A 41,140-nucleotide genomic window follows, 5' to 3' on the forward strand; every position below is an offset into this window, starting at 1 on the left:
AAAAAGGACGGGTGAACCCTTTGCGGAGCGGCTGGGACGCATGTGGGAATCTCTCGGCGTGGAGCCGGCGAAGTGGGGCTTTTGGTCGGCCTGGGTCATGAAGTTTGGGAAGTTCATCGCTCCCAGGAAGTATTACCAAGCTACCCTAGCCGATGTCGAGGGGAATGGGTTGTTGTTGGCAATAGCCAAAAGCTTAAATTTGAAACCTCCCCGTGAGGGCGTTGCCCAACGGGGCCTTCGGGAAACTTGAATGGGGATGGAGAGAACGAGAGGGAATGGGGGGCAGTGGACGGACGACAGATGACGGTGGTCGGAAAGCTAACGGATGACGGCTGATAGCTGAAGGCAAAGGCAAACGGGGAAAGGATTCCCCGTCTACAAAGGGGGCTTTTTTTCTAGATTTCGGATTGCTGATTTGAAAATAGCAAACAGGCGATCCGTAGAGGGAACGATCAACCCCAGACGGTGCGGTCGAGGGAGCGGTATTGCACGGCTTCGGAGACGTGGTCGTCGCTGATGGCGTCGGCGCCGGCCAGGTCGGCGATCGTCCGCGATACTTTGAGGATGCGGTCGTAGGCGCGGGCACTGAGTTTGAGATCGCCCATGGCGTATTTGAGCAGGGCGGCGGCGGATTCGCCGAGGGCGCAGTGGGCTTTGATGTCCTTGGGGCCCATCTGGGCGTTGCACCAAAGGCCTTTGCGCTGGGCGAAGCGCCGGCGCTGGATCTGGCGCGCGGCCTCGACCCGGGCCCGGATGGACGCGGAGGGCTCGCCGGTGGGGGCTTTGAGGAGTTGTTCGTGTTTGACCGTGCCAACCTCGACGTGCAGGTCGATGCGGTCAAGCAGGGGGCCGGAGATGCGGTTGAGGTAGCGTTGCACGGCGGTGGCATTGGTTTTGCCGCGCTGGACATCCTCGAAGTGGCCGGTCGGGGTGGGGTTCATGGCGGCGACCAACATCATGCGCGAGGGGAAGGTGAGGGTGCCGGCGGCCCGTGAGATGGTCACGCTGCCGTCCTCGAGCGGTTGGCGCAGGACTTCGAGGGCGGAGCGTTTGAATTCGGGAAGTTCGTCCAAAAAAAGCACGCCGTTGTGGGCCAGGCTGACTTCGCCCGGGCTGGGGTTGGCCGAGCTGTCGAAAACACTGATTAATGCGAACTCGTTCCCTGTAAAGAAGCCACAAAGCTACTCTAAATGCTGCGAATGCCGCCAAGTAACTATGCGAACTTTTAAGGACGAGACGTGAATTACGCATAAATCAATGCCAATCAAGCAGTTGCGGCCGCTGACGTAATCGCATTTTGAAATAGACATCGTTCTGTTCGAGAGCCTTGTTTAATTCATCGGGTCCATGCCTTTATGACTACATCGCGCCAGCGCTCTACGTCCCCGACACGAAATGCATCAATAGTTGCTTTACTGGCGTAACGCTCGATCAATCCTAGGTGGTGAAGCCGGATTTGTTCCGGAAGCTCTGCATAGAACTTGAGCACCAAACCGCCGGCCATCTGCTCAGCCCCAGAAATTTTCCCATGGCACTCCCCACATAGCACCAACACATTCAGAGGCTCCCGGGCAAGGTGCGGATATCGATTCGTGGGCAGAATGTGGTGAGCCTGACTGGTCAGCGGATCTTGCCTGCTGCAGGCTGCGCATCGATGTTCAGCCGCTTCCCGCATGCGTTTCCGGAATTTGTGGTCAGCGTTCGTCGGTCTGTAGCGTTTGATGACGATGATTTGCTGGGCCTCGGTTTTCCCGCTTTCCGGGGGAGGGGATGAAGGAGTGCCATCCGAATCGCAGACTGTTTGCACGGGCGCAGAAGGTGGATTACCCGCACCCTGACCATAACCAGCTTCACCTGAGGCTTGCGCGTGGCCTGAATTTTCAGCCTCCAGGACTTCCCGAATAGTCTGGAGGGCGCATCCTTCCAGGCGGTTATTGACAAGCAGGTAGCCCGCTCCTTTGGGCTTCCGTTTAAGCAGACGGGCCAGAGCATCACGCGCCTCGGTGTCCACCTCCTGGGCCTCCTTGTAGGGGGCGAACGCCTTCACGGCCTCCTCATACGTCCGTCCGGGTTTGAGAAGAAAACGCGCCGCGAAATGATCGGCAGTAAAAGCACCCTCCAGCTCAACCTGCCGGGCCACTGGAGGCATGCGGGTCCAGTTGTTGAAGACGTGGGCCACGCCATGGCGGGCCAACATCTCGAAATACTCCGAAACGAGGAAGGTCTCGTTGCGGATCTCCACCCCGAACTGCCACGCCCGGGTGGGTAGTTCCCCGAGGAACCGATCGAGCACGTCGACAAAGTCCCGTCCCCTCGCGAAGTCGGACGGGCCGAAGTGGGAAAACTCAAACATGAGGATGCCCACCTTGGGAAGAAGCTTCCGCATCGGGCCGAGGAACGCGCTCTTGAAAAGCCGGGCGTTGAGGAAGTTCTCGTTGGCTTTACCGGCGCGGTCCCCATAGCGCGCAATCCGGGGAAAGCGCCGGGCCGTGATCTCATCGGTCACCTTGAAGCAGAACCGGAAATCGTCTGGAACGGCGGCAGCGAGGTTGGCCAGATACTTCTCGGCCGGGAAAAAGTAGTAACCGGCGTCCACCGAGACTGTCTTGAAGACCTCGGCGTATTCGGACAGGCAATCACGCTCGAAGCGGGTCTTGGCCACCTTGCCTCGCGTGGTGTAGCGGGCGGGATCGTAGAGGGCACCGAGCCAGCCCTCGTATTTCCAGGAGGACGTGCCGACGTAGATCCCATCGGCCGCCAGCGCGGCAGCCCGGGCGGCGACCCAGTCACGACGGAAATCCATGGCAGGCCGATTGTGACAGCACGCCACGAAGGCTGCAAATCCGCAGCCTGGGCTTGCCAAAGCAGGCGACCAGCGTATAGGTGAACATTTGTTCACCCTTTATGTCCGTCATGACCCCGCTCACGTCCCGCCAAGCCGCCATCCTGGAGTTCATCCAGGCCTCGATGGCCCAGAGTGGCCTTCCTCCGACCATCCGGGAAATCGCCCGCCATTTCCGGCTCAAGAGCCCCTCGGCCGTGGCCAAGCATCTGGCGCGGCTGCGGGATAAAGGTGTGCTTTCCCCCGCCAAGGGCCGCTCGCGCGGCGCTCTCCCCACCCGACCCGTTACGCTTTTCACGTCCATTCCGGTGTTCGGCCACATCCCCGCCGGTGCCCCCTCTGCGCAGAGCCAAGGCGATGAGGGATGTATCCGCGTCGACCTCGAAAGCATCGGCCTGCCCAAGAACGCCCGGACCTTTGCATTGAAAGTCCGCGGAGATTCCATGATCGGCGCGGGTATCCTCGATCGGGACATCGTCATCCTGGAGTTCAAGAGCCCGCACGATGGGGCGGTGGTGGCGGCCCTGGTCGATGGGGAGACCACCCTCAAACGCTACTTCATGCGACGGGGGCAGCCTTGCCTGAGGGCTGAGAACCCCCGCTACCCCGACATCATCCCCGCGCGCGAGTTGGTCATCCAAGGCGTCATGGTCGCCTTGGTCCGCAAGGCATGAAGGCGCCGAACCATGATCATCCACCTCGACGCGGATGCGTTTTTTGCGTCGGTCGAGCAGGCCGCTGACCCGCGCCTGCGCGGCCGGCCGGTGGCCGTGGGGGGAAGCCGCCGCGGGATCATCGCCTCGGCCTCCTACGAAGCACGCCGACTGGGTGTCCACACCCCCATGCCCACGGCCCGGGCCTTGAAGCTCTGCCCAAACCTCATTGTTGTGCCCGGCGACTACGAAAAATACGAGCACTTCAGCCGCATGATGTTCACCTATGCCTACGACTTCACCCCCCAGGTCGAGGTGCAGGGCATTGATGAAGGCTACCTCGATGTCCGCGGTCACCCCCGCTTGACCGCAGAAGCCATCGCCACCGCCGTGCGCAAGGCCGTGCACGACACCCTCAAAATCACGGTCAGCGAAGGTGTGGGATCGAACAAGCTGATCTCCCAAATCGCCTCCAAGCTCCACAAGCCCGACCGGCTCACTGGCGTGCCCCCAGGCCAGGAACGGGCATTCCTCGCCCCCCTGGCGGCGACCTGGCTCCCGGGTGTGGGGCCGAAGGCGGGCCTGCGGCTGACCCAGGCCGGGTTGACGACCATCGGGCGCGTCGCGGAAACCCGCCCCGACGATCTCGCCCTTCTCGTGGGCGCTGCGGCGCCCGAACTCTGGAATTTTGCCCAAGGGATCGATCCCCGTCCGGTGGTGCCCGAGGCACCCGCGGCCAAGTCCTACGGGGCCCAGGAAACCTTCGAGCAGGACCAAACCGACGAGGTCTTCCTCCTGGCCAAACTTCACAGCCTGACGGACGGGCTGATGGCCCGTGTCCGGGCGGACGGCAAGATGGCCCGCACCCTCGCGGTCCGGATTCGTTACAACGACATGGATGAGTGCGAGCGCTCGGCTAGTCTCGACGAGCCAAGCTGCACGGAGGTGGACTTTCATCCGCTCTTGCGGTCCCTCCTGCGCAAAGCCTGGACCCGGAGGGTCAGCCTGCGGTTGGTCGCGGTCAAAGTCTCCAACGTCTATGACCTGCTCTACGACCCCGGCCTGCCGTTGGGGGGTGACCTCGACCGTGGACAAAAGGCCGCCGTTGCGCGGGTCATCGACGACATCCGCAGCCAGTTCGGACGGGGCGCCATCCTCCGCGGCCATGACCTGTGGCTACGCCACCATGAACAGGAGGTTCCGCAGCCGCCGCGGCAGCGTCGTTCTTCAACCCGCCGACACGCAGCACAGCAACCGACACCGCAGGCAAAACCCACCTGCGCCTTCCTCAACCTGAAGTCGCACTATTCGTTTCTCGACTCGCTCCTTTCCCCTGCGGATGCCGTCCGCTTGGCCGCCGAAGCCGGAGCCCAGGTGGTGGCTCTGACCGATCCGAACCTCCACGGGATGGTCGAATTTTGTCAGGCCGCGCGCGAGGCCGGGATCCGCCCGGTGGTGGCCGCCGCGTTGCAGGTGACCGCCACCCCCTCGGAACCTCCGCAAAACCTCAACGCCTATGTCTTGAGCCCCGACGGCCAGGTGCACCTTTGCCACCTCCTCTCCCTGCCACGGATCACGCGGCTCGATCTGTACGAGGCCCGCACTGGCCTCCTCGTTGCTCCCGCGGCTGACTGCGGTCCAGAGGTCCGCTACGCCCAGCCTGCAGACCGTCGTCTCTATGCGGTCGTGCAATCGATCCGTACGCTGACCCTGCTTGCTGAGCCCCACCCAGAGAAGCGGCGGGGCGCGTTTCATTTCCACCGCGATGCTGCTCCGCATCCCGACCTCCTCAAGACCCTCCTCGACGCCGAAACCTATCAGCCCCCCATCGGTGGGCCGCTACTTATTCCAAGTTTCACCCCCGAAGACGGGCGCACCTCCAGGGAATTCCTCGCCAGGCTGGCCTTTGAAGGCGCCCGACAACGCTACGGCACGGACTGGACCCGTGTCCGCCCCCAGTTGGAGGAGGAATTGGCGATCATCGGCGAGGTTGGCTACGAGGATTACTTCCTCCTCACCTGGGACACGCTGCAGCACTGCCGTGCCCGGGGCATCGATTGGATCACCCGCGGTTCGGCGGCCGATTCCCTGGTCTGCTACTGCCTCGGCATCTCCGGAGTCTGCCCGGTCCGCTTCGACCTCTACTTCAAGCGCTTCCTCAACCGCGACCGGATGGCACTCCACAAACTGCCGGACATCGACATCGATTTCCCCCATGACCGCCGCGACGAAGTTGTCCGCATGCTCCTCGACCAGCACGGAGCCCACGCGGCCATTGTCGGGGGGTTCAACACTTACCAAGGCCGCTCGGCCGTGGCCGACATCGCCAAAGTTCTCGGCGCCTCCGAGCGCCAGGTCCGCCAGTTCACCGAACGCTTCCCCCACGCCTCCGCCAGCCAGGTCGGAGCCGCCGCAGCGGCCTCCCAGGAGTTCGAGCACTGGGGCATGAACGAAGAGCCCTACCGCAGCGCGATTGATCTCGCCGCCCGCCTTGATGGCAGGCCACGCCACGCGAAGATGCACCCCTGCGGGCTCGTGCTCTGCCGTCATCCCATCCGTTCGCTCACCCCGACCTTTGCGGCGGCCAAGGAAGGCTGGCCCACCACCCACCTGGACATGCACGCCGTCGAAGCCATCGGCATGGTTAAAATGGACCTCCTGGCCCAGGCGGGCCTGAGTGTGCTGCGCGACACCCGCCAGGCCCTCGGCGCACGCGGCATCGACTGCGGGGTGGGAGACGGACGATCCCTCGAACCCTGGAAGGACGAAGCGATCTGGTCCATGATTGCCGTTGGCGAGTCGCGTGGCGTGCACCACATCGAGAGCCCCGCCATGCTCAACCTCGCCCGGATGTGCGGAGTAGGGCGGATCGATGATCTGGTCGCCATCGTTTCGGTCATCCGGCCCGGTGCGGCCAATGGGCTCAAGAAGAGCCAGTTCGCCCGCCGCTGCCGTGGCTTGGAACCCGCGGTTTATGCCCATGCGAGCCTCGAACCGGTGCTGCGCAGCACCTATGGGGTTGTCGCTTACGAGGAGCACATCGCCCAGATTTGCGAGGCGTTTTCCGGTCTGCCCGCCGGGCGGGGCGACCTCCTGCGTCGGGCCTTGGTCAAGGGGAAGACCGCCGACATCAATACGCTACGCATGGAGTTTGTGGACTGCGCCCAACGTGCCGGGCGCACGCCCCAGGAAATCGCCGCAGTCTGGGACCTATTGATCCAGTTCCAAGGCTACGCGTTCTGCCGCGCCCACTCCACGGCCTATGCGGTGGAGGCTTACGAGGCCGCCCACCTGAAACGCCGCTGGCCTCTGGAGTTTCTGGCCGCCGTCTTGGAGCACGGAAAAGGATTTTACCCACGACTGGTCTATTCCATCGAAGTTCGACGGCTGGGTTTCGGGTTCCGACTCCCCGATGTCAACAGCCCACACTCTACTTACTTTGCCGATGCGGAGTGCGCCGTCATCGAGGTGCCGCTCAAGCAGGTCAAGGGACTGAAGGTCGAGACCCTGGGCCGCATCGTCCAAGCCCGTGGCCACCGGCCCTTCGGATCCGTGGAGGATTTCGCCCTGCGGGTGGGGCCCTCGAGCGACGAAATGGAGGCGCTGCTGCGGGTGGGGGCACTCGATGGAATCACACCTTCTCGCACGGCCCAGTTCTGGGCCTGGAGGCGGGCGGCCCAGTGGTCGGTCGAAGGCAACCAAGGACTCCTCTTCGCCGCCGCTTCCGAAAAAACCGAGGGGAGCCTGCCCGGCAACCGCGCCGAACCTTCGCACCACGACCGGCTCGCGGCGGAAATCGAACTCCTGAGCTTCCCCGTGTCCGGCCACCCCTTGGAGCTTTACCCGGAGGTCGATTGGTCCAAGAGCACCCCGATCCGGGACCTGGCGGGATACGTCGATCAAGCCGTCGAGGTCACCGGCCTGATCATCGAGCACCGGGTGCACACCCAGATTGATGGTCGGCCCATGAAATTCCTTACCCTGTGCGATCCCACCGGCACCGTGGATGCCGAGGTGTTTGCGGATGCCTACGCCCGATTTGGGGTACTCACGGCCCGTTACCCTGTGGTCACGGTCTGCGGCATTGTACGTGCCTTCGATGGCGGTGGGGGCCATGCCCTTGATGTTGAGATAATTATGACACCTCCGAAGCGGTAGAGACACCTAGCCCATGGATCGCGAGACCAGCATAATCACATTGGCTCCACTTAAAAGAATGCTATACAAGAACAAATGAAATTCTGGCTTCTCCTGTCAATTTCCTTGTTGTTCTGTTTATGCGACTTCCCCTTAGCTGCTCAGGAAGCACCTCAAGAGGGTGAAACGACCATCGAGCTGGTCGACGGCTCGATCCTCAAGGGCCAGGTGACCCGCAAGACCGGGACCGAGATCATTGTACAAAGCGCAATCGGACTCAGCCGTATTCCCGCAGAAAAACTCAGCCCCAAGACCATCGAGGCTCTGGGTCTCGACAAAATCGACCCGACCGAGCTTCTCCGCAATCGCGTATCCGAGTTGGAAAAGCTGGTTGAGGAGCTGCGCGCCGAAAACCAACTGCTGCGCCAGCGACTGGCTTCCACTCCCACTCCCGCCCCAACCCCCGTCTCGCCCTCAAGCGGGATTTCCAGCACCCCGGGCTACCAGACCTCCTCGCCCGCTGCGACCAGTGGAGCCGGATACTGGATCAGCTCGACCGGCAAACGTCACAACAGCGGATGCCGCTACTACCAGACATCCAAAGGCAGGCCGGGCACCCAGACCGAGGGTGTGGCCTGTAAAATATGCGGCGGATAGGAGGCTTCACGCTCCTGGCCCTGGTCGCCGTCCTTACTCTGGCCAGCCCGTCGTGTTCGTTCGGCAATCCAAAGCCAGCCGACCACTACCCGCTACGGGTGGCAACTTGGAATGTCCAGTGGTTCCCAGGCAAGTCTCCTAGGAACGACCCGGCTGCCGAAGACGCCCACATTGCCTCGGTGGCCACCGTCCTCCAGCGACTTAACGCAGACATCCTCCTCTTCCAAGAGGTCAAGGCGTGGGCCCCCCTTGAGCGGGTTGTTTCCGGCCTGCCGCGCATCCGTATCCACGTCCTTAGTCGTTTCCCGAACCCGATCGGAGGAGGGGTTGGACCCCAGCAGTTGGCCATCGCCAGCAGACTGCCCGCGTGGTCGGCGTGGTCGGAGCCCTGGAAGCAAAGCTGGGCGAATGCTCCTCGGGGATTCGCGTTCGCCGCACTGGATGATGGCAGCGGTACCCCTATCCTAGTCTACAACGTCCACCTGAAAAGCAATCTGGGTGACCCCGTGGCGAATACCAGCAAGCGCGAGGACGCCTCGGCCCAGTTACTCGCCCACATGGCCGAGATGAAGCGGGCCTACGGTTCCGAGAAGGTCATTGTGGGGGGCGACTTCAACACCGACATGGAGGGAGTGGGGCTGGCGGGGGAGAACACCTTACGGGCCATGGCCGAGTCCGGGCTCTTCTGGACATTCGAGGGACTGCCCTTGACCAACCGTGTCACGCTCCCGGCCAAGGGACGCTACCCCGACGCCTGTTTCGACCACATTTTGACCAAGGGTTTCGGGCGTCCAGTCGCCCAGGTCACACCCACCCCCGAGGCCAGCGACCACCACCCCGTCAGTATCGTCATCACGCCTACGCCTTGAGCCCGATTTTCCCGGCTGTCACCATATTCCCACGCTCTGTCGCATCCTACGGTTGGCTCCAGCACGACCGCGGCTTCAAACACCCTTCTCCCGCGCGGGGGAAAGTCCGGTCGGCCATAAACTAAAACGGAGTACATCCATGTCGAAAGCCAACGATGACAACCGCTCAAACCAGTTGAATCCCAATAACGATGCTTACTGGGATTCGCGCGGACTTGAGCGTCCCGATGATTGGGAAGACTGCCTGAAGCAGTAGGCCACAACGGCAAGCCCACGGGCGGGCGCTTCCTTCACCGGGGCGCCCGCCTCCGGGGGCCTTGTTCACCCCGGAAAAACCGATACGAACGATGAGCCAGGGCAAAGGCTTTGCCAGGCGAGCCAACCTCGATCCGATAGATTCCCGCGTATTGCCGAAGGGTCAGCTCCAGGTTGAAGGCGAGAAGCGCGAGCCCGAGCCAAGCCACCCGCGCCCGTGCCGCCTGCGCGCGCTTCCACTGCCTATGGAAAGGATGCCGTTCAAATGCCTTGGAGACCAGTTTGGCTGACGGCACCGACCGGCCTCGGTGCCAGCGGTTGACGTTGCCCAACCAAGCCTCAAATGGATCGACATCGTCATCCCGGGCCTCCCCTTCATCTCCCCCGGCCAGCATCTGCGCCCACTGGCGCTGGGATTCCGCACCAAAGGTCGCCTGGGCGAAGCGGGCCCATGCCTTCCAAAACATTCCTGATTGGGGTTTCTTGGCAGCCATTTCCAGCATTTTGCCAACCGGCATCACCACCCCAAACCCGGATGCCTTCACGAATGACGGGGACTCCACGCACGCTGCCAGGCACCCCAGCCGGATCATGGGGAAATCCAAAGTGCTCTCGATTGTCGACGCAGCATTCCACCTTTGAAACTCCCCCAAGGACGGATCCACCAACCGTGCCATCCTTTGCCCGTCCACCAGGTCCAGAATTGGGTCCGACTGGTTCAAAAAAGCCCAGACCCTCCGGGTCTCCTGGTCGACGTTGGTACTCTCCTGCCCAGGCGCGGCGGAGGGAATGGCGCCTACGACCCGGACCGCCGTCCTCAACGGGTCTAGGGCCGCAGCATAATCCCCCAGGACCTTATCAGCACCCAGGTTCGAGAAGAACAATTCCCAGGAATCCCAAGCCGTCGGCCGTTGGCTCTTCAGGTAATTGTCGGTCTTTCGATCCAGTAGCAGGAAGGGCACGGCCCATTTGCCGTGATGCTCAAAGAGCTGGTTGCGCCAGTCTTCACAGGCCTTCATCGTCGCGTCCTTCCTTTCCATCTTGCCGATGTGGCCGCGGGTCACCGTCTTGCGGGTAACCGGGGTCTTGATGCCGGGGGCCTGAGTCAGGAAGGCATAGTCCGGCCTTTCGGTCGAGAAGGGCAGGGAAACGAACTGGTGCGGCGTCCAAGGGATTGCCATAACGCCTTTTACGACGCGTGGCACCCTCAATAGATTCAAATGCCCATACGGGTTGCCTTGGCTCCATTTGACTGTCATTCTCTGACGAATGGCAGCCCCCCGTCAGTTCGAGATTCAATACCGCGGCCAGACCCATGGTCCCTACGAAGCCGACCAAGTGCTGGGACTCTTGGATTCGGGCCGTGTTTCCCGGTTCGCGCTGGTCCGTGATGTGGCTTCCAGCCAGTGGAGAAGCCTGGGGGATTTGGTAGCTGCGATTCGGTTCGGCCAAGCCGTGCCAGAGCAGACGCAAGTGGATGTATCGGCGCCCATTCAGCCCCCGCCGCTCCCGCCTGATCCCGAACCATTCCAAACACCCGAGGACTCTTCGGGTTCCCTGATCAGGATCCCTGATTTGCCTCCGTTGCCGGTCACTTACCTTGCCGCCGATCCGCCCAGAGGACTCGGCCATTGGCTGAGGGGCATCATCAAACATCTGCCTTGGCCCGTGAAACTCGTAGTTGCGATGGGCTTTATCGGAATGGCGGTTTTCGGCACTGCGGGTGCCGGGTTCGTCTCCGCCGCCACGGGAGGCATCCCGGTCTTTCTTTCACTGCTCTTCCTGGGTTTCGCTTTCATGCTGGTGGGGATCATCACCACCATCCAGGCCATCTTCAGGGACCCCAAATCAGGAGCCTACCTCGGTGTGGTCATGGGAATGATTGCCCGCGATATTGCAGTGCGTCGGGCCTCCGATGCCCTCCAGAAAGCCATGGCGGCCAAACCTGCCGCCCCAGACAAGCAGCCCATGCCGCCAGACGAAGCCGACCTGCGGCAGCGTCTGCTCGCCATGGACCCATTCGATTTTGAGCGCCATGTCATGTCCTTTTTCTCGGACGCGGGTATGGTCGCATGGGTGACCAAGAAGTCGAACGATGCCGGCGTTGACGGCTTTTCCCGGCACCCCAAGGGTTTGGTGGTTGTCCAATGCAAGCGGAACGCCGCCTCCAACCCGGTCGGTCGCCCTGTGGTCCAACAACTCAAGGGCGTGGTGGAGGAAAATCAGGCATGGTGCGGAATCATCGTCACCACCTCATCGTTCACGCTTGAGGCCCAGGCGAGTGGAGGCAAATCGGAGCGGATTGTCCTTGTGGACATGGATGCGTTGGTTGAATGGCATAAAACCGGACTGAGCCTAGATTGATGGACGATGCCTCATCCCAGATTAGGCCTCATTCCAACACTTTGTAATAAATAAGGGACTTCCATGGGTTTACGTTTTCGCAAGCGAATCAAGATTCTTCCAGGGATCAACCTGAATCTGGGACTTGGAGGAGTTTCGGTCAGCACGGGAGTTCCTGGCCTCCGTTTTAATCTCTCCAAGCGCGGACTCAGTCGCACGGTAGGCATCCCTGGGACTGGCTTCTACCACACCGAAAGAATCAGGTCCGCACCCAGAAGGCAAAACTCGTTCTCCCGCGGTCAATCGGTTGCGATCCAAAGTTTGGAGGAATTGAAAGCAGCAGCCGCCACGCCGGGTGCTGTCTTCCGCCATAGGGATAGTGGCCGCAAGGCCTCCTCGGCCTCGGTCCTCGCCGAAATTAGGCGCATGGAGACACAGCGGGCCATCTCTTCAGCACGCGATCAAATCCAGGCCGAGCAGGACCATCTCGAGGAGTTACTCAACTTTTGGAAGGACATTCCCCGGATCCCTTCGTGGGATGAATACACTGCGGCCTTGGCACCCGAAGTGTTTGTGACCGACTTGGCGCGACCCCTGGAACCGGACGAAGTCCAGGCACGTCGGGAGCACCTGTTTGGTTTGGAGCAGGAACTGGCTACACAATTTCCCTACCGCTTTCTCCCAAAGTTCACTTATCGGTCAAAGATCAAGGCCCTGGAGCACCAACGATGGCCCGGTTACTGGGAATGCCTGCTCGAAGCATTCAGGCAGAAATTCGAGGTTTACCAAGCTGAGTATTCACGCCAAGCGGAAGACTGGCAGACCGCAGAGGCCGAACGAACCCAGTTTCTTTATCGGATGATGTCCGGCGATCTTGAAGCTGTGGTGTCGGGGGCTGAAGCCACGATTGAGGCAATCAACTTCCCCTTCGAGACGGAGTGCGAAATCTTCGCCGGTGAAGCCGTTGCGCTATTCTTGCATCTCGACTTGCCAGAAATCGAAGATGTCATCCCTTCTCATCGCAAGGAAGTCCTCAAAAAAGGATCGATCCGTGAGCGAAAAATCCCTCCCAAAGAAAGAAACGAGATGTATGCGCGCCTTGTTCTTGGGCATGCCGTCTTTGTGTCATCCACCATCTTGTCGGCCGTGCCTTACCCCCAGCATATCAATGTCACGGCCTATACCCAGCGAGCCCGTCGCAAGGCGGGAGATCCGGTGGACACGTATGTCTTAGGTTTGGGTATGTCCCGCGAGGCGCTGGCCGCTTTCGATGCAGAGGTTGAGGATATCCTCGACTGGGTGAGGGGACAGCACCCGGTCATGGACCTCGACGCCGATTTCCATTTCTGTCCTATCGAGCGTCCTGCCTGGCTGGCTGAGGTCGAATCCTGAGTCTTCGCCGTATGTCTCAGCCTGCCGGTCCTTCACCGATGGCACCCATGCACTCTTGGTGTTTACGGAGGATTTGGTGTCGGTTCGCATGAATGTCCCTGAACGCCGAAGGACTCCAAATCCGGCAAAGCTTCCATTTCGTGAGACGCTCAAGAATGAAGTGCCTGAATGCCTCCCAATCGACCGGGTCTGGGGCTTTGCCATAGCGGTTGAAGTCGCACAGGAGCCCCGCGGTGACATACAGCGGCTTTTCTGGGTGGTTGAGAGCCACATCCACGCAGAAGCCGTCGTTGCCCCAGTGGACAAATCCACCCAGGCCGAGGTGCTGGTTCGTATCCCGTCCACACCCCAGTGCAGCCACCGACGGGTAACTGTTCTGGAGTTCAACCATCTTGCCCTGCAATTCTTTGGCGGCCTCCTGCAGGTCGGCGTTCTTTTGTTTGAACTCAGTCTCTAGCTTCTCGGCGTAGTGGAGGTATTGGTAAAGCAGGATCCGCCCGTTGGGTTGGGTTCCTTCCGGCGTTTCGACAGCGGCGGCGTATTCAGATCGCGGAATGGAGGTCACGATGTGGACTTGGTCGCGGGCACGGGTTACGAGCACATTGAGGCGCCTCCCCCCATTTGTGGCCGATAGTGGGCCGAAGCCGCGGCGGAATTTGCCCTCAGGGTTGACCCCGAAAGTAGTGGAGATGATGATGTGGTCGCGCTCGTCCCCCTGGACGTTCTCCAGGTTCTTCACGAAAAGCCCTTCGAAGGATTGGCGGCCGCGGCGTTTGCGGGCATCGGCAAGTTTGGCCGCAAAATCGGGGTCTGCCTCCGCCTCCGCGTCGAGAGTTTCCAGAATCAACTCCCTCTGGGTCAGGTTGAAGCAGGCGATGCCGATGGTCGGCGGCGTAGGTTGGTTGAGCAGCTCTTTGACTATCCGACAAACTTCCTGGGCCTCCCGCTCGTTCTGGCGATCCTTGTAGAGGCCTCCGACTTGAACCAATTTCAAGGGCGAAGACGGAGCCAGGCTATTCGGGTGTGCAGGGATTGCCTGGAGCCGTCCTTTGTAGAAGGACTTGTTGCTGAATTCGATAAGGGCCGCATTGGACGAGCGGTAATGAACGTCGAGGTATGCCTCGTGAACGCTCAGGTTCAGTGCCGCACCGAGCAGGTCTTCTGTGTCCGCCTGCTGGGCCTGGAAGGCATCTTCCTCGCTCTCAATTTCGTCGTCCGATGAATCCACTACTCCAGACTCAAAAAAGCGGGTGGGGGGAAGCTGCTTGGGGTCCCCGGCCACAACGACCCGGCGGGCACGCAGGAGCACTGGCAGGGCTTCCTCAAGCCGGCATTGGGAGGCCTCGTCAAAGACGACCACATCGAACAGGGCGGTCCGCGGGAAAATCTGGGCCACGGTGTTGGGACTCGACATCCAGACCGGACAAAGGTCGTAAAGCGGATCCCCACCATCGGCAGCCTGGCCCACCTCGATCATCTTGCGGAGTTTGAGCGCACGGGCCCCGCGGGTCAAAAGCCGCGTCTTGAGGTTGGCGCCCTGGCTGTTCATCTGGGTCCCGGTTCCGGCAAGCAGGCGTTGGCGCGCACGTGTCTGCCACCAGGACTGGGTCTCCTGCACGGTGAGCACGCGTTTCTGCTCCTGAAGCTGGATGTAACTGTGGAGCAGTGAGTCCACCCGTTCGCTGGAGATGTGTTGCAGAGCCGAGTCGGCTCCCAGGCGCTGCCGGATGGCATTGGCCAAGGCCAGCTTGCGCAAGGCCGCAGAGGCTTCCTCATGGGAGGCCCCCACCATGGCGATGTGCTCCATCTGCCCCCGCACCGCGGCAGGAAGTTCGGCCAAGGCCGCCTCCAAACGCAGCACATGCTCTAGGGTCGGCAGAAGCCGCTTGAGTTCCTCCAGGGTGGTGGTCACCGATCCATTGGAACGCATCGTTTCTCCCATGGAGCGGCGCTCGCTCTCACACAAAAGGCCCGAGGCGGCGGCGTGTTCTTCCCAGGTCGCAATCGCATCGGCTCGGCTGGCCGACAGCTCAAACGCATAAGCCAGCCAATCCAGATGCTCCTTCGAGGCGAGGTATGCACGCACCATGTCCCAATGTGGGGCCAGCTCTGGGGTCGAGACGACCATGGAGAGCCCCCGGATGGCACGGGTGAGGAAATCATAAAGCCCCAGGACTTCGGCGTCATCCATCCACCGCGCGGCTTCGGTTCCCAAGGCCACATTGACCGCTCCACAGGCCTTTTGGCGTGCTTGGACACCCCGGAGGTAGGCAATCCCACTGGCGACGCTCTCCGGGCTTGGGGTGAGGCCCAGGCCTTGCAGAGCATCCTTGGCCGCCTTGGCCTTGCCTGCGAACAGGAATCGATACCACTTGGCGCAGACCGGCTCGAACGCTTCCAAAGCCGCAAGATTTCCCGCCGCCTGCCCGATGCTGATGGCCGAGGGCGGTGCGGACAGGAAAAGCCCAGTATCCAAGGGCGCCTGACGCACTTTCTGAATCTCGCCTTCGACTTGGTCGAGGAGATGGGCAAGGCGTTCCAGGCTGGCTTGGTCCATGGCCTGGATCTGGGCCACTGCCTCCAAACGGAAAACCGGGGAGACCTCGCGGAGCGCCGCGGCCAATCCCCGGCGCGCCTGGGCCTGGGGCGCCAGCGGCTCAGATCCCAGGACCGGAAGGCTTTCGTGGGCAAATTGATCAACCGTCGAGGCCAGCGTGATGACCTGGCCCGCATGCTCGGCCAGATCCTGGGGAGTGGCGGACAGGAACTGCCCCACGGACCAACCGCAGGACTGCCTCCACGGGTTTTGCCCGTAGAGGGATTGGGCCGCACGCGTGGTGATCTCCTCGACCGAGGCCTGGGCGTTCTCGGCATCCTGGAGGGTGATCTGCCCCGCCGAGGCGGTGGGCGTCAGGAGGGCTTCCGGTGGGTTCAGGAGCAGCCACTGGCCGAACAGATCATGGAAGGACGATTCTCCCTCCCCGGACGAACCATGCAGGCTGTGCTGGTAGCCCCGCAGTTCGGCATGAATCTTTTCCAACTGCTCGTTGATCCGAGTCAATTCCCTGGCCGGGCTGGGGATGACCGGTTCATCGACCAGGTTGTCCAGCCGCTGGCGCAGGCTCATGTAAAGTTCCTTCTGCTCGCGCTTGGGATCATGGATTAGCGCACAGAGATGGCCCAGACCCGCCGCGTCCAACCGGTATTTGACCACATCCAGCGCGGTTCGCTTGTCGCAGACAAAAAGAACCCGTTCGCCACGGGCTAGGTGGGAACCAATGATGTTGGTGATCGTCTGGCTCTTCCCGGTCCCCGGAGGACCATGGATGACCACCACAGGCTTGGCGGCTGCCGCATGCACGGCCGCGGCCTGGCAGGGGTCGGCATAAGTGACCAAATGCTCGTCCTGAAACGCCCGTCGCAGCTCGGCGGCGGGGGCTTCAGGCCCGCCATCCACCGCATCCTCACGGCTTGGGCCAATCGCTTCGGGTCGCAAGAACGTCGCCACCGGGGCCACCAGTTTGGACTCCTCAGAGACCATCCAACGCGTGTCACTTAAGAGTCCCTGGTTGGCCAGAGGAAAAAGGCCAAGAACCGCGGCGGGCAAAATCGAAGGATCGTCGCCCATGTCCTCCGCCTTGGGCACAGGCGTCAATTCGACCGCTTCCCCGATGGCGGGCGGGTTCGGGATGTCGAGCGCCTTGCTGACAGCCTCCACAAGCCCGGAGACTTCCTGCCAGGGCTGGTTGCCTTCCTCGTCCGAGAACAGGTCCAGGACATCCTGGCCGGTTTGCTGCCGAATCCAGGCCAAAAGGGCGGGATTGGGCACCACGCGGTCGATCCCATCGGCATTGGCCGAGATCGTCACCCCCTTGCGGGCTCCCAGACGCACCGCAAGGTTGATCGGAATGAAGCCCAGCGGAGCGACAATCCGGGTCGTGCGCTCCGGGCGTGGGGGCACATGCAAGATCGGGAACCCAATGCTCAGCGCCGACTCCCCGTGGTCATGCTCATAGTCGCTCGCATCCTCGGCGATCTCCCGAAGCTTGTGCAGGAGTGATTCCTGGGCCTCCGACTTGGCCTTGGCCTCCTTCATTGCCGGGGTCAACTCCCGGGGTGCCGGGTCCGGCATGCGGAAAACCGGCACCCGCGCCGGCACCTCCGCCGCGGCATCGGGCCCCAGGAGACGTGCCAGCAGCTCGCCCGACTGGGGACTTGCGAAGGCCGCCAGCATGGTCACGTCCAGGCGTTGGCGGCTGCGATGGGGACGGGCATTGAGGCACGGTCCGTTAACCAGGCTGCGATAGAGCCGGTCGAGCATGACATCAAGGATCATAGAAGGCCTTCCTGGTAAAGCCCGCCTTCTTAACAAAGAAGCGAGGGGATGTCTTCAAGAAACCGCAATCAGTATCACAGCCGCCGCCGGCTTCTACTTTAGAAGATAACTACTCATTTGCTGGGCTTACTCCGATAGTGCTCTCTAACGTAAGTGCCATCTTTACGTAAGTAACCATCAACATGCACGGTCTTTGGCACACCGTAAGCATTAGGTTGACTATAGTAGCTTCCGTTTTCTGCTACACGCTGGCCGAATAGCGCTGGCTCGGATAATGTAATTGAAGGGCCAGGTGTAGATCGAAAATGCGACCTTACATAAGCGCCATCGGTCTTGAAGTATCCCCGAACGAAAACCGTCTTTGGACGACCGGTTTCCTTGCTGATTTCCCCATAATAGGAGCCGTTTTCAGCTACGAAGCTACTGGTAACGGGCGAGCTTACTGGAGCGCGCGGAGCCTCGGGAGAAAGCAGAGGACGGGCTGAAAGACTGTAAGTAAGCGCAGCGATATCGCGATGAACCGCGACTATTGAATCTACTTACTCCAACACCTGAACAAGACGCACAAGCAGAGAATACTGCTTTACCATTACAAAAGTAGCAGACACCGCGTCGCCCGGTGCCGTTGCAGATGTAACACTTGGCACGCCTACCCGTGCCATTGCAGTAAAAGCAAGTCGATCGCTTGCCTGTGCCTTCACAAGAGAAACACGCAGCACGTCGTCCAGAACCTTTGCAGGAGAGGCATGACTTTTTCCTTCCTGTTCCACCACATGAAAAACACGTGCCGTAAGGCCTCCGCCCCGTGGCAGAACAGATGCGGCAATCTTGCTTAGTCAAATCCTCGCCGTGGCAGCTCAGGCAGATTTTCTGAGTCAGATCTTCCCCTCGACATACCAAGCAAGTTTTCTGTGTGATATCTTCTCCGCGACAGACCGAACACACCTTCTGCGTCAAATCTTCTCCGCGACAACTTCCGCATACTAACAGAGCGAGATTCTCACCTTTGCAATAGCCGCAAGTGTATTTACCAGAGCCTTTACAGCTTGGGCATTCGATGCGTTCGACATCGTAAACTGCTTCTGGCGGTATCTCAGCATTTGCTGACAAACAAGCCAGAACCCAACAGATGAATAAACCTAAAACAGAGTGTAAAGAATTACGCTTCATTCAGGGACCCTCACAGTAGCTACCGGACTTGAGTGTTCACAGGAGGACGGAGGCACTCAGAGTCGGATGACCCCTTCGATTCATACGTCTGAGCTGCAACAACCAGCCTCCGGCCAATCGAGTCGCACAACGAAGGCGGGTGGATAACCTTCGCATGCTCCCCCCAGCCCAAAATCCACCGCTCCAACTCTGGGGACTGAACCACTCTCAGTCGCAGCCTGAGCCTACCGTCTGGCAAGTCATCGATGGTCTGGCTGGCATGCCAAATCCGCTCCTGGACCCATCGCGCTGCGATAGGGTCAAACTCGACCTCAACATCGACCACTTCACCTCCCACATAAACCCCCATGCTTCCCTCCAACTCAGCCTGGATCGCACTAAGGTCAGGGCTAGTAAACTGGGTGCTGAGCATCCTGGCGGTCCGCATACGACAGAGAGCGAAGGTCTTAATCATGCCGCCGGCGAACTCATAGCCCAGAAGCACCCATTGACCCTGGCCACAGCGCAAATGGTATGGCCGCACCCGGCGACGCCGAAAAGCTTGGTCCTTGATGCCCCGATAGTGGAACTCCAATTCTTGGTTCCGCGATAGCGCCTGGACAACTGTCATATAGAGGTCATGGTCAAAGTTGACCAAGCCCTCGCGCGCGATGCTGATGCCGTTGCGCAGATCCTCCCAGGAGAACCCGTATTGGGCGGACTTCTCCACGGCGAACCGGCGGATGGTTTGACGAAGAGGCGCTTCAAATCCTGTTCCCTGCGAGGCGGAGACCACTTTCTCCGCCACCATCAGCGCGAAGATTTCATTCTCGGTCAGGTTCAGCCCTGGCGGCGGCTTCAGGTATTTCCAGAGGCCTTCGGCCCGGTCAAAGGCGATGTCATGCCCCCGACGCATCATCTCCTGGAGGTCATTCCAGATTGTCTTGCGGGTCACGCCCAATTCGTTGGCGACGGCCTCCATAGACCGGAGACGCCCGGCCTGGATCTCCTGTTTCAAGCGATCAAAGCGTTCGAGCATGTTTAGGCTCACCCGCCGGAGGGGTTTCTTGGGCTTTTTCATCGGCTGTGAAATTTCCTTACACCATGCCCTGCCTAAAATCCACGCCTAATCACGGAACCGGTCTATCCCCTCCCTGGAGGTGGGGGAGAGATTGGGCCCAAACAACGGAGAAAATCCAATGGTAACTCGATACGTGACCCGAACAGGGAAAGACAAGGACGGCGACATCACCAAACTCTGCAACCCCCAAGAGACCTGGTCGCCACGCCACAAAGCCGACGCGATCCGGGACATCGAAACCAGGGCGGTGGTCTACAAGGTGGCGTGGACCGACGGCCTGGTGACGGATGTCCGGGTGGTCAATGGCCCCACCCGCAAATACCTCCGCACCGACCGGGACACCACCACCCGCAACAACCTCGATGACCTTCCCGATTGCTGAACCTAAGCCCGGGGCCGGGGATACAGGCAGGCGAATGCCCGCATCCCCGGCGATCCCCGGTCGTCCAAACGAGAACCCATATGCCCAACCGTAACGAACACCTGATCATTGGCGCGGCCGCCGGAGCGGCCGCCGCCCTTTTCATGGAATACCTCAAAACCATCGAACAACCGGGCTCCGCCATCGACTGGAACAGGGTCGCCATCTGGACAGGTGTCGGCACCCTGGCCGCCGCTCTGCCCGATATCCTTGAGCCCGCATTCAACCCACGCCATCGCGGTCCAGCACACAGCGCTCTGACCTTCATGGCCGCCTTCTGGCTGCTTCAATCCGACTGGCTTAGGCACCACGTCGATCCCGCCATGGCCGAAGTGATTCGAGCGGGCCTCATGGGCTACCTCTCTCACTTGGCGGCCGACGCCACCACCCCGATGGGTTTGCCGTTCCTGGGATCAAGTAGCGTGCTATAGGTCACTTGGTCGATTGATCGTTAGCTTTATTGCATACCCAGCAGAAAAACCACAAACGCATCTGCGCAGCACTTGATTAGTATTGGTTTCTAGCAAACTAAGGGTCAGAGGGGTTGTAGGAACGGCAATGATCGGTGGTTTCACACTAGTTCGTGTCCTTATTGACGGGAGCCTAGTGTTGTGCAAGATGCGCGGAGTCGGAAACAGGACACTTCGCGGTTTGTAAAATATCCGCTCGTGCTGCCAAATACACCAACGATCTCGTGAATCCATCCTCCAGGCGCCGTAAAAAGCGCTGCCGTTTCAACAACTAGAACCGTGTCGTATTCATAGCAATGTATGATTAGAAGCATTCAAATCGTGAATATCCGGGGAATTGAGGACAGAACCTTCACGTTCGAACAGCCGGAAATGCACCCGAACAAAGTCCACCTGCTAATCGCGCCGAATGGTTTTGGGAAAAGCTCAATCGCGACCGCGTTCGCCAATCTCAATTCTCGCCGACTTTCGGTGAAGGAAAAAGATTGCTTTCGCCACGACGAAACACGACTGCCTCGCTTGGTCGTAACAGTCCGTGATGAATCCGGTGACGTTTCCCACACGGCGGATCAGACAAGGAACGAAATAGCCAGGGTTTTCGACACTTTTGTCATCCGGGGCCCCAGAAAAATCAAAGCGTTCCAACGCCCGACGGAATCCGGATATCAAGTCCCCGTCGCGGAGTTTGTGATAGATCCAATCGAACTCTGCAAGATTCCAGAGAAGGCGGTCATTCCATACAAGTATCGGGAAGCTGCGGCGAATCTAGGCGGGGCCGGCAAGGCCGCTCCGAACATTACGGTTGATCTGGAGCGCAGCGCGGTTGTACGAGCGCTCCTTCAATCAAAGTTTGGAGCCAAACAACTTGGGCAGCGCCTGCAAAGCAAATACAATGCATTGCTGCAGAAGCTTAAAGCGCTGTCAGGCAAGGAAGAGGCCGTGCTCCAACAAATCACGGACCAACTTTTGACTGACGCTGCGGATATAGCCGAGCTTCGCTCCCTTTGCGATCTGTTCCTCCGCTTCAACTCGGATGCGCACGCCCTCGTCGCCACTGTTCAGCTCATCGAGATTGCGCGTGCGGACCTCAACTTGGCGAAAAAAGCCGAGCGTTGGCTTGCTTACCAAGAGAAATACCATCGCGTGAAGTCGTTTATCGACTCCTGCACCCCGAACCCGCGTTGGATCAAGACCGAAGTCAAGCAGACGGGGCAGACGCTGGTTATATCCCTTCCCAAGCCCGACACCATGTCGAACGGGCAGCGAGATTTTCTTTGTTTCCTTTCCCAACTGATAGAGTTTGAGTTTATGTCAGAGAAAGGCAAATCAATCCTGTTGATTGACGAGATATTCGACTACTTGGATTACGCTAACGTGGTCGCATGCCAATACTTCCTCAAGAAGTTTATAGACTCGCACTCAGAATCCGGAGCGCAGGTCTATCCCCTTATACTAACGCATCTTGACCCGAGTGTTTTCAACAGCTTCATCTTCAGCAAGAGGCTTCAAAAAAACCATTATTTAGATAGGCTTCCGCAGATCGTGACCAATGGAGGCCTTTCCAAAATCATAAAGTTGCGGGACGCGGACGCCGAGTTGGAGAGCATTTTCGCCAATTTCCACGCACATCACGCGCTCTCGGATTGCGACCACAAGGACCTTTTCGAACGCAAAGGCCTGAAAACGAACTGGGGGTGCTCGAAAACTTTCCGGGAATATTGTCGGAAGCAGATTCAAAACTATTTCGATACTAATGAAGTAGAGGTGGATTATCTGGCCGTGTGCATCGGACTGAGGGTGTATATAGAGAAGAAGGCCTGCGACCAGCTCACCCCATCCAAGCAAGAGGAATTCACAAGGGTCAAAAGGACTGTCGATAAGCTGGAATTCGCGGAGCAGTATGGCGCAGCGGTTCCCGAACTCCACTATTTACTGGCCGGGCTTTACAATTCCGCCCTACACACAAATGACGGGTCTGAAGACATTTTAACACCCGTGGTCACCAAGCTTCAGAACTCATGTATCCGTGAAATGATCCGAGAGGCCCTCGCCTAGATTCTACTACAAGCCTCAAGTTTACTATAAACTGGGGCTGCCCTCAAAGGGCTGGTGATCTTCCCCCTGTAATTTGGCCGGGAGCGGGTTGAGGTTCAAGCCCCCAAGGGCTAGAAAGAACCCGACCATGAAACGCAACCGGCATAGTGAAGAACAAATCATCCAAGTGCTCAACGAAGCCCGCGCGGGCGGCAAAGTCGAAGACATCTGCCGTCGCCACGGCATCAGTCAGCCGACCTATTACAAGTGGAAGCAGAAGTTCGGCGGCATGGAAGTCTCCGACGCCAAACGCCTGCGCCTGCTCGAGGAGGAGAACCGCAAACTCAAGAAGCTGGTGGCCGCCCAGGCCCTCGACGCCATGGTGTTGAAGGAGATGCTGGCAAAAAAGTATTGAAGCCCAAAGCCCGCCGCTCGGCCGTGGCCGAGATGATGCAACGCTTTGGGCTCTCCCAGCGCCGGGTCTGCCGCTTGAGCGGGTGGAACCGTTCCTCGGTCCAGTTCCAACCCTAGCCCAATCCCGATCAGCGTTTGCGCGAACGCATGAAGCACTGGGCCGCCCAAAAGCCCACTTGGGGATGTCCCATCCTCCATGATGTGCTCAAAGCCGAAGGGCTGGTCATCAACCACAAGCGCACCGAGCGCATCTACCGGCAAGAAGGCCTGTCGTTGCGCCGTAGGCGGCGGCGCAAGCTGCCCTCCGCACGGCGGGTTCCCTTGGAAGCACCCACCGCCCCCAACCAGCGCTGGTCGATGGACTTCATCCATGACCAGCTCTCGGACGGCCGCCGCTTCCGCTGCCTGACCCTGGTTGATGACTTCACCCGCCAATGCCTGGCCATTGAAGTGGATACCTCTCTGGGAGGCTCCCGTGTGGTCGATGTCCTGGATCTGCTGGCGCTAACCCGACCAATGCCTCAGACCATCACCACGGACAACGGTCCGGAGTTCACCGGCAAATCCATCCATCGGTGGGCCCGGGCCGCCGCGGTCCGTCTCCATCCCATCCAACCCGGCAAACCGATGCAGAATGCCTTCATCGAAAGCTTCAACGGCACCTTCCGCGAAGACTGCCTCAACCAGAATTGGTTTGACACCATCCCCCAGGTGCAGCTCCTCATTGAACTTTGGTGCAACACCGACTGCGACTCCCTTCGGCCCCACAGCTCCATCGGACGTGTCCCGCCTGATGCCTTCGCGGCCCGATGGAAACAACAAAACCAAACCAGAAACAACACCAACCTCTACCTCAACCCGGCCTAATTTACGGGGAGAAGATCAGCGTAGGCCGCCATCTGATCCATACGGTAGCGGCACGAACCGCCTTGACATGGGCTCAATGGGAGAAATGAACGCGAAAAACTCTGTACATCCGCGGTTAATTTTTTAGGGTTCCCCAAGTCCCGCTAGAATGCTTTACCGCATGAAGCAATCTTCCACCAATCCAAGCGTAAATGTGCCCGCGCGACGCATAACCAAGAGTCATACCTCGCTTACAGGGTTCATTGTCGCAGGGAAGGCCGGCGGCTCAGTTGCTTTCGAGTCCAGGTTGGAGCGGGACTACTTCATCCAACTGGACTTCGATCCCGCTGTCCGCTCATTCGCTGCCCAGCCCCTGAAAATTCAATACACGGGCCGGGACGGTAAACAACACTCCTATACACCAGATGTGCTGGTCCAGTATAGCAAGTCCCCCTGGGGTAACCGCGGACCCAAAACGGATTTGGTTGAAATCAAGAGCGACGCGGATCTGGCCAGGAAATCCGGTCTCTACGAAGAGCGCTTCAAGGCCGCAGCAGAATACGCCGCGAAAAGAGGCTGGAAATTTAGCGTGCTGAGGGAACGCGATATCCAAACTGACTTCAACCGCAACGCATTCTTTCTCTGGGGGTTCAGAAGGCATCGGGAGCACCGTCCACATACCGCCATAGTTCGTGCCGCTATCCGCCGGCTCAACAGCACTACCGTTGGGCAGTTGCTGGATGAAGCCATTCTGTTGCACGAGACCAGACACGGGCTTCCCGGCAGCTTTGAAGACCCCGACATGGTGAAGGCGACCTATTTGGCAACAATTTGGAAGCAGCTTAGCTCCGGCTACATCGAAGCAGACCTCAATAAGGCGCTCCACAACCGCACGGAGGTTTGGGTCTCTGCTGGCCACTCCCAACGTCCAAGATCAGGACTGATTTCCTTCGACCATGAGTAACGTCATTAAACTGGTGAAGGGTTCGCTGGTGCGGAGAAACTCTCGCGAGTTTATCGTCCGCGATATTCTCAATGAGACTGAAGTGCTTCTCACCGACATTTCAGAAAATGTGAATCTGGTTGCCGCCATTTCGAGTCTCGAACCAATCAGAAATGACGAAGCGGTTGCCATTCCCGACCTTGCAGCGATATCGGAGGAGGCATGGTCTGTGGCCGAACAGCGCTTTCGGGTGGTCCACGCACTGCTTGACCGGAGAACCACCGTGAAAGACTGCGCCGAGGCTGCGCGTAACGCCGGAATTCATCCTGCAACGCTATATCGGTGGCGGCAAAGATTACTCCGGGAAGGATCTATCGCCGCACTCATTCCCCGAAAGTGCGGGAGAGTCGCTGGCCGCAAGGTCCTGGACGCAGCTATAGAAGAAGTCATCCAGTCCTGCATCAAGGAGGTGTACCTGCAACCCGCCAGGGCTACATTTGGGACGCTGCACGAAGACATCCTCATAAAGTGCCGCGAACTGAAGCTTCGCGCTCCCCACATCAACACCGTAAGGGCGAGGCTCCGTGACATACCCCGTCGAGAGGTCGTTATGGCGCGGCTTGGATCAGATGTTGCCGAGCAAGCCTACGGAACAAATATGGATACGCCCGCCGTCGCCGACCTTCTCGATGTCGTCCAGATAGATCATACGCTGCTCAACATCATCGTTGTAGATGACGAGTCACGACTCCCGATCGGAAGACCGTGGATTACAGTGGTGATGGATGTGGCCACCCGCGTCGTACTGGGTTTCTGTCTGGCGCTTGAACCGCCAGGGGCTCTGTCTGTGGGTTTGGCCCTTTGCCATGCCATCCGCATGAAGGAGCACTGGGCATTTGGGCTCAAACTGAGCACTGATTGCGATTGGCCCTTCTTCGGGGTCCCCAAGTTTGTCCATGCGGACAACGCGAAGGAATTTCGAGGGGAAATGCTCAAGAGGGCCTGCACGCAGTACCAGATCAACCTGCAATGGCGCCCCGTCAAGAAGCCCAACTGGGGTGGACATATCGAACGCTACATGGGGACTCTTTCAGAGAAGCTGAAAGGCCTGCCGGGCGCCACCTTCTCCAACCCCAAAGAGCGCGGAAACTTCCCTTCCGAGAAAAGCGCATCAATGACCTTGAAGGAATTGGAGCGATATCTGGCGACTATAATCGATGGTGAATACCACCGCAAGGTCCACTCCAGCCTGGGCATAAGTCCTCGGGAGGCTTGGAGGCGCGGCATTACTTGTAGCGCCAAGAATCGTGGCTGCGGCCTGCCCCCTTTTGTTGACGACGAAGAGCGGCTCCGGATGGACTTACTTCCCTTTGTAGAGCGGACAATTACCGACTACGGGGTCCGAATCAAGGGCATACACTACTATGCGGATGTCCTGCGGCCTTACACACATGCCACCATCCCAGGGCGGGCAAGAATAAAGCGGCAGTTCATTTTCCGCTACGACCCGCGGGACATCAGCGAAATCTATCTGTGGGATGAGAAAAACAGCCGCTATCATCCTATCCCCTATAGGAACACGGGACTTCCTCCGATCAGTCTATGGGAGCTTCAAGCTGTCAGAAGGCGGCTGCGTGAAAAGGGGCTTACCCAGGATGATGAATCAGTCATTTTTAACACATACAAGGAATTGCGCCGTCAGATCAGCACTTCGGAAAAAGCGACAAAGCGAGCGCGCAGGCAGGCTCAGGCCAAGCGTCTTTCCGGTAAACCAGCCAAGACTACCCAATCCACGATGCCTATTGAGCACAGTTCTAAGCACGAACAGTTTGCGCCGGACATGGTTGGAATCAGGTTTAGATCATGAGTTCGCATTTACACAGGCACGTTATCCCGCATCTCTCCCTTCCTATGGAAGCGAGAGTGCTTCAACTCACTGAGGAGGTTTGGATTCCTTACCGACGGGGTGAAGAAATCCTGGACTACTTACAGGAGTTGCTGATGATGAACCGCAGAGCAAGACCGCACAGTGCGCTTCTTGTAGGTCCTACCAACAACGGAAAGTCTTTTATTCTGAAGGAATTCTTGCTTCGCAATCCAAGTCCACGGTGCCTACCCAGCGAAGCAGATGTCGCACCCATCGTCTACATCCAGGCGCCCGAGGAGCCAAAGGAAAGCACATTCTTCGATGCGATTTTGGGGCAATTCTCGACTCCTTGCCGACCCGGCGATCCCGTTAATCAAAAGCGGTATCACGCACTCCAAATTCTTAAGGGTGTTGGAACCAAAATCCTCATAATCGATGAGATTCAGCACATCTTGGCGGGGGACAATAAACGGCAGCGGGTGATGCTTAATCTGATCAAGTATCTTAGTAACGAGCTCGGGATATCAATTGTAGCGGCTGGTGTTGAAACAGCGCTCAACGCGATTCAAATTGATAATCAGGTCGCGAATCGGTTTCTCCCCATTCCACTGCCTCGCTGGAAGTACGATGAGGAGTATAGGAAACTTCTCGCGACGTTTGAGGCGGTCATTCCGTTGGCTCTTCCCTCCGCGTTTGCTTCACGGGAGATGTCTTATGTGCTCTGGGAACAGAGTGGAGGCTTGATCGGAGAGCTGTCCACGCTCCTTGCGACTGCAGCACGATTCGCGATCAAAAACGGGGAGGAACGAATTACCATTGAGATCCTAAATGCCATCGATTGGACCGCGCCGGGAGATCGAAGGAGAAAGACTGAACTCACGTTTGAACCCTACTAGCAGGCCTTTTGTCCGTTACTCGGGATCTCCTGGGTGCCATGGCCAATCATCATTGCCTTGGTCCATAAGGCCAAAACCCCTTCCGGGTGAGCTATTTACGTCGTGGCTGGTTCGCCTATCCTCGGCACATGGGATAAAGCTTCAGACGTTCTGCACGAGGGTTTGGCCCGGCGCGAGGACTCTTTGGACCAGAAATGCTGATCGTCACAGGACACCCGAATTCTGGAAACTCTTGGCTGAAGGGGTGGGATGCGACGAAGATGTCATTCGTCGAACACACCTTAGCAGCCTAGAGGACAGACTATCACCAGAGGTGGTTCCAGATGGCATGACCAAGTGGGTTCTGCCAATGGGAAAACGGTCCAGGGTATGCACAAAGCCGGGCCTGCTATTCTGTCCTGAGTGTCTTGCGAACGCCCCAATTCCCTATTTCAAGATGCAGTGGCGCCTTGCGTGCTCAGTAGTCTGCATCGAGCATAGTATCCACTTGCAGGACCGGTGTCCAAAATGCGGCAGCCCGGTGAATTTACATCGTCTGGACATGGGCAACAAGCGCAGACTCCCTTCGTATGCAGTATACAGTTGTTACAATTGTCGTGCAGATCTCCGTTTGGCCCGTTCATCGAGAGCGTCAAAAGAGCTGACCTCATTCCAAAGATTATTGGAATACTCTCTTGATCAAGGCTACGTCGCAGATCCGGTGCTGAGATTGAACTACACCCATCTCTTCTTCGATGGCCTTCATATTCTCTTGATGTTCGCCTTGTCCCAAGCCCCAATAAGGTTTCGGGAGTCAGTCACGCCAGCCCGCTCTCCTACCCACTTGGGCTACGCGTCATTGGAGGATCGAATCAAGGCATCCTCGCACATCGCTTCATGGTTGGTTGATTGGCCCAGAGTTTTCGTTGATTGGTGCCGTGTGCACCGAGTTACGAGCTCCGATGTGACGCAAGAACCGAACCAAGCGCCGTTCTGGGTAGCGTCCGTTCTCCGTTCGGAGCTTTTGCACCTGCACACGCACTGGAAGCATCTTCGGGCAATGCCCGCGGCGAGCAGCTATAAGGAATCTTTCAGACTGCAACTCAGTCCATATTTCAAAAGGCTGAAGGAAGCGGAACGGATGGCGAGTCGCCATAAGCACTTGCTGCCAGCATCGCCCAAGCGATTCGCGGACCTTTTGAAGGCAAAAGGGTATTACGCTAGTACAACGCACTGGAGCCATATTGCGCTGCGTTGGGAAAAGTTCTTCGTCCGAGGTAAGCGGCGCAAAGGGTCAGGCCGGACTGAATACTCAGGCTAGTAACTCAGCGAGCTTCTCGCCGAGTGAGTGGGCGCATGATGCAACGTACTTAATGCGAACAGCATTTTTCTCCGAGTTAGATACTTCGGCCGGAATCGTTAAAACGGCATGCCTAATGTTTGCGATGGATAGGCCATGGTCACTGAGATGACGCGTAGGAATTCGCCCTCGGCACAACATTTGCCTCAATAGCAATTGCTCTATCAAAGAGCCGGATAAAGCCCTCTTGTCCCGACTCCATACAACACGCATAGCAAACCTTCCATTTGGGGTGGTATCCTCAATGTCAAAGACACAGCAGTAACCTCCTCTTCCGTCGGTAAATTGTGCTACATAGAAAGTCCGATGCGCGTCCGATTTGTTTTTATTAAGGACATAAAGCCAACCGCATTTTGAGGCCAAATACGCGGAAGCCGCTTTACATAACCGCTGGTTCGTTGGTGTTATCCGAACGCCTTTCCATGGCTCCTCTAGGCCGAAGACTTGAGGCCAGGTGGCGGGCTTGAAGCCTCGACCTGCAGAAGCCTTTTCAACGATCTCCATAAAGGTCCCGCAAATAAATAACTTTTCACGTTGGATAGCTTCTCCTTGGTCCTGGCTGAGTTTGATCCTCCCGTGTTCCCCATGCGGGCTTGGCACAGCGTCCAAGGTGTGTTTCGGAAAGCTAACGTCGTCGCTTCTAATACCTTGCCGGTTACTACTTGCTTGTGGTTTACGCAGAACCTCCAAGTGCTCAATTCGGCTCAGACTTGTAAACGCATTGCCCATTTCACTTGTCGGAACGTTGACGACGCCGGCAAGGTTACTCCCGGCTTCGACTGTCACTTGGACCTGAGAACCTGATGGAAGCCATTGTTGCCCTAATGCCGGGTATTTTTTAGGACTCAACGATGGCGCAATACCGCCCTGGTTGGATTGCTCGATCACCACTTTGCCCAACTTTCTAAGCGGCTTGATAGCCAGAATCCGTTCCACCAAATGTGTTTCCGATGACCCAACTCTCGAACTCCACGACATTTGGAATTCGATCTGCTTGATCGACGTAAACGGCCAGTCAAACAGCGGATATTTGCTCGGTTTCTGAGAAAGCTGCTCAAACCTAAAAGTTTTATGGACTTCAAGTAGTGATTTGCGGAGGGCAGTTTCTGCAACCATACTGGCGATGACCGCACATTCTGACTGTGAAGCTTCGGGTCCTAGGTGTAAATGAGTCGCGTTTCTAATACTATCGTAGTTCGACCTAGCGCCGCAAAACCACCTTTGTGTCCCAATATCGCCACTTAGCACCGCCATGAACAGTTTTGAAGTGGCGCAGGTGAAGAATCGGATCGCTTCCCAAGTGGGAATCAGCACGTTGGCGACACTTCCCTTCCTGCTAAAACGAAGCCATATCAATGCGTAGTCACAGTCTACGGCGCGAGGGAAAATGGCCTCAAAGCGACTCACTGCCGCTTGTACACCACTGTCTCTTAACGTGGCTCGGTTATCTCGTCGGATCAACTTTACAGGGTCGTTCAAATCCCCGCGGACCACAGTTATACCAACGGTAGGAGGATTAATGGTTTCCGCTGGCTCAAATATGCTGCCCACAGGCAACGCCGGAATGTATGCCGTGGCAATAGTCGCAGTCTTGATGAGCTCTGGGCCTCTCTCAGCTATCCAGACAACCCGCCTGCCTTGGCGTTTGGCTATGCATGGAGCCCAGTAGGACTGCACGAATGCAGTGGGAAATCCCGCGTTCTCATGACTCACTTCCCCGAACGCCTGCAACCGATGGGGCCTCTCAAACTTCAAGCAAAGTATAAGGTTCGGCTGCGTCTTCATGAGTCGGTTCGCGCCTTATGGTGATGCCAGCGAACCCTGCGAAATCAAGCTTCGGGATTTCTGCTCTGATAATTGAGTTGTGTGATGATATTCAATTGCGTTCGCAGCATTCAGTGTGCTGCTCGCAGCGTTGCGTGTTTTGGACACGAGCCGCCGATCAGGCCGACGTCGGAGATGGTGTGGTGGGGGGAGCGGAAGGGGCGGCGGGCGACCAGGCTCTGCCCGGGGGGCAGCAATCCGGCCACGCTGTGGATGCGGGTGGTTTCAATGGCTTCTTCCAGGGAGAGGGTGGGCAGGATGGTGGGCAGTCGCTTGGCCAGCATGCTTTTCCCCGAACCGGGATTTCCGATGAGCAGGATGTTGTAGCCTTATTTCCCACTTGCGGTTGACAAACCTCAGGTGCCTGGACTTAACCTAAACATGAAGACCGCACCCCGTGCCTACCACTACGTAAGATTTAGCACTCCAGAACAAGCCGGGGGTGATTCCCTACGGCGACAATCCGCACTCGCAGACCAATACTGCGCCGAGAAGGGCCTGACCCTCGACAATTCCCTGCGACTCCGTGACCTGGGCGTAAGCGCCTTTCGGGGAAGCCACCGGTCGAAGGGAGCATTGGGTGCTTTCCTTGCCAAGGTTCGAGCTGGGGAGATCCCTCGGGGATCGCGCCTCCTCTTCGAGAGCTGGGATCGTCTTAGCCGCGAAGGCTTGCTGGAGCAGGTTGAATTGCTGGTGGGCCTGCTGAGGGCCGGTATCATTTTGGTCATCCTGGCCGATGGCCAGGAACTTACAGAAGAGGTGGTCTGCCAAGACCCCTTCGCCTTCTTCGGGAGCATGTTGAAAATGCAGTCCGGCAATGCGGAATCGAAGCGCAAGAGTCGCCACGGTTCCGCAGCATGGTTCGGCAAACGCGAGAAGCTGACAAAAGAGGGGAAGAAGCTCACGGCCCGCTGTCCTGCCTGGCTCCGGATGAGGCCTGACAGGACAGCGTTCGAGTTCATCGCGGAGCGGGTCGCCCTGATCCGCCGCATCGTTAACGAGAAGCTGGCCGGCAAGGGGGTGGTCTACATCGCAAACCAGTTCAACCGTGAGAAGATTCCGGCCTGGGGAATGGACGGGCGAGGGGGGGAGATGTGGCACAAGTCGTACATCCAGAAAGTGTGCGAGTCGTCGGCGCTGGTCGGCCGCTTCCAGTCCTACAAAAAGGTCGACGGGAAACGTGTCCCCGTGGGGGATCCGGTCGAGGGATATTTTCCTGCCGTTATCGACATGGACCAGTGGGCCAGGCTCCAAGGCGCTTTCCACCGCAAAAAGTTCCACCGGGGACGTGTGGGGGAAAACCTTTCCAACCTTTTCTCACATCTGACCAAGGATTGGGATACGGGTCTGCCAATGATCCGCCTATCCAAGGGGGATGGCCTCGCATACCTCCAGTGCGCCACTGGAGGCGCCGGCTGGCCTTACCACCATTTTGAAAAATGCGTGCTTTCCACCATTGGGCACATCGACATCGCTGCCATCTTCGCCAGTGGTTCGGACCTTCTTGTGGATGAGTTCCAGACCCGTGTCCTTGGTTTGAAGTCTCGGATCGAATCCCACAAGGCAGCCATCCAACGGCTATTGGAAGTAGCAGAAAGCAGTAAGACGCCCCCCAAGTCACTCGTTGAGCGGATCAGTGAAAAGGAACTGCAGCTCTCGGTTATGGAAACCGAACTTCAGCAGGCTGAGAGTAGTGCTCCCACGACCCCCGAAGCCATTCATTCTGGCTTGGCCACCATCCGGGAACTCATCGACAAGAGTGGAGACCGGGATTCCCGTTTTCAGATTCGGGAGGCCCTGCGCTCCTCGGTCAACGTCATTCGAGTGGACCCGGTGCTGCGGGACCCCATGGTCGGGCAACTGACTGTGAAACCGGGCGAGGAAGCATTCACCGGATTCTGGTCGTCCTTTATGGATGCCACCCAGGTCCACATGCAACCGGGATACAAAGTCACCTCGCGGTTTCGGCGCTTCGAGATTGAGTTCGCGAACGGGACGAAACGCCTAGTTTATGTCCCTGAGCATGGTGGCAATGCGGGTATTATTGAGGGTGGGCGCCAGATGGTGACCAAGTTCGCCGTGCCCGCCCCCTATGGCCCGCGTCCTGAGCAAAAGCGGAATGCCAAGGGCCAGTATGGAGCGGTGAAAAAGCCGAAGGCGAAGAAGCTGCGGCCCCATTCGATCTCACCCCTGGATTGGGATCTCGACCAGCTTGAGTTGGCCCCCGGGGATGCCCTGCGCTACGCAACTTTCAAAGATTGCTGGTGGCAGGAAAGGTTCGTCTTCGTTCCCCCTTCTGCCCCCGCCCCATCACGGTCCCTTCCGCTTGTTTCGAGGGGATTGTCCAAGTCGGCGGCTCGCCCCACCCTGACCCTCTGACCCTCCGATCCTCTTCCCGGGGACAGTAGGAGAGTCGTGGCTACTCGGCCTGGTATTTTCGTTTCTTTCGCCGTGGGGGGAGGTCCGGAATTTATGGCCGAAATCAATCGGGCCCGGAAATGCCTGTTACTTTCGTTTCTTTCGCTGAGGGGAAGGCACGGAATTGTGCTCAAAATGGATTGGAATCCAGAGCGCGAGTTTGCCAGCTATTTTCGTTTCTTTCGCTGAGGGGGCAGGGTCTCGATAAAAGCCAGAGCTTCAGTTCGGAGTATTTTCATGTGCCCCCGATTGTTGCGCACGGCGGTTAATTTACCTTCGTCTACCCATTGTCGCACCCGTGTGTTTGTAACCATAGCTACGAGTGCTATGTCTGCGGGGGTCAGGTAATCCCCTCTCCAAGGAAACGCGAGCACCCGATCTAGGAATTTCAAAGCTTCCTCCATAGTGCCCCCAGTAAGGCTGAAAGATCTGACCTGCTGGCCTTGGTAGTCGTGCACGGTGAATTGACCGGTTACGTCGTCCAAGGGGATCTGTGACTGGTCGGTGGCGGGCTTGAGCTTTTTTCCCATACCCAAAGGCTGGAGAAGTCCCAACGGGCTGCCAAGCCTCCTCCCCCCTTGCCAAGCCGCCTATTTGCCCCGTTTAGGCCGGTCTCGGGCTTGGGCAAGGTGTTTGTCGCCCTGGAACCCTATCGCCCGAATTTGGGCCGTTTCTGCCAAAAGTTGAGAAATGGGTGAACTATTTCCGCCCGACCCCTAGTATCCCCTATGACAATCGCCCCTTCCTCCCAAGCTTCTTCCCTGCCTGCCATAGCCAAGCGCACCGGCATACCCTTGGGGACACTCCAGGGGGCCGTCACCCGTGGGGAACTGCCCGACGAGCCGTCCCAAGAGCAGTTGGATGCCTGGTTACAGTCCCGGGTAGTCGACAACGCCCCCGTATCTCTGGACTGTGCCCCCGGTCAAAACTAGCCTCCCTGCCGCTCCTGCCCCGAGCTTTCCCCTCCTGTCCAAGTCACGCCTCGCCAGGCGTTACGGGGTGACCGTGTCCTGCGTGGAAAAATGGATGTCCGAAGGCAAGGTTCCCTTCTATCGCCTTTCTTCCCGAGTGGTGCGTTTCGATCCCCTGCAATGCGACATGCGCCTTTTGGCCCGATACATGCCCGGTCGAAGCGAGGTGTCCCGCAGGACGGTGAAGCTCCATGACCACCCCTACCAGATCCCGCTGGACCTGGGTGAACTTCCTCCACCCCCCGAGAAGAGGACCACGCTCATGACTCTTCCCCGGACGCGCCCGGTGTGGGCAAGATTGTTGGGGGTCGGTAAATAGTTGCCTTTCCCCGCTTGCAGATCCGGGGCTGCCTCGACATAGGACCGGGACAATGGCAGCAGTCCCCAACTTTGAACCTCTCCGTAGTGGCTTGGAAGCACTCTTCCGGGGCCTTGGGGATGGTTGCAAGGTTCTTGCAAGGTTTGCCGGGGGGACTGGGGTAGATCAACCACTTACGAAGAGCGCGGGGGTAGGGTTAAAAGGGGTGTTTTTGGGGCAAAAAAGCCCTGTTTTACCTCTCAAAAATCCGATGGGGTCCCAAAGAAGTCAGAGGGAGCTTCGCTCCCTAAGATTATCTTTAGCAGATAATGAACCCCGCCCCGTCCTCCTCCCAGAAGCCGTCCCTGCTCTCCAACTTTGCAAGGATGTTGCAAGGATTACTTGGCCCGAAGGGGCAAAACCAAGCGGAGGTTACCATGAGTGACCTCATCAAGAAGGGGAAGGTCAGGAATCAGCCCTGCTATTATGAAGTGCCTCCCTCGGGTGATGGAATGCGATGGAGAACCCTCATTCCCGGCAGGTTCGTCAAGGCAGAGAGAGAGGCCAAAGGCGAAAAGGTAGGAAAATCCTCATGCCAGGAAAGGTTGAGGCACGACACGGAGGATCAGGCCAAGGACCACCTCAAGCTCCGCATGGGCCAAATTTGGAAAGCCATCCAACTCAAAGATCAGGCCGCAGAGGATGAACGGTTGCTCCAAATTGCCCGCAGGGCCCATGCCATGATCAAGAGTAAGGGGTACGACATCACCCTTGAGGATTTTGTCGAAGAGTTCATGCCCAACATTCACTATGTTCTTTTGCCCGTTCGTGAATTTTTCCGACGCTATTTAAGAGAGGTTCACATGAAGGATATTGACAATCCTGGCCCCCTTGATGGCGCATCCTATTGGAATAACATTGTGTGTCTTTATCGTAAGCTGCCCCCCTCCATCTTGGACAAGGCTCCCAGCAAGGTGGACTGGTCCACAGAATTCAACCCGGTCCTTTCAGAAAAGGGTAACAAAAAGTCCACCATTGCGGCAAACCGTCGTTACCTTCACACCGTCTTTGAGCACTTCACAAAAAGGTCATTCATTCTTACCAACCCGGCCGACTTTGTTCCCCGTTCTGGCAGACTTAAATCGCATTCCCGGCGCGGTCCCACTTCGGTACCCGACCACTCACCGTTGGAGTTGGTAACACTTCTGGACTTCACCCTGGCCAAAGCACCCGAGTTATACCCGGCCATTATTCTGCTCATTGGCTCGTGCGCCCGCTGCCAGGAGATTGCCAACTACAGGTGGGAGTACTTCAATCCAGGCCTGGGGTCAGTCGGCGTGCCTGAGTTCATTCAAAAAGGCGAAGGCACCTTCTACCATGCCAACTACCTCCCCAGGGGGCTATTCGTGCGGCTCCAAGCATTCTTCAAGAACGACATTCCGAGGAATGGCTATGTTGTGGCCCTTGATGTCCCGGAGGATCCGAAAGACCCCGACGTGACCTACAATGCGCGCAAAAAGGCCTTCTCGGAGAAACTCAACGTCCATCTGTTCAATTCCACCTTCAAGAAGATGGAGGGACGGGAAGAAAACGAAAAGGATCGCGAGCCGATCAGAAAGCTCGGTTTGTCCATGCTCAAGGCCTTGGGTGCAAACATCAACTTCATCGCCCATTTCGCGGGTCATATGGATAAAGAGACCACGATTGATAGTTACATCTATCGTCTCAACTTAAGGAAGACTCAGGATGCCTACCTGAATTTCTACCCTTCTGACTACCTCGATAACCCGGAAACCTTCACCCCGGATCTGGCCTACAAAGAGTCGCCGGAGTACCTCGACAAAATCGGCCAGAGCCCCAGTGCTGCTGCAAGCACAGCGCCCCCTCCAAGCGCTGCCCCGAGCGACGCACCAGCTCCCACCGCACCTCCCACCACTGCTCTCCCTGCTCCGCAGGCACCCGCTGCATCGAAAGGCAAGAAGCCTCGTGGACTCAGCCCTGGCTGAGCCGGTTGGGTTGCTGCTGCTTCACCGGGCGTGAGGTGGCTTGCCTTCTCTATGCTCCTCGCTCTTTCCACGGCGGCCTGAGAGCAAGAGCAGGAGCAATGCACCTAGGTAGACCGCCATGAAAATGACGGGTTGCTCCCGGAGTAGGCTATTCAAAAGTTCGGGCATATTGATTTCCCAAAGTGTTTTCACCACTCGTTGTCCTCGCCAATCGGCGTTTCGCGTTTAAACCAAAGGTCCCATTCGATATGAAATTCCCGCAGGCCGGCAGCGGCCTCAAGGAGGACTTTGCCCATGCCAATGCTCGAGAACTCAATGGCGTAGTGTTCCATGTTTCGCTCCAAGTCGCTTACGAGGCGGGGAACATTATTGAAATTGAATTCGTGCCCGAAAAGTTCTTCATTGGAGGTTTCGCGATCCCAGTATTCCTCAAGCGACCAGCAAGTGGCACCCAGCAGTAAAGCTAGTGTGCTTGAATCGCCCAATCCGCCCTCTTTTTCCGACCCTGCCAGTTCATTTTCTCCCGCTGCCAAGAATGTCTCATGCAGTTTTACGTGCAGCATAAGCAGTCGAATGCTGCGCGCCGCAGCGAGGGCGCGAAACCGGACAGACTGTTCATCGGCCATAGGGCGCACTGCGGGAGACCAGTTTTCCGGCATAGTGGGTTGGGGTGGCGGCGGCGCGGCCTTGGGCGGAGGAACGGTCGGTGGAATCGTGAGTTGGAGTTGCGCTGCCAGGCCACCAGTCGCTGCGGGATCTGCTTTTGGTGCAGCCTCTTTGTTTTTCGGTTCGGGGTGCTTCCCGTTTTTCCCGGGTGGTTTAGTCTGGCCTGCGGAACCTTTGATCCATGGGTTCCCTTTCTTCCCGGGCTCGTGTGCCGGTGGGTTTGTGGGACCAGTGGGGGGTGCGGGGAACGGGCCTGGGGAGAGATTGAAGGGCTTCAAAAGGGGAATGTCCTTTTCCACGGCATCCGCCGCCAGGCGCAGGCAATAACTTTCAAACCACCTCATCCCCTGGTTACTGTCCACGGCTGCTTTTGCCAGTGAACGAATCTCGGTATCAGGAATCTTTTTCCCTTTCTCACCTTTGAAGGCGGAATGGATCCGAATGATACCGCGAACGTACTCAGCTTCAGTCGGGGGCTCCAACATGACCACGTCAGCGGCAAAACGGGAAGCGATCTCCGGGGGCAACCCCTGACCGTTGACCTTGCGCGAATAGTGGGGGGGATCGAGCTTCACGGGATCCCCCACGGCGAATCCAACCTGGGGCCGGTTCGCTGCCGCATCCTCCTCTTTTTGCTGGGTGGCCAGTTGTTGGAAAGCCCCCGCCCCGACGACAAAGACGTCTGCAAAGCGGGCAATATGTTCGTCACTCCAACCGACACCTTTGAGCCGCCCGTCGCCATCCAACAACGCAAGCACCTCCCCAAAGACGCCCAGGGCCCAAGAACTTCCATATGCACCACCTGCCCCCGGCGGCACCGTTTTGTCGACCTCGTCCAAAAATAACAGCTTCTTCTTGGAATCGGATGCACCGATGAATGTTGCAACTGTGGTTAGAGAGGATGGTTGGGTGGCAGCCCCCCAGGGGATCCATGAGTTGCAGGGGATGGTCATTGACGCCAGGCCCATCTCCCCGGCGAACCTGCGAATGACTTCCGTTTTACCAACCCCAGTGGGGCCTACCAATAAAGTGTGTGTTCGGACCTTCACGCTGCCCACTTTGGGCATGAGGCATTTGACGGCAAAATTACGCTGAAGGGATTTTAGTGCGGCGGCCTGGCTGGCGGTCGTGAGAGTGTCAACCTTTTGAGGTTCTGGTACGGGCATAAGTCTCCTGGGAACATTTTTAATTGAAGACCCACCGGAACGGGTGGGCGTGGCAAGCGCGGGGGAGGCTCTCCTTAGCGGAGAGCGGTGGGTATGGAGACCCAGGAGACAATGGTGCGCGTGTAGTCCATGAAGAGGATTTTCAAGATATTCCTACTGACCTCTTTGCCAAGTCAAATTTCTCAGGAAGCGATTCTAATCCCAGTTGTTCAATCTAAACCAAAGTAAGCAAGTGTCTGGAATATCGCTTCAAAGTTTTCGATGTTTTCTGGACACATTAACCGGAATAACCCTTTGGAACTAGCCCCCCCATGTAACCGCCCTCTAATGCCCAAGACATGGCCTTCTTCATATGGATCCAGTTTGTGGGTGGCGGGGTGTTGTTCTGGGTAGTGGTCGCTATTTCGAGGCATTTGCGCGTCAACACCCTTTGAGGCATATAGCCCCTATCTTAATTAAAACAAACAGGAGTAAATAACATGAAGAATACGATTGGTTGGAATCAGGTTGTGCGGTGTATTGCCCGTGGGTTTCTGCTGATGGTGTCGTCGGCTCTTGTGGTGGGGGTCGTCGGGTCGGTATTTTTCATATGCCGAAAGTTGGCCGCGATGTATGGATTGGCTCAATGGTTGACGTCGACATGGGCTGTTTCCGAGGCTTTCTTCACCCTGTTTACGCTGGCCTTGATCCCGCTACACGTCCTCATGCTGATGGGGTGGCTTCTTTGGTGGAAAAAGCCAGGGTGGTCCATGTTCAAAATCAACGTGACGTTTTGTCACATGTTTGTGGTTGTTTGGCTAGGCATCGTGGCAGTTGAATTTATTCAGTCGGGAGGTGGTAGCGGTGGTTTCATCTGGATGCTTATCCTCACTTTATTTTGGGGATGGTCTCTATATAGGAACCTATTTGTGGATTAAAAAATATGCTGGCCACTAAAGATGCTTTCTTCAGTGTCGCGAATTGATGCCATTCGAGAAATATTGGAGTTGGGTAAAAATTATTGCAGTTGCTTTGCTTGGTCTATTTCCAATCACGGGGACCCTTCTGATCGTTCCCCATGCCTACCGTTGGGGTCACATCCCCCAGCTCACGTTGGATGAAGGGGCAGTTTCATTGTTCTTCCTGATACTGGCCCTTTCCGTCGGTCTCGGGCTGTATCTGTTCCTGCTTTTTTACGCCCTTCATTGGCTGGATAAATGCGTGGTCAGGATCAAGAACCGACAAGTGCTACCACAACGCAAATTGCTTACGGTGGTGCTATTTGTTGCTGTGCCGGTCGTGGTGGTTTCTGCTTTGGCGGTTGGGGTTGTGTCGAAGCTCTCCCTAAACATTACGTGGTCGCTGCTTCTAATCTGCCTGCTCTTCCTAGCAGTTTTGTGCTTCTTCACGCTCTTGTCGTGTAACGATAGCCCGTTGACATTGAAGGGCCTTGTTTTTAAGGGATTTTGCCATGTTCTTCCTCTCTTCATCTCATGTATTTTAGTTGGCGGCACTTTTGGTTTTATCCTAGGAATTCTGGAGCACGATCATGCCGCATTTTACAAAGTTCTGATTTTTTATACCTTCTTTATAGCGTTTTTCTTGACTGCGTTGCTTGGTCTTCGTGAATGGGATCAGCGTGTTTTCTTGGTGTTTGTCGGTGCTATTATTCTCGTCGTGGCTAGTGGAACACCGGTATCGCAAAGACTTCTTGGATTGTGGAATCTGGCAAATGTCGAGCACGCTCAGGTGGCGGTCACTCTTGAGTCGGCTTCGTTGCTTGAAACATCTCACGTTGGAAGGCGGATGAAAACCGATGCGGCTTCATGTGCAGTATTCGATGGGTTGTACATTGTCTATGCAGTCGGAGGGTCTTTTGTGGTTGCTGACCGGGCTTCCGTCGACGAGCGGTTGAAACAATTTTATGAAAGCAACCGCCACCGCCTTTTTTTCTGGAAAGAATACCCCCGCATGGATTCCATCCCTTTGGTCAGCCTGAAAACAGAAAGTGTTCTTGGATTTAGTCCTCAGAAACCTCCCGCTCGCGCGGACGGGCAGGCAAAGCGCACGCAGAGTGGAGGGGATTCCAAGGTTGAAGAACAAGGTGCCTGTTCAACGTCGCATGAAGAGTGTTCGCCACCATGCCTAGTTCCTTCTGTGCGCAATATTCCCGCACATTAAAAGTCTGTTGGGTCAAGATGCTGGCCCCAACTTACCGATTGGCAATTCGGAAGAAGAAGGCTCCCTAAACTGTATTTAGCGACGTTGCAGGTTTTGCGAGTTTATCCATCTCTGAGCTATCCGTTGGCCCTATGGCTTCGCCATAAGATTGCCACAAATTCGCTCTTTCGACTTTTATTATCGAGTTATTCACAATGGCGCGGGTTAGGCATAGACAGTAACTAAATTCATCTTTATTAACCTAAGTTCGATGAGACGTTCCAGGAATTTTGGTGGAAGTTTTCTTTCTGCCTTCGCTGTGCTGACTATTGTCCTCGGCCCGGGGGAAGCCCAGACGGCAGATACGACTCAAGCATCCACTGAACCAACTTCGAAGCAGGAAAGTGAGTTCTACGAGGAAGCAGTGGATTGGTGTCCCTGGCCGGACTTCGTCAATATCATCTGCTTCCCAGAAGCAGGATACGCCTACATCAACTTCATCAAGTTCTCCGTGGAGGAAAACGGCAGTTACTTCGGAGATTTTCCCGTCCTCTGCACCATACCGGACCTGGATAAGTTGCCCGCCTCGGGTTGGATCTATGATCCCAAGACGGGCTATTCCTGTTGGATTTCCGTGGAGGTGGGCAATGGAAAGCTGGACTTGGACAATTATGGGCTCATTCCCACGGCTGCACGGCAACTGAAACA

At 57.5% G+C, this 41,140-nt stretch carries 27 protein-coding genes and 1 pseudogene; 20 read left to right on the plus strand and 8 right to left on the minus strand.

The features are described 5' to 3' along the window. Window positions 1-452 precede the first annotated feature (452 nt). Window positions 453-1,145 carry an ATP-binding protein gene (locus SFU85_08730; GenBank protein ID MDX6766862.1) on the minus strand — a complete coding sequence of 231 codons (693 nt, stop codon included), beginning with the start codon at window positions 1,143-1,145 and terminating at the stop codon, window positions 453-455. Window positions 1,146-1,336: 191 nt separating this feature from the next. Next, window positions 1,337-2,803 (minus strand): DUF72 domain-containing protein, encoded by a 1,467-nt coding sequence (locus SFU85_08735; protein MDX6766863.1) that lies wholly within the window; start codon window positions 2,801-2,803, stop codon window positions 1,337-1,339. A gap of 101 nt (window positions 2,804-2,904) precedes the next feature. Here SFU85_08735 and lexA point away from each other — a divergent pair, with 101 nt between their 5' ends. The 4 genes from lexA to SFU85_08755 all read left to right on the plus strand — a co-directional run bounded on the left by lexA (window position 2,905) and on the right by SFU85_08755 (window position 9,158). After that, window positions 2,905-3,516, plus strand: a complete 612-nt coding sequence (gene lexA / locus SFU85_08740; GenBank protein MDX6766864.1) for a transcriptional repressor LexA — start codon at window positions 2,905-2,907, stop codon at window positions 3,514-3,516. A 12-nt stretch (window positions 3,517-3,528) separates the two neighbouring features. Then, a complete protein-coding gene (dinB, locus tag SFU85_08745; protein ID MDX6766865.1) occupies window positions 3,529-7,653 on the plus strand; it encodes a DNA polymerase IV in 4,125 nt (1,374 codons plus the stop codon). A gap of 75 nt (window positions 7,654-7,728) precedes the next feature. Beyond that, window positions 7,729-8,289 carry a hypothetical protein gene (locus tag SFU85_08750; GenBank protein ID MDX6766866.1) on the plus strand — a complete coding sequence of 187 codons (561 nt, stop codon included), beginning with the start codon at window positions 7,729-7,731 and terminating at the stop codon, window positions 8,287-8,289. Then, window positions 8,277-9,158, plus strand: a complete 882-nt coding sequence (locus SFU85_08755) for an endonuclease/exonuclease/phosphatase family protein (GenBank protein MDX6766867.1) — start codon at window positions 8,277-8,279, stop codon at window positions 9,156-9,158. The genes SFU85_08750 and SFU85_08755 overlap by 13 nt, the downstream gene beginning before the upstream one ends. Before the next feature lie 290 nt (window positions 9,159-9,448). On the opposite strand, the gene SFU85_08760 is transcribed toward SFU85_08755, so the two are convergent. Beyond that, window positions 9,449-10,672, minus strand: coding sequence for a hypothetical protein (locus SFU85_08760; GenBank protein MDX6766868.1), 1,224 nt, complete (start codon window positions 10,670-10,672; stop codon window positions 9,449-9,451). A gap of 10 nt (window positions 10,673-10,682) precedes the next feature. Between SFU85_08760 and SFU85_08765 the strand changes: the two genes are divergently transcribed. Together SFU85_08765 and SFU85_08770 are read left to right on the plus strand one after the other, a co-directional pair. Continuing rightward, entirely contained in the window at window positions 10,683-11,777 is a 1,095-nt protein-coding gene (locus SFU85_08765) for a restriction endonuclease (protein MDX6766869.1), read from the plus strand. Between the two features lie 63 nt (window positions 11,778-11,840). Next, window positions 11,841-13,148, plus strand: a complete 1,308-nt coding sequence (locus SFU85_08770; GenBank protein MDX6766870.1) for a DUF4236 domain-containing protein — start codon at window positions 11,841-11,843, stop codon at window positions 13,146-13,148. A gap of 16 nt (window positions 13,149-13,164) precedes the next feature. Here SFU85_08770 and SFU85_08775 read toward each other — a convergent pair whose 3' ends face one another. Next, window positions 13,165-17,484, minus strand: coding sequence for an AAA domain-containing protein (locus SFU85_08775; GenBank protein MDX6766871.1), 4,320 nt, complete (start codon window positions 17,482-17,484; stop codon window positions 13,165-13,167). 1,189 nt (window positions 17,485-18,673) lie between these two features. After that, complete coding sequence (locus SFU85_08780) at window positions 18,674-19,714, minus strand: WYL domain-containing protein (GenBank protein ID MDX6766872.1); 1,041 nt, start codon at window positions 19,712-19,714, stop codon at window positions 18,674-18,676. A 133-nt stretch (window positions 19,715-19,847) separates the two neighbouring features. Between SFU85_08780 and SFU85_08785 the strand changes: the two genes are divergently transcribed. From SFU85_08785 to SFU85_08815, 7 genes and pseudogenes are all read left to right on the plus strand, one after another. Then, complete coding sequence (locus SFU85_08785; protein ID MDX6766873.1) at window positions 19,848-20,096, plus strand: DUF3892 domain-containing protein; 249 nt, start codon at window positions 19,848-19,850, stop codon at window positions 20,094-20,096. 80 nt (window positions 20,097-20,176) lie between these two features. Next, window positions 20,177-20,566 carry a metal-dependent hydrolase gene (locus SFU85_08790; protein MDX6766874.1) on the plus strand — a complete coding sequence of 130 codons (390 nt, stop codon included), beginning with the start codon at window positions 20,177-20,179 and terminating at the stop codon, window positions 20,564-20,566. 339 nt (window positions 20,567-20,905) lie between these two features. Beyond that, the gene (locus tag SFU85_08795) at window positions 20,906-22,660 is read left to right on the plus strand and encodes a hypothetical protein (GenBank protein ID MDX6766875.1); all 1,755 of its coding nucleotides are present in this window, start codon (window positions 20,906-20,908) and stop codon (window positions 22,658-22,660) included. 127 nt (window positions 22,661-22,787) lie between these two features. Then, window positions 22,788-23,920 (plus strand): annotated as a pseudogene (locus tag SFU85_08800) (IS3 family transposase). A gap of 160 nt (window positions 23,921-24,080) precedes the next feature. Further along, a complete protein-coding gene (locus SFU85_08805) occupies window positions 24,081-24,863 on the plus strand; it encodes a TnsA endonuclease N-terminal domain-containing protein (protein ID MDX6766876.1) in 783 nt (260 codons plus the stop codon). Next, window positions 24,856-26,709: a Mu transposase C-terminal domain-containing protein gene (locus SFU85_08810; GenBank protein ID MDX6766877.1), complete on the plus strand. Its 1,854-nt coding sequence runs from the start codon at window positions 24,856-24,858 to the stop codon at window positions 26,707-26,709. Before SFU85_08805 ends, SFU85_08810 begins: the two co-directional genes overlap by 8 nt. Further along, window positions 26,706-27,605 carry a TniB family NTP-binding protein gene (locus SFU85_08815; protein MDX6766878.1) on the plus strand — a complete coding sequence of 300 codons (900 nt, stop codon included), beginning with the start codon at window positions 26,706-26,708 and terminating at the stop codon, window positions 27,603-27,605. Before SFU85_08810 ends, SFU85_08815 begins: the two co-directional genes overlap by 4 nt. A gap of 1,291 nt (window positions 27,606-28,896) precedes the next feature. Here SFU85_08815 and SFU85_08820 read toward each other — a convergent pair. Both SFU85_08820 and SFU85_08825 read right to left on the minus strand, forming a co-directional pair. Continuing rightward, on the minus strand, window positions 28,897-30,258 hold the full coding sequence (locus SFU85_08820) for a hypothetical protein (protein MDX6766879.1): 1,362 nt from the start codon (window positions 30,256-30,258) through the stop codon (window positions 28,897-28,899). Window positions 30,259-30,839: 581 nt separating this feature from the next. Beyond that, window positions 30,840-31,088, minus strand: a complete 249-nt coding sequence (locus SFU85_08825) for an ATP-binding protein (GenBank protein MDX6766880.1) — start codon at window positions 31,086-31,088, stop codon at window positions 30,840-30,842. A gap of 61 nt (window positions 31,089-31,149) precedes the next feature. Here SFU85_08825 and SFU85_08830 point away from each other — a divergent pair, with 61 nt between their 5' ends. From SFU85_08830 to SFU85_08845, 4 genes are all read left to right on the plus strand, one after another. Next, window positions 31,150-33,147 (plus strand): recombinase family protein, encoded by a 1,998-nt coding sequence (locus SFU85_08830; protein MDX6766881.1) that lies wholly within the window; start codon window positions 31,150-31,152, stop codon window positions 33,145-33,147. A 767-nt stretch (window positions 33,148-33,914) separates the two neighbouring features. Beyond that, a complete protein-coding gene (locus SFU85_08835) occupies window positions 33,915-34,118 on the plus strand; it encodes a hypothetical protein (GenBank protein MDX6766882.1) in 204 nt (67 codons plus the stop codon). After that, window positions 34,099-34,476 (plus strand): hypothetical protein, encoded by a 378-nt coding sequence (locus SFU85_08840; protein ID MDX6766883.1) that lies wholly within the window; start codon window positions 34,099-34,101, stop codon window positions 34,474-34,476. Before SFU85_08835 ends, SFU85_08840 begins: the two co-directional genes overlap by 20 nt. A 308-nt stretch (window positions 34,477-34,784) precedes the next feature. Next, window positions 34,785-36,461: a hypothetical protein gene (locus SFU85_08845; GenBank protein MDX6766884.1), complete on the plus strand. Its 1,677-nt coding sequence runs from the start codon at window positions 34,785-34,787 to the stop codon at window positions 36,459-36,461. 188 nt (window positions 36,462-36,649) lie between these two features. On the opposite strand, the gene SFU85_08850 is transcribed toward SFU85_08845, so the two are convergent. Beyond that, on the minus strand, window positions 36,650-38,293 hold the full coding sequence (locus SFU85_08850) for an AAA family ATPase (protein MDX6766885.1): 1,644 nt from the start codon (window positions 38,291-38,293) through the stop codon (window positions 36,650-36,652). 479 nt (window positions 38,294-38,772) lie between these two features. Between SFU85_08850 and SFU85_08855 the strand changes: the two genes are divergently transcribed. The 3 genes from SFU85_08855 to SFU85_08865 all read left to right on the plus strand — a co-directional run. Next, the gene (locus tag SFU85_08855; GenBank protein ID MDX6766886.1) at window positions 38,773-39,210 is read left to right on the plus strand and encodes a hypothetical protein; all 438 of its coding nucleotides are present in this window, start codon (window positions 38,773-38,775) and stop codon (window positions 39,208-39,210) included. 46 nt (window positions 39,211-39,256) lie between these two features. Continuing rightward, a complete protein-coding gene (locus SFU85_08860; protein MDX6766887.1) occupies window positions 39,257-40,453 on the plus strand; it encodes a hypothetical protein in 1,197 nt (398 codons plus the stop codon). A gap of 250 nt (window positions 40,454-40,703) precedes the next feature. Next, a partial coding sequence (locus SFU85_08865) for a hypothetical protein (GenBank protein ID MDX6766888.1) occupies window positions 40,704-41,140 on the plus strand: 437 nt, incomplete at its 3' end.

This window comes from Candidatus Methylacidiphilales bacterium, from assembly GCA_033875315.1.
GTDB lineage: Bacteria > Verrucomicrobiota > Verrucomicrobiia > Methylacidiphilales > CAZTYG01 > JANRJG01.

What these genes read in the sequence shown, in the direction of transcription:
- lexA (MDX6766864.1), top strand. Translation starts at nt 2,905, where the DNA reads ATGTCCGTCATGACCCCGCTCACGTCCCGCCAAGCCGCCATCCTGGAG.
- SFU85_08795 (MDX6766875.1), top strand. Translation starts at nt 20,906, where the DNA reads ATGATTAGAAGCATTCAAATCGTGAATATCCGGGGAATTGAGGACAGA.
- SFU85_08775 (MDX6766871.1), bottom strand. Translation starts at nt 17,484, where the DNA reads ATGATCCTTGATGTCATGCTCGACCGGCTCTATCGCAGCCTGGTTAAC.
- SFU85_08845 (MDX6766884.1), top strand. Translation starts at nt 34,785, where the DNA reads ATGAACCCCGCCCCGTCCTCCTCCCAGAAGCCGTCCCTGCTCTCCAAC.
- SFU85_08780 (MDX6766872.1), bottom strand. Translation starts at nt 19,714, where the DNA reads ATGAAAAAGCCCAAGAAACCCCTCCGGCGGGTGAGCCTAAACATGCTC.
- dinB (MDX6766865.1), top strand. Translation starts at nt 3,529, where the DNA reads ATGATCATCCACCTCGACGCGGATGCGTTTTTTGCGTCGGTCGAGCAG.
- SFU85_08765 (MDX6766869.1), top strand. Translation starts at nt 10,683, where the DNA reads ATGGCAGCCCCCCGTCAGTTCGAGATTCAATACCGCGGCCAGACCCAT.
- SFU85_08760 (MDX6766868.1), bottom strand. Translation starts at nt 10,672, where the DNA reads ATGACAGTCAAATGGAGCCAAGGCAACCCGTATGGGCATTTGAATCTA.
- SFU85_08860 (MDX6766887.1), top strand. Translation starts at nt 39,257, where the DNA reads ATGCCATTCGAGAAATATTGGAGTTGGGTAAAAATTATTGCAGTTGCT.
- SFU85_08830 (MDX6766881.1), top strand. Translation starts at nt 31,150, where the DNA reads ATGAAGACCGCACCCCGTGCCTACCACTACGTAAGATTTAGCACTCCA.
- SFU85_08790 (MDX6766874.1), top strand. Translation starts at nt 20,177, where the DNA reads ATGCCCAACCGTAACGAACACCTGATCATTGGCGCGGCCGCCGGAGCG.
- SFU85_08755 (MDX6766867.1), top strand. Translation starts at nt 8,277, where the DNA reads ATGCGGCGGATAGGAGGCTTCACGCTCCTGGCCCTGGTCGCCGTCCTT.
- SFU85_08835 (MDX6766882.1), top strand. Translation starts at nt 33,915, where the DNA reads ATGACAATCGCCCCTTCCTCCCAAGCTTCTTCCCTGCCTGCCATAGCC.
- SFU85_08750 (MDX6766866.1), top strand. Translation starts at nt 7,729, where the DNA reads ATGAAATTCTGGCTTCTCCTGTCAATTTCCTTGTTGTTCTGTTTATGC.
- SFU85_08850 (MDX6766885.1), bottom strand. Translation starts at nt 38,293, where the DNA reads ATGCCCGTACCAGAACCTCAAAAGGTTGACACTCTCACGACCGCCAGC.
- SFU85_08735 (MDX6766863.1), bottom strand. Translation starts at nt 2,803, where the DNA reads ATGGATTTCCGTCGTGACTGGGTCGCCGCCCGGGCTGCCGCGCTGGCG.
- SFU85_08770 (MDX6766870.1), top strand. Translation starts at nt 11,841, where the DNA reads ATGGGTTTACGTTTTCGCAAGCGAATCAAGATTCTTCCAGGGATCAAC.
- SFU85_08815 (MDX6766878.1), top strand. Translation starts at nt 26,706, where the DNA reads ATGAGTTCGCATTTACACAGGCACGTTATCCCGCATCTCTCCCTTCCT.
- SFU85_08810 (MDX6766877.1), top strand. Translation starts at nt 24,856, where the DNA reads ATGAGTAACGTCATTAAACTGGTGAAGGGTTCGCTGGTGCGGAGAAAC.
- SFU85_08855 (MDX6766886.1), top strand. Translation starts at nt 38,773, where the DNA reads ATGAAGAATACGATTGGTTGGAATCAGGTTGTGCGGTGTATTGCCCGT.
- SFU85_08805 (MDX6766876.1), top strand. Translation starts at nt 24,081, where the DNA reads ATGAAGCAATCTTCCACCAATCCAAGCGTAAATGTGCCCGCGCGACGC.